This is a genomic window from Virgibacillus sp. LDC1 (assembly GCF_025792345.1).
Lineage (GTDB): Bacteria > Bacillota > Bacilli > Paenibacillales > Paenibacillaceae > Paenibacillus_AQ > Paenibacillus_AQ lautus.
Genome location: NZ_JAOXLZ010000001.1, coordinates 2,249,187 through 2,306,857, shown reverse-complemented (window position 1 = coordinate 2,306,857; position 57,671 = coordinate 2,249,187). Strand labels below are relative to the sequence as shown.

The 57,671-nt window shown below is 50.8% G+C and carries 45 protein-coding genes (2 of these 45 cut by a window edge); 43 read left to right on the top strand and 2 right to left on the bottom strand.

What is annotated here, in order from left to right; translation table 11 throughout:
* Nucleotides 1-982, top strand: the 3' portion of a protein-coding gene (locus tag OHJ21_RS10280) for a hypothetical protein (protein ID WP_394055353.1). Its footprint begins 317 nt before the window's first position; only the last 982 of its 1,299 coding nucleotides appear in the window; its start codon lies beyond the left edge, outside the window; its stop codon occupies nucleotides 980-982.
* A gap of 227 nt (nucleotides 983-1,209) precedes the next feature.
* On the opposite strand, the gene OHJ21_RS10275 is transcribed toward OHJ21_RS10280, so the two are convergent.
* Nucleotides 1,210-2,811 (bottom strand): sialidase family protein, encoded by a 1,602-nt coding sequence (locus OHJ21_RS10275; protein ID WP_100537547.1) that lies wholly within the window; start codon nucleotides 2,809-2,811, stop codon nucleotides 1,210-1,212.
* 131 nt (nucleotides 2,812-2,942) lie between these two features.
* On the opposite strand from OHJ21_RS10275, the gene OHJ21_RS10270 reads away from it, so the two are divergent.
* The 29 genes from OHJ21_RS10270 (at nucleotide 2,943) to OHJ21_RS10130 (ending at nucleotide 41,178) form a co-directional block, all read left to right on the top strand.
* Nucleotides 2,943-3,998, top strand: a complete 1,056-nt coding sequence (locus OHJ21_RS10270) for a LacI family DNA-binding transcriptional regulator (protein ID WP_100537546.1) — start codon at nucleotides 2,943-2,945, stop codon at nucleotides 3,996-3,998.
* A gap of 268 nt (nucleotides 3,999-4,266) precedes the next feature.
* Nucleotides 4,267-5,343 carry a GntR family transcriptional regulator gene (locus OHJ21_RS10265; RefSeq protein WP_100537545.1) on the top strand — a complete coding sequence of 359 codons (1,077 nt, stop codon included), beginning with the start codon at nucleotides 4,267-4,269 and terminating at the stop codon, nucleotides 5,341-5,343.
* A gap of 128 nt (nucleotides 5,344-5,471) precedes the next feature.
* Complete coding sequence (locus tag OHJ21_RS10260; RefSeq protein WP_100537544.1) at nucleotides 5,472-6,854, top strand: ABC transporter substrate-binding protein; 1,383 nt, start codon at nucleotides 5,472-5,474, stop codon at nucleotides 6,852-6,854.
* A gap of 96 nt (nucleotides 6,855-6,950) precedes the next feature.
* Nucleotides 6,951-7,844: a carbohydrate ABC transporter permease gene (locus OHJ21_RS10255; RefSeq protein WP_100537543.1), complete on the top strand. Its 894-nt coding sequence runs from the start codon at nucleotides 6,951-6,953 to the stop codon at nucleotides 7,842-7,844.
* 11 nt (nucleotides 7,845-7,855) lie between these two features.
* Nucleotides 7,856-8,692: a carbohydrate ABC transporter permease gene (locus OHJ21_RS10250; protein WP_100537542.1), complete on the top strand. Its 837-nt coding sequence runs from the start codon at nucleotides 7,856-7,858 to the stop codon at nucleotides 8,690-8,692.
* A gap of 5 nt (nucleotides 8,693-8,697) precedes the next feature.
* Complete coding sequence (locus tag OHJ21_RS10245) at nucleotides 8,698-11,172, top strand: family 43 glycosylhydrolase (protein WP_243390726.1); 2,475 nt, start codon at nucleotides 8,698-8,700, stop codon at nucleotides 11,170-11,172.
* Between the two features lie 37 nt (nucleotides 11,173-11,209).
* Complete coding sequence (locus OHJ21_RS10240; RefSeq protein ID WP_100537541.1) at nucleotides 11,210-12,976, top strand: glycoside hydrolase family 2 protein; 1,767 nt, start codon at nucleotides 11,210-11,212, stop codon at nucleotides 12,974-12,976.
* Nucleotides 12,977-13,364: 388 nt separating this feature from the next.
* The gene (locus tag OHJ21_RS10235) at nucleotides 13,365-15,482 is read left to right on the top strand and encodes a family 10 glycosylhydrolase (RefSeq protein WP_243390725.1); all 2,118 of its coding nucleotides are present in this window, start codon (nucleotides 13,365-13,367) and stop codon (nucleotides 15,480-15,482) included.
* A complete protein-coding gene (locus tag OHJ21_RS10230; protein WP_100537539.1) occupies nucleotides 15,469-16,446 on the top strand; it encodes an ABC transporter permease in 978 nt (325 codons plus the stop codon). The genes OHJ21_RS10235 and OHJ21_RS10230 overlap by 14 nt, the downstream gene beginning before the upstream one ends.
* A gap of 56 nt (nucleotides 16,447-16,502) precedes the next feature.
* Complete coding sequence (locus tag OHJ21_RS10225) at nucleotides 16,503-17,384, top strand: carbohydrate ABC transporter permease (RefSeq protein WP_100537538.1); 882 nt, start codon at nucleotides 16,503-16,505, stop codon at nucleotides 17,382-17,384.
* A gap of 148 nt (nucleotides 17,385-17,532) precedes the next feature.
* Nucleotides 17,533-19,083, top strand: coding sequence for an extracellular solute-binding protein (locus OHJ21_RS10220; protein ID WP_100537537.1), 1,551 nt, complete (start codon nucleotides 17,533-17,535; stop codon nucleotides 19,081-19,083).
* A gap of 150 nt (nucleotides 19,084-19,233) precedes the next feature.
* A complete protein-coding gene (locus OHJ21_RS10215; RefSeq protein WP_100537536.1) occupies nucleotides 19,234-21,330 on the top strand; it encodes a hypothetical protein in 2,097 nt (698 codons plus the stop codon).
* A 110-nt stretch (nucleotides 21,331-21,440) separates the two neighbouring features.
* On the top strand, nucleotides 21,441-23,777 hold the full coding sequence (locus tag OHJ21_RS10210; RefSeq protein WP_100537535.1) for a helix-turn-helix domain-containing protein: 2,337 nt from the start codon (nucleotides 21,441-21,443) through the stop codon (nucleotides 23,775-23,777).
* Nucleotides 23,778-23,830: 53 nt separating this feature from the next.
* Complete coding sequence (locus OHJ21_RS10205) at nucleotides 23,831-24,715, top strand: NAD(P)-dependent oxidoreductase (protein WP_100537534.1); 885 nt, start codon at nucleotides 23,831-23,833, stop codon at nucleotides 24,713-24,715.
* Between the two features lie 399 nt (nucleotides 24,716-25,114).
* The gene (locus OHJ21_RS10200; protein WP_100537533.1) at nucleotides 25,115-25,525 is read left to right on the top strand and encodes a DUF6157 family protein; all 411 of its coding nucleotides are present in this window, start codon (nucleotides 25,115-25,117) and stop codon (nucleotides 25,523-25,525) included.
* A 267-nt stretch (nucleotides 25,526-25,792) separates the two neighbouring features.
* Entirely contained in the window at nucleotides 25,793-26,806 is a 1,014-nt protein-coding gene (locus OHJ21_RS10195) for a LacI family DNA-binding transcriptional regulator (protein ID WP_100537532.1), read from the top strand.
* Between the two features lie 23 nt (nucleotides 26,807-26,829).
* Entirely contained in the window at nucleotides 26,830-28,263 is a 1,434-nt protein-coding gene (locus OHJ21_RS10190; protein ID WP_100537531.1) for an extracellular solute-binding protein, read from the top strand.
* Nucleotides 28,264-28,370: 107 nt separating this feature from the next.
* Nucleotides 28,371-29,204: an ABC transporter permease subunit gene (locus OHJ21_RS10185; protein WP_486020001.1), complete on the top strand. Its 834-nt coding sequence runs from the start codon at nucleotides 28,371-28,373 to the stop codon at nucleotides 29,202-29,204.
* Between the two features lie 8 nt (nucleotides 29,205-29,212).
* Nucleotides 29,213-30,079 carry a carbohydrate ABC transporter permease gene (locus tag OHJ21_RS10180; protein WP_100537529.1) on the top strand — a complete coding sequence of 289 codons (867 nt, stop codon included), beginning with the start codon at nucleotides 29,213-29,215 and terminating at the stop codon, nucleotides 30,077-30,079.
* Nucleotides 30,080-30,101: 22 nt separating this feature from the next.
* Nucleotides 30,102-31,394, top strand: coding sequence for a CehA/McbA family metallohydrolase (locus OHJ21_RS10175; protein ID WP_486020000.1), 1,293 nt, complete (start codon nucleotides 30,102-30,104; stop codon nucleotides 31,392-31,394).
* Between the two features lie 159 nt (nucleotides 31,395-31,553).
* Nucleotides 31,554-32,813 carry an MFS transporter gene (locus tag OHJ21_RS10170; RefSeq protein ID WP_486019999.1) on the top strand — a complete coding sequence of 420 codons (1,260 nt, stop codon included), beginning with the start codon at nucleotides 31,554-31,556 and terminating at the stop codon, nucleotides 32,811-32,813.
* A gap of 420 nt (nucleotides 32,814-33,233) precedes the next feature.
* On the top strand, nucleotides 33,234-33,509 hold the full coding sequence (locus OHJ21_RS10165; RefSeq protein WP_100537525.1) for an acyl carrier protein: 276 nt from the start codon (nucleotides 33,234-33,236) through the stop codon (nucleotides 33,507-33,509).
* The gene (locus OHJ21_RS10160; RefSeq protein ID WP_486019997.1) at nucleotides 33,496-35,010 is read left to right on the top strand and encodes an ATP-grasp domain-containing protein; all 1,515 of its coding nucleotides are present in this window, start codon (nucleotides 33,496-33,498) and stop codon (nucleotides 35,008-35,010) included. Before OHJ21_RS10165 ends, OHJ21_RS10160 begins: the two co-directional genes overlap by 14 nt.
* Nucleotides 35,011-35,033: 23 nt before the next feature.
* Nucleotides 35,034-36,140: a hypothetical protein gene (locus tag OHJ21_RS10155; protein ID WP_486019996.1), complete on the top strand. Its 1,107-nt coding sequence runs from the start codon at nucleotides 35,034-35,036 to the stop codon at nucleotides 36,138-36,140.
* Entirely contained in the window at nucleotides 36,112-37,287 is a 1,176-nt protein-coding gene (locus OHJ21_RS10150; protein ID WP_486019995.1) for a radical SAM protein, read from the top strand. Before OHJ21_RS10155 ends, OHJ21_RS10150 begins: the two co-directional genes overlap by 29 nt.
* Before the next feature lie 60 nt (nucleotides 37,288-37,347).
* Entirely contained in the window at nucleotides 37,348-38,331 is a 984-nt protein-coding gene (locus OHJ21_RS10145; RefSeq protein ID WP_486019994.1) for an ABC transporter ATP-binding protein, read from the top strand.
* Nucleotides 38,332-38,363: 32 nt separating this feature from the next.
* On the top strand, nucleotides 38,364-39,137 hold the full coding sequence (locus OHJ21_RS10140) for an ABC transporter permease (RefSeq protein ID WP_486019993.1): 774 nt from the start codon (nucleotides 38,364-38,366) through the stop codon (nucleotides 39,135-39,137).
* A gap of 12 nt (nucleotides 39,138-39,149) precedes the next feature.
* Nucleotides 39,150-39,953 (top strand): ABC transporter permease, encoded by an 804-nt coding sequence (locus OHJ21_RS10135; RefSeq protein ID WP_486021029.1) that lies wholly within the window; start codon nucleotides 39,150-39,152, stop codon nucleotides 39,951-39,953.
* Nucleotides 39,954-40,086: 133 nt separating this feature from the next.
* Entirely contained in the window at nucleotides 40,087-41,178 is a 1,092-nt protein-coding gene (locus OHJ21_RS10130; protein WP_486019992.1) for a hypothetical protein, read from the top strand.
* A gap of 109 nt (nucleotides 41,179-41,287) precedes the next feature.
* Here OHJ21_RS10130 and OHJ21_RS10125 read toward each other — a convergent pair whose 3' ends face one another.
* Entirely contained in the window at nucleotides 41,288-41,902 is a 615-nt protein-coding gene (locus OHJ21_RS10125) for a TetR/AcrR family transcriptional regulator (protein ID WP_100537519.1), read from the bottom strand.
* Between the two features lie 126 nt (nucleotides 41,903-42,028).
* Between OHJ21_RS10125 and OHJ21_RS10120 the strand changes: the two genes are divergently transcribed.
* The 13 genes from OHJ21_RS10120 to OHJ21_RS10060 form a co-directional block, all read left to right on the top strand.
* The gene (locus tag OHJ21_RS10120; RefSeq protein ID WP_486019991.1) at nucleotides 42,029-43,246 is read left to right on the top strand and encodes an MFS transporter; all 1,218 of its coding nucleotides are present in this window, start codon (nucleotides 42,029-42,031) and stop codon (nucleotides 43,244-43,246) included.
* Between the two features lie 63 nt (nucleotides 43,247-43,309).
* A complete protein-coding gene (locus OHJ21_RS10115) occupies nucleotides 43,310-43,750 on the top strand; it encodes an aminoglycoside phosphotransferase/kinase family protein (RefSeq protein ID WP_486019990.1) in 441 nt (146 codons plus the stop codon).
* Complete coding sequence (locus OHJ21_RS10110; protein ID WP_486021028.1) at nucleotides 43,677-44,303, top strand: phosphotransferase enzyme family protein; 627 nt, start codon at nucleotides 43,677-43,679, stop codon at nucleotides 44,301-44,303. The genes OHJ21_RS10115 and OHJ21_RS10110 overlap by 74 nt, the downstream gene beginning before the upstream one ends.
* A gap of 36 nt (nucleotides 44,304-44,339) precedes the next feature.
* Nucleotides 44,340-44,924, top strand: coding sequence for a histidine phosphatase family protein (locus OHJ21_RS10105; RefSeq protein WP_326120769.1), 585 nt, complete (start codon nucleotides 44,340-44,342; stop codon nucleotides 44,922-44,924).
* 234 nt (nucleotides 44,925-45,158) lie between these two features.
* Nucleotides 45,159-45,467 (top strand): hypothetical protein, encoded by a 309-nt coding sequence (locus OHJ21_RS10100; RefSeq protein WP_486019989.1) that lies wholly within the window; start codon nucleotides 45,159-45,161, stop codon nucleotides 45,465-45,467.
* A gap of 178 nt (nucleotides 45,468-45,645) precedes the next feature.
* Nucleotides 45,646-46,230, top strand: a complete 585-nt coding sequence (locus OHJ21_RS10095; RefSeq protein WP_486019988.1) for a TetR/AcrR family transcriptional regulator — start codon at nucleotides 45,646-45,648, stop codon at nucleotides 46,228-46,230.
* Nucleotides 46,231-46,376: 146 nt separating this feature from the next.
* Nucleotides 46,377-47,591 carry an MFS transporter gene (locus OHJ21_RS10090; RefSeq protein ID WP_326120766.1) on the top strand — a complete coding sequence of 405 codons (1,215 nt, stop codon included), beginning with the start codon at nucleotides 46,377-46,379 and terminating at the stop codon, nucleotides 47,589-47,591.
* Between the two features lie 469 nt (nucleotides 47,592-48,060).
* Nucleotides 48,061-48,828 (top strand): DeoR/GlpR family DNA-binding transcription regulator, encoded by a 768-nt coding sequence (locus OHJ21_RS10085; protein ID WP_486019987.1) that lies wholly within the window; start codon nucleotides 48,061-48,063, stop codon nucleotides 48,826-48,828.
* Between the two features lie 331 nt (nucleotides 48,829-49,159).
* On the top strand, nucleotides 49,160-49,978 hold the full coding sequence (locus OHJ21_RS10080; protein ID WP_486019986.1) for an MBL fold metallo-hydrolase: 819 nt from the start codon (nucleotides 49,160-49,162) through the stop codon (nucleotides 49,976-49,978).
* Entirely contained in the window at nucleotides 49,975-51,222 is a 1,248-nt protein-coding gene (locus OHJ21_RS10075; protein WP_486019985.1) for an MFS transporter, read from the top strand. The genes OHJ21_RS10080 and OHJ21_RS10075 overlap by 4 nt, the downstream gene beginning before the upstream one ends.
* Nucleotides 51,197-52,168, top strand: coding sequence for a metallophosphoesterase family protein (locus OHJ21_RS10070; protein WP_486019984.1), 972 nt, complete (start codon nucleotides 51,197-51,199; stop codon nucleotides 52,166-52,168). Before OHJ21_RS10075 ends, OHJ21_RS10070 begins: the two co-directional genes overlap by 26 nt.
* Nucleotides 52,169-52,450: 282 nt before the next feature.
* Complete coding sequence (locus tag OHJ21_RS10065) at nucleotides 52,451-56,392, top strand: polysaccharide lyase family 8 super-sandwich domain-containing protein (RefSeq protein ID WP_486019983.1); 3,942 nt, start codon at nucleotides 52,451-52,453, stop codon at nucleotides 56,390-56,392.
* 372 nt (nucleotides 56,393-56,764) lie between these two features.
* On the top strand, nucleotides 56,765-57,671 hold the 5' end (the start) of the coding sequence (locus tag OHJ21_RS10060) for a BglG family transcription antiterminator (protein WP_486021027.1). 1,208 nt of this gene lie beyond the right edge of the window; 907 of the gene's 2,115 nt are visible here — the first part of the coding sequence; its start codon is at nucleotides 56,765-56,767; its stop codon lies beyond the right edge, outside the window.

Sequence of the window (57,671 nt, the reverse complement as noted above, 5' to 3'; positions counted from 1 at the left end):
CCTTGCAAAAAGTGAGGTCAAACAGGATAACGACCGCACGATTGTGACACTGGCCGCAGCGCTTTTGCAGCGAGAGCTTGGCATCTGGGGCGGCCCATCGCCGGACATATGGGAGCATTCCGAGGTGAAATGGCCGCTGGACCGCTATGATGTGTCCAGCCCTTGGGTGTATGAAGTGCACGTAAAGGAGATAAACGCAGAAGAAGCACAAACCGTATATCGACTCCGTCTCCTGCTGCGGGATTCGATTCCGATGACGTATGAGGAAACGATTGACGTTACCATCCGTAACGATTCACACAAAATCTCGCTTATTGAGCAAATCAACATAGACGAAACGGGAGCGCCTTTGGAGGAATTCAAGACTGGAGACGAACAAGGAAAACCCGTGATTTTGAAGGAGGATGCACAGATTGGTCTGAAGATGACCGGAACTCTGATCCAAAAAGAAGGGATGATCCGCTCCATCCACGTTCAGTATGGCGATATGGAACACACTTTTCATGATTGGAAGAATGTGAGCAACGAATCCTATTTTCCGGACGTTGCATTGCTGCCTGCAAGGAACAACAAGGAGGATGTTCTTGCGATCATTTTGACAACCGGCTACGGAACCAGCGTGCGAGAATCAGTGTTAAAGCTTCTTACCGTTCATCTTAGAGAAGTGATGTCAGCCGATCCGGTGCTTGCGGTAAAGTCCAGACTAAGCTACAAGGCGACGGCAGAAGCGGGAGAGCGGATCTTTCAATTTACGCTGGTCGGTGTAACACGCACATTTGAATATAACGAGGAAGACGCCGGATTTTGGCTGGATCAGCCCGCACTTGGCAACATGGTTAGGTATTACGTTGAGGGAGGCATCTTATATGCATCGGTGCCGATCCAGGTATCTCCTGGCGAATTCCCGGTCGCGGTCCGGCTGCGGTATGAATACGACGGAACAGCGTTTCTTGTGTCGGAAGCGATGTTTGCAGAGATGTAAGGAGAGCGATCATGTGATGATCATTCATACAACGAACAAAGTCAAAGGGCATGAAGTTTTCTTTTTGCTGATTAAAAATGAGAAGGGGCCGTCCACTGCCATCTACGATGACTGATGGGACAGCCCTGGAATAAAGCAATTTCACCAATATTAATGCAGCTTTTGCCTGCTTCTATAGTGGAGAGGGTCCATTAAGACGATTGGTTTAGCCGGAGGTTATACTCCTATCAGTTTCGGAAGAACTCAACCTGATCGATATCCGTCCATTGGGAAGAGGACGAATTGGATACGTAAAATCCGATCGTCGCCTTGCCGCTCGTCACTTGAATATTGGATATCGTGACGGGCGTCCACGCTGTCGTTACCGGGCAGCCGGTTTGAAGCATGCTGCCGCCATAGTCCTTCACTTCCATGACGCAGCTGTTCTGGCCTCCGCTGCTGCGCATGCGGGCGCGCATCGTATACGTGCCGTTATCAAGGCCGGTAATCGTCTGGCCGACATATGCGGTCGAAGGTCCGCTTGTGCCTGCGAGACCGACAAAGTAAGAGCCTTCGGCAGCTGGAAGCCCAACGCCGTCATTAGCTCCATGAATAAGAATCCGATTCGGGTAATCATCGCCGTACGTTGTCCAGCCCGCCACGTTGGCCGTTTCAAAGCCGGGATTGTTGACGACATTCGTTTGTGGCGGCGTCACGGCATGCCCGAAGCGCAGATAGATGCCGTTTGACGGATAAGTCGCGCTGGTGACGGCTGCGACGCGGGTCGAATCAATGCTCATCAGGGCATTCCAGTTGGAGGATTTCGTATCGGATACCGGAAAAACGTTGGTTTTGTACTGCCATGACGCGCCGTTATCGGAGCTGATCATCGTAAACATCGAGGTGTAAGGATCTCCCGTATTGGCGCTGCTTTCATCGGTCTGGAATGCGGCCATGAGACGGCCGTCGTCGAGCTTCACGACGAAAGGTGCGCCCGCCTTTTTGCCATTGCCGTTGGGCACGTACATCGTTTGGCGGGGAACCGACCAATTGAAGCCGTCCGGCGAAATTTTATATTTGATGACAAAAGGGTGGCCGGCAACGTCCGAGGCTTCGAATACGGTTATATATCGCCCGTCATTCATTCGCGTGATGACCGGCATGCCGTCGCGGGAGCCGGCGGCGACTCCGTCGCTGACCGTGATCCGGTTGCCCCAGCCGCTTCCGTTCCAGGTTTTCATATACAAATTTTGCCGCCCGGTCGTTCCGACCGCAGCCGGACTGTCATCCGCATAAAGTACGGCAATCGTGCCGTTAATCATGTCCAGATGCGGCTCCCACAAACCTTTAAAGCTGGAGGCGGTTGAACTCCCGATCAACCCGCCCGGCAAATTGCTCCATGTATGCCCGCCATCGACACTCCGCCTGACGTTAAGCTGGATATCATAGGTCGAGCCGTTCTGAACGACCTGCCGATAGGCTAACCAAATTTCCCCGCTCGGCAGCCTTAACATTTGACCGTTCCCGACATTGCCCGAGCTACTAGAGACGGCCGTGACCGGAGCGCTCCAAGTATACCCGCCGTCCTGCGTTCTGGAGACCACAATGCGCGTGTTACCCCCGCCAGCGTTGGTGTCGAAGGATACGAGCCACTCGCTTGGCGTAAGCTTGAGCAGCCTTGGATACCATACGCCTCCTGATGGCGGCGTATAGATGGCAATCTGCTGCGAAGCCCACGCCATGCCTGATGAAGCGGCATGAACCGGCGACAATGGAATTGCCGTTAAAGCAAGCGCAAGCATAACGACGAAAGCAAGCGGTTTCTTCCAGAAGCCTTTGTTTCGTTTCATATGCAATTAACCTCCCAAACTGAATTAGAAAGCGCTTTCTAAAATGGATTGTATCGCAATTAATATATTTTAAGATATACTAAATATATATTATTTTTCAGTTGGGACTGACGTAAAAAGAGAGGTCAGACATGGAGCATCCGTTATATAAACGTATTCAAAACGACATACGCCAGTGCATTCAGAGCGGCAAGCTGCAAGCAGGCGCCTTAGTACCATCGGAGAAGGATTTGGCTCAGCGGTACGGTGTAAGCCAGATTACATCCAAGAACGCACTCAACGGTTTGGTAGAGGAAGGCTTGTTAGTGCGTTATCGGGGAAAGGGCACCTTCGTTCGGGAGCTGGGCATTCTAGAAGAGTCGCACCTTCAGTCGGGTACGAATAAGACGATCGCGATTATTTTGCCGACAATGAAAACCAAGATCGACCAGCAGCTATTGGACGGTCTGGAACGCTATTGTGCGGAAAGGCAGTATGACCTATTGATCCGCATTACGCGCGAGTCGCAGGAGGAAGAATCCCGAGCGATCGTGCAGTTCCAAGAACGAGGAGTCGACGGGTTCATCATTTTCCCGGTTGAACAGGAAAGCTACAATAACGCCATTCTACGCTTGTCGCTCGACCGGGTTCCATTAGTGCTTGTCGACCGTTTCTTGAAGGAGATCAAGGCATACAGCGTCAGCTCCGACAATTACGGAGGCGTTCGTGAAGCCATATCCAGTTTGCTTGCGGCGGGGCACAGGCGCATTGCATTCCTGACACCGGAAATTACAAATTCGGTTACAGACGACAGAGCCAAAGGCTTCGAGGCCGCCTGCATGGAACAGGGTTTGCCTATAGATAAGACGCTGTGGTGCATGCTGGATTTAGAGACCATAGCAGAAGGGCACGGACAACGGGAGGTTGCCCGTTTTCTGCGCGATCGGAGCGATATCACGGCCGTTTTTGCCGTTAACGCGGAATTGGCCCGCTATGCCCACTATGCCATTCGGGAAATTTGGACGGGTACAGGGAACGAACCGCAGCTGGCAGCATTTGATGATCCGGATCTCGAAGGTATTCCTTTCATCCGTCAGCAATTGGATGAAGTAAGTCGGCGTGCCGTCGATTTGCTGACGGAACAGTTGTCAGGGACGCACGAGCCAAGGCTTGAAGTCGTACCGGTCCGCTGGATTTGGTCACAATGAGCCGGACTTTGCGAAGTTCGGGTCTAAGAATACAATCAAATATCCCGCCAAAAAACGGTCTGAACTTAGTTCAGACCGTTTTTTTTGAAGAGAAACTATAAACTTCAAGGCATAGGCATTCCTGATATCATCAGAAAAACCTCCGTTAAGAGCAGTCTGTCTCCACTTGGAATCCTCTTGTAAGATGTTTTCGTCATTTACAAACGTCAAGTTATATTATAATAATATACTAAATATACTATTTAAATTATAAAGGTTGTGATGGGCATTGAAATCTCTGCCGCTATACAAAAAAATTCAGGAAGATATCAAGCGGCTGATCGCCATCGGCAAGCTGCGAGAAGGCGACCGGGTCCCTTCGGAGAAGGAATTGGCCGAACGTTACCGCGTAAGTCAAATTACAAGCAAGAACGCGCTGGTCGGACTGATGGAGGAAGGCTTACTTGTCCGGATCCAAGGCAAGGGCACCTTCGTGATGAGCAGGCCAGAGAACGCCACGGCGCTTGATCAGTTGGGAGAATGGACAGCAGGTCCGGGCAAGAGCGGGCGTATCGGGTTAGTGCTGCCGACAATGAAAACGAAAGTGGACCAGCGCTTTTTGGACAATATCGAGAAGTACGCGTCCGCCGCAGGCTATGAAGTGATGCTGAGAATTACGCGCGAATCCCAGCTCGAGGAATCTAAGGTTATCTCGTCCTTCCTGAAGCAGGGGGTGGACGGCATGATCATTTTTCCGGTTGAAAACGAGACGTACAACGATTCGATTCTGCGGCTCTCGCTGGATCGTTTCCCATTCGTTCTGATCGATCGGTTCTTGAAGGAGATCAAGACTTACAGCGTAAGCTCGGATAACGTAAACGGCACAAGGGAAGCCGTGGAGTATTTACTTAACAAAGGCCATTCGTCCATCGCGTTCATCTCTCCCGAAATTACGAATACGGTGACGGACGAGAGGGCCCAGGGGTTTGAGCAGGCTTATCTCGAGCATGGTCTGTCGATCGACAAAAGCTTATGGTGTCTCCTCCCGTTGGAAGAGATCGCATCAGGTCAATCTGTCGAGCATATCAGGTCGTTTTTAGATGGCAGTCCCCATATTACCGGCATCATAACGGCCAATACGGAACTGTGCAGAAATGCCTATAAAGCGGCAATAGCATCCGGTAGACAGGTGCCGGACGAACTGGAGTTGATCACGTTCGATCCGCCGGATCTGCCGAATGTCCCGTATATCCGCCAAAACGAGGAGGATATGTGCCGGTTAACCGTAGAGCTGTTAATCGAGCAGATCGAAGGAGCTTTTGAGGCGAGAAGAATCGTGGTGCCGGTCATGCTGGTAAAAGAATAAAGCGATGGTGGAGAAGCGAGGAGTACACCTATTTTATAATAAATATAGTATATAAAATTATATTATTATAAGTTATCATGATTTCGTAAAGCGCTTACACCACATCTTTTATAGAAGAGGGGAATCGCATGAAATCGAAGAGCAAATTCGCAGGCATGATCATGCTGTTGCTGATGTTCGCGTTAACCGCATGCAGCGGCGGCAACGGACCAAATGACGGGGCTGCTCCAAGCAACCCGGACACTTCTACGCCAGGTAATGAAGCTTCCGCCGGGCAGGACCCAAAAGAACCTGTAACGATTGAGTTTATGGGCCACGGCAATCCGAACGAAAAAAAGATTTTCGAAAAGCTGATCGCTTCCTTCGAGGAGAAGTACCCGAACGTCACCGTTAAATACACTTCGGTACCGCCGGGCGAATACTCGCAGAAGATGACGACGCTGATCAGCTCCGGCAAGGTTCCGGACGTATTCTACGTCGGAGGTCCGGAGTTTTACCGCTTCGCGGAAGCCGGAACGCTTCTCAACATTCAGTCCTATCTGGATCAGACCTCCTTGTTCAATCCCGATAACGTATGGAAGCAGGCGATGGACCGTTATCGCTTCGACGGCAGCAAGGTTGGAGCCGGAGACTTGTACGGACTGCCGAAAGACGTAGGACCGTGGTCATTTGTCTATAACAAGGATTTGTTTGATGAAGCGGGCGTCCCGTATCCTTCCGCAACGGCAGGGGAATGGACCTGGGACGACATGCTGGAAGCAGCCCAAAAGCTGACGGTCGACGATAACGGCGACGGAAAGCCCGATCAATATGGTGTAGGCGCTTACAGTCTTGAATCAGCGGTATGGGGCAACGGCGGTGAATATATCGATTACGCCACTGGCACGGTAAAGGTGAACGAGCCCGAATTTTATGAGGCGATGCAATTTGTTGCAGACCTGAATCTGAAGTTTAAGGTCAGCCCGAACCAGGAAGCCGAGCAAGCGATGAACGCATATACCCGGTTTATTAACGGCCAGCTGGCTATGTTTGCGATGGGCCCATGGGATCAACCTGCATTCTGGGAGCTGCCCTTCGGTTGGGATATTGCTGCGTGGCCGGCAAGCCCGAATACGGGACAAACGGCGACCTGGCTCGGCTCGATGGGATTTGCAGTTTCGGCGAAATCCAAACACCCGCAGGAAGCGTTCGACTTAGCGGCTTTCCTGTCCCTGGATGAGCAAGGGCAGCGCGAAAATTATCAGCTCGGCCAAGCGGTTCCTAACCTGATCGACATGGCGGAAGGCGAATTTAAGGAAATGGACAAAGGACCGCAAACACGCCAAGTATTCCTCGATATTATCCAAGATTACGGACGTCCGGACGTTGTAGCTTTCTCAAAGGATACGCAATGGCTGGATACGTTCAACCAGAACGCGAGCAAAGTATGGAACGGTGAGATGTCGGCGAAAGACTTTACGGCCCAGATCCAGCCGAAGATGCAGGAGTTGTACGACAAAGGCAATAAATAATGCCGCAGGGGCAGGGGGCGTCAGCCATTCATATCGGCGCCTCTCGCCTTACGGGCATCCTGTCATAACGAAATACAGGCGAAGGTGGAATGGAATATGGGTACCAAGCTTGGCGGGTATCGCAGAAGAGAACTGGCGTGGTTGTATCTGTTCGTCGCTCCGCCGGTTCTCGGGTTTCTTTTGTTCGGCCTTGTGCCGATCTTGTTCTCGATCTATATCAGCTTTCACAAATGGGATATGCTATCCGATCCGCAGTGGGCGGGACTGGCCAACTATAAGGATCTTTTGGGCGACGAGAAAGTGTACAAATCAATGTACAATACGATTTATTTAATGATCGGCATTCCGATCGGCATGGTGCTCTCGATGCTGCTGGCCATCCTGATGAACCGTAAATTCGCAGGCATCTCGTTCATGCGCACGATCTATTATCTTCCGGTCATTTCGCCGATCATCGCCGTATCGCTGTTGTGGCAGTGGATCTTAAATCAGGATTACGGCTTGCTCAACAATTTTCTGTGGGAAACGTTCGGCATTGCCGGACCTAACTGGCTGGGGAAGCCGGAGTGGGTAAAGCCTTCGCTCATCCTGATCGGGCTGTGGAGCGGCATCGGCGGGAACATGGTGCTGTACCTTGCAGGACTGCAATCCATCTCCTCGACGTATTATGAAGCCGCGGAAATCGACGGTGCCGGCGCATGGCACAAGCTGACACGGATTACCATCCCGCTACTCACGCCGATTCATTTTTTCGTCGTGGTCATGGGTATCATCGGGGCGTTCCAGTCCTTCAGCCAAATTTACGTGCTGGCGGTAGACGGCGGGCCGGAATACAGCGGCGCCACGGTGGTCTATTATATTTTCCAGCATGCGTTCCAGTACTTTAACATGGGTTATGCAAGCGCGGTTGCCTGGGTGCTGGGCATTCTCATCTTTGTTGTCACGCTTATACAATTCAAACTTTCCAATCGCTGGGTTTACCAAGACTAGGGGGGAAATCTGTGAAACGGGAAAAAATGACGGACCTCTGGTCGCTGCTGCTGCTGCTTTTCGGATCGATCTTTATGATCGCTCCGTTCATCTGGACCATCTCGACTTCGTTGAAGGATCGACGAAACGTGTTTGAAATTCCTCCGCAGTGGATTCCCGAACCGATCACGTTCGGCAACTATGCGAAGGTTTGGCTGGAATCGCCGTTACTGTATGGATTCATGAACAGCTTGATCATCGTGGTGATCGTCCTGACGATAGGAATGCTGGTATCCGCAATGTCGGCCTATGCATTCGGCAAATTCGAATTCCCTTACAAAGGCATGCTCTTCATGGGCTTGCTCGGAACGATGATGATTCCGTATTCGGTCGTGATGATACCGCAGTATATCGGATTTTCCAGGCTGGATTGGGTGGACACGCTGCTGCCGCTCATCGTACCCGGTCTGTTCGGCAACATCGTTGTCATCTTTTTCATACGCCAATATTTGCAGAGCGCGATGCCGACCGAATTGATCGAAGCGGCGAAGATCGACGGCTGCAGCTTTCCGGGCATTTTCTTCAAGATCGCGCTGCCGATCATGAAGCCGGCGCTTGCCGCCCAAGCCGCCCTCGGGTTTATGGGCATCTGGAACGATTTTCTTGGTCCGCTGATTTACTTGCATACGCCCGAGAAGCAAACGATTCAAGTGCTGATCGCTTCCATGCAGGCCATGTACATAGGCCAGTCGGATTATCCGATGATCATGGCCGCCGCCATCATTGCCATGGTGCCGGTGATCATCGTGTTCTTTTTCTGCCAAAGATACTTTATCGAGTCGATGGCAATCAGCGGAATCAAGGGGTGAGGTACGTGCCGATAAGAATGGCGCGCCTGTCGAAGATCGTTTATTGTCTTGGCACGTTAGGATTAGCGGCCGGATTGGCATTGTCGGGATGCGATTCAAGAACGAAACCGGAGGCGGTCGATTTGGACATTTACAACGAAAAAATGTACGCCAATCCTTTTCCCTCCTTAGAGGAAGAATGGGAGGATTACGGCAACGGAGACCCGTATGTACTGCGGCATGACGGCCGTTATTATCTGTATGTCAGCACGAAGGATCACCGGACGGGCATCAAGGGGTGGGTATCGGACAATTTGGTCGATTGGAGGTATGCGGGTCTGGTGACGGAGGATCCCGTATCAACCGGGGCCTATGCCCCCGAAGTGATTTACTCGAACGGCTGGTTCTACCTATACACTTCTCCGGCGGGAAGGGGACATTACGTGTACCGCAGCGAATCGCCGACAGGCCCGTTCGAAAGAATCTCCGAGAACGTCGGAATGAGCATCGACGGCTCGGTGTTTATCGACGATGACGGTTCCTGGCTGTTTACCCATGCTGGTTCGTCGGGCATTGTCGGCGTTCCGATGGATGGCCCTGCCGAATTCGGTGTCGGTCAGACGATTCCCGGTCCTTATCTGGGGCATTGGACGGAAGGGTCCATGATCATCAAGCGAAACGGTACCTATTACATGACATATACCGGAAATCATGTATTCAGCAAAGGCTACCGCATCAATTATGCCGTGTCGCATGATTCGCCGCTTGGTCCGTACAGCATTCCTGCCAATAATCCGCTCGTCATCAGCACCAAGCCGGACTTCTACGGACTCGGCCACAGCTCGACGGTAATGGGGCCCGATCTGGATTCCTATTATCTTGTCTATCATAACTTGACGGGAAGATCCCAGGAAGGCCCGCCCGTCCGTCGCATGAACATCGACCGGCTGGTATTCAACGGAGACAAGATGGAGATTCTGGGTCCTACGAATTACGATCAGCCTATCCCGAGAGGGCCGGTCTTTGCCGATCGGCTGGACGCAGATGCCATCGATGAGAATCTGTGGGAGTCAGCAAAATCGGAGAGAGGCAATCGAATCATCAGCAGGGCGAGCACGGATCGTATCTATACGGCGGAATATAACTTGGTGCCGTCGAAGACACGGGTCGCCGCGTTGTTTGCATATGAGGAGGCCAACCGTTTCGGTTTCGCTGAAATCGAAACGGAACTAAACCGTCTATCCTTGGGCAGGATGGAGGACGGCATCCGTAAAGTGCTCGCCACCGTGGAGCTTCCCGAAGATACGGATTGGTCCAAGCTGCACACGATTCGCGTCGAGCGCGGAGAAGATCGGCTGCGGGTTTACCTGGACGGCACTCTGAAGCTTGATCAATCGGCGGAGCCGTTCGGACCAGGCAAAATCGGATACCGATACGAAACCGGCGAGCCGAGCTTTTCGTATACGGCATTCTCGAACCACGCTTCCGGCAGCAGTGACTTCGATACGGCCAAGCCGCTTCCCGGCAGCATGGAAGCCGTGCATTATCTTAGCGGCGAAGGCAGGGGGTATGCGGTACGTCAACCGTCGGACACCGCCGCATGGCGTCATTCGGACGGAACGGCGATCCGGCAGGCGGAGGATGGGAGCTATTCGGCCGCGCTTACGGAAAAAGGCGACTGGCTGCGTTATGCGGTGAACGTTTCGGAATCCGGCACCTATGCGCTGGACTTGACGGTTAAGGCAGGAGCGGGGCCGACATCCTTTAAGCTGCTCGTGGACGATAAGAAATCCGGAAACTATAAAGTCGACGGCAGCCAATACTCCGGTAGCGAACCCTGGGTTAAAATTCGGGTTGGATCCCTAAAGCTCGAAAAGGGATTACATAGCGTTGCCATTCAATTGGACAGCGACCAAACGATGGAATGGAAAACAATGGACTTCGAGCTGGTCGACGAGCAAACGTTCAAGTTGGAGCATCTTCTGGAACAAACAAGCTCCGAGGACGTTCACGGCCAATGGATTGAAACCGACAGCGGGTATGTCGGCGCAGCCGATGCCGATGCCAAGATGTACGGAGGCAGCCGTCTTTGGTCCGACTACCGCATCCGGACGCACGTAACGCTGGGCGATGATCCGTCCGGTCAAGCGGGCATACTCTTCCGGGTGACAAACGAGTCGGATTTCCGGGATCAAGTGAGCGATTCGCTGATGGGATATTTCCTCGCAGTCACCGCCACGAAATTGGAACTGTACAAACATAATTACGATTCCGAGCTGCTTCAAAGCATCAAAGTTGAGCTGGAACGGAACAAGCCCGTCGGCTTGCGCATCGAGGTAGTTCGCGGCACGATCCGCGTCTTCGTAGAGGAACAAGAGGAGCCTGTCCTGACGTATGATGATCCCCGGGCATTCATGCAAGGGAGAGTAGGCATACGATCGGTTCATGCGGAGCAGATCGAGCTCGGCGACTTAACGGTGGAATCCATAGGAACAAAATAGAAACGATAAACTAACAGAAGATGGAGAGTGGAACATAATGTCTAGCTCGCACAAATATATAAAGGACTATCCCAGACCGCAATTGGTGCGCGAGGAATGGGTAAATCTGAACGGGGAATGGGATTTTCGCTTCGACGATGCTCTGGAAGGAGAAAGCGCCAAGTGGTACGAACGCTTTCAGGCTGACCGTAAAATCACAGTGCCCTTTGCATATGAAACGAAAGCAAGCGGCATCGCGGATGAAACATTTCATCCTTGCGTATGGTATGAACGAAGTGTAGCCGTACCTGCGGAGGCGGAAGGCAAACGGATCCTTCTGCATTTTCAAGCGGTCGATTACGCGGCGACCCTGTGGGTCAACGGCAGCAAAATTGGCATGCATGAAGGCGGATACGCGGCCTTTTCCTTCGACATTACGGAAGCGGTCGAGTTCGGACGCGAGAACAGGATTACCGTTCAAGCCGTGGACGGCAACAGCTGCACGCAGCCGCGCGGCAAGCAGCGATGGATGAAGGACAACTTCGGGTGCTGGTACGTGCAGACGACCGGAATATGGCAAACCGTATGGATGGAATACGTGAATCCGATTCACATCAGCCGGGTGAAGATAACGCCGGAACTGGAACGCGGCGCAGCAAACTTCCATTACGAACTCGGCAATTCCGGGCATAATTACGATGGATTAACCCTTCAGACGATCATCCGGTTTGACGGGAAGCTGATCCGCTCGACGGAAACGAGCGTGGAGCGAGGAACCGTAACGGTCGATGTGAGCGTCGTAAACGAAGCCGTGGGCGAATGGAAAGTCAAGCCGTGGCATCCGAACCATCCGAATTTATACGACGTCGAGATGATCCTGAAGCAAAACGGCAAGCCGATCGACACCGCCTATTCTTATTTCGGCATGCGGAGCATTCGGATCGCAGGGGATCAAATCATATTGAACCATACGCCGATTTATCAGCGGCTGCTGCTGGATCAAGGATACTGGAGCGATACGCATCTGACGCCTCCGTCGGAGGAAGCGCTGCTGGAAGACATCGACAAGACGCTTGCGCTCGGTTTTAACGGCGTACGCAAGCATCAGAAGCTGGAGGATCCCCGTTATTTATATTGGTGTGACCGCAAAGGATTGTTGGTATGGTCGGAAATGCCGTCGACTTACGAATTCGGGGATGATGCGGTCGAGCGGTTCACGCAGGAGTGGATGGCCGTTGTCCGGCAGCATTACAATCATCCTTCCATCATCACCTGGGTACCGTTTAACGAGTCCTGGGGGATAACCGACATAGCCACCGACCGCAAGCAGCAGCAATTTACGGAATCGATCTATCATTTGACCAAGGCATTCGACCAGATGCGGCCAGTGATCGTGAACGACGGCTGGGAACATACGGTTTCGGATATCATTACGCTCCATGATTATGAAGAAATCGGTGCTATGCTGGAAGAGCGGTATCGGGACAAGGATGCGCTATTAGGCAACAAAATCGCGCATAATACACATCGTTATCCATTCGCGCAGGGGTATGGCTATCGAGGCCAGCCCGTCATCATCAGCGAGTACGGCGGCATCGCTTTTACAAGCAAAGAGGGCTGGGGCTACGGGAATCAGGTTCGCAGCGAGGATGAATTCCTGAATCGGTACGAAGGTATAACACAAGCGATCAAGAATTTGCCTTATGTGTGCGGATTCTGTTATACGCAAATTACGGACGTGCAGCAGGAAGTAAACGGCTTGCTGACGGAAGACCGTAAACCCAAAGTAAACGTGGAAGCGATCCGAAGCATCAATCTGGCATGATCGCAGTCGAGACGTATTCGGTTACCCGCGCATGATTGAAAAAACTCACCCAAGGGTGAGTTTTTTTGTTATGAGTACAAAGAAAATACATACCCATCGTATGGATGTCTAACCGTAAACTCGATCGATCATGCAAACATAATCCGCCATACAAGAGAATGTTGGAACGGGACATTTTTTGCGGTTTTCCTGCAAAACAAGAAATAACCAATAAGCTCCTGTTCTTACCTTGCGGCTCTGTCAGGTATAGGGGACCTCGCGTTGGATTACGCCCCATGCGCGGACCGGCCATATTTTTCCTAACGTGTTCATGCAAGAATTGTCCCTGTTCTGCTGCCCTCAGCTTCATTATGGTAGACATACACCACAAGCAAAGGAGGGAATGCGGATGAAATGGTGGTCAACGAACCGTCTCCGATTGATTCAAAATAATCTTCGCGAGACGGACGCCGATATGGATGTGGATCTTTTGATTCGCGAACTCAAGTCGTTCCAAGCGAATGTGCTCATGATGAATGCCGGGGGCATATTTGCGTTCTATCCATCATCGCTTATGCATCAATATGTAACGCCTTACTTAACCAAGGACCTTCTGGGGGAAGCGGTAGAAAAAGCCCATGCTAATGGAATGCGATTTATTGCGCGGTTCGATTTCAGTAAAGCGCATGAATCGTTGTGGATGCGGTATCCCGAATGGTTTTACCGAGACCGTGAGGGACGGGAGGTCAATTATCACGGCATCGTTCATACGTGCCTGAATGGAGCCTATCAGCAGGTGAAGTCGCTGGAGAGCATTCAAGAAGTGCTGGAACGTTATCCGGTGGATGGGATTTTCTTCAATATGTTCGGCTACCAGCATTGGGATTACAGCGGAAATTTCTATGGACCATGCTATTGCCCAAACTGCCGCTTTCGGTTTCGCGAAGTGACCGGTGAAGATTTGCTGGCGTATACCGGGCCCGAACATCCCATGCACGAGCTGTACCGGTCCTTCCAGGAACGGACGTCAAGGGAAGTGCTGGAGCGCATTCACGGATTCGTGAAGTCGCTGCGGTCCGATGTGGCCATTAGCACGTATCACCCACACCGGGTCGATATCGTCCGCAAGGAATCGAATACGTCGCTGACAAGGTGCAGCCCGCCTTGGCTGTATTCAGCCTCGGAGAATGTCGCGTCCATACAAGACAGTTGGAATGACAAGCTGATCAGCAACTGCAGCATTAACGCCATAGACCTGACCTACCGATTCACAGGAGTATCCGAGAATGAAAATGCGATCCGTTTATATCAAAGCATCGGAAGCGGATCGGGGCTGGATTTCTGCATCATCGGGGCATTTGAAGGATATCCGGACCGGGCAAGCTTCGAAACGGTGAAGGAGATTTTCCGATACCATGCGGAGCACGAGGAGCTGTTCGGACAGCTCGGTTCCATGGCTGATGTGGTGCTCGTCAAGCCAGCGGCCCCCGAAGCGGCAGCGGAGTATCACGGTATGTTCAAAATGTTAAAGGAAGAGCACGTCCTCTTCGACGTGGTGATGGAAGAACAGCTGGTGGCTATGGAGTCCAAACTATTGCTTGTGCGAGCGGTTATTCTTCCCGGCGTTCAGGGATTGTCGGTGAAGGCGGCTCGAACGCTGCATCGGGCGGCGGATGCCGGTGCGGTGCTGGTCGCAACGGGAAACGCGCTGGAGCGACAGCCGGAGCTGCTTAAGGAATGGTTTGCGGCCTCGTTCACCGGCGTGAAACAATCGAAGCCGGGCGCTTATCTGGACGTTTCGGACAAGTCGCATTTCCCCGGCGTTGCCCATGGCCGGGACTGGATCGTCGCCGGCGGAAGCTTTGCCCGCGTTGCCTTTGACCCGGATACGACCGAGTGCCGATTGCCATTCATCGAGCCGTCCACGTTCGGGCCGCCGGAGCGTGCCTACGGCCACCGCATCGGAACAGATTACGGTTTGGCGCTGAACAGGCGGGTCGGCAAGCAGGGAACTATCCGAACCGGCGTGTATATGCCTTGGAATCCCGGCGAGCTCTACTATCGCCACGGGTTCGAGGACTACAGGCAGGTAATGGCGGACGTGCTACATGACATCGTGCCGAATCGGGTTGCTGCTACGAACGCGCCCCCATGTCTAGAGTTGTTCGTTCACCGTTTAAAGGAGGGCGGATGCCTGGTTCAGCTGCTGAATCTCTCCGGATATAACGGGACGACTTTTATGAATCCGCTTCCGTTATATGATGTTCAGGTGGAACTGACCGTTGATCGCGTGGACGAGACCGTTGCAGCAAATGCTTCGGGTTCTTGGCCGCAAAAGTGGCGGCTGCCGAGAAACGCGGAAGCGAGGGGCAGGCTGCTCCGTACCGATTCCGATGCGTTGGTGGAAACCTCGCAAGATCGCGTGATGGTGACGCTGCCGCAAATCGGCCGTTATGAAGCGGTTTGGCTGCAGGCCGTGCCTGTCGGCGATCGAAAGGAGCTGATCTCCAGCGATGGCAAAGCTTAAATCTGCTATACCTGCCCAAGGGGCCGACGGGGTCATCAAGCCGGGCCTAACGCTTCGCCCGGGCAGTCTCGCGTCCCGCATCGTCAAGCACCGGGTCATTTATTTGCTGCTGCTGCCCGGGCTGCTCTTCTTCTTGCTGTTCAAAATCGCTCCGATGTGGGGGCTGCTCCTGGCCTTTAAAGATTATAATCCGTTTCTTGGTTTTGCCGGAAGCGAATGGGCTGGATTTAAGCACTTTGCGGATCTGTTCTCTAGCTCCAACTTCTACATTATGTTGCGGAACACGTTTGCGATCAATATGATCGCTCTGATCTTTCATTTTCCGCTCCCGATCCTGCTGGCCCTGATGCTGAACGAAATCCGGCATGAGAGCTTCAAGCGCCTGAACCAGTCCATCGTTTACCTGCCGCATTTCCTGTCGTGGGTCGTCGTGGCCAGCATGACGTTCTTTCTGTTGTCGACGGACGTGGGGATCGTCAATAAACTCATCGCCGAAAGCGGCAGGGATACCGTTTCCTTTCTGTCCAATCCCAATTACTTCTGGGGACTGCTGACGGCGCAAAGCATGTGGAAGGAGGCCGGATGGGGAACGATTATCTTCCTGGCGGCCATGGCGGGAGTGGATCCCCAGCGCTACGAAGCCGCCGTCGTGGACGGGGCAGGCAGGTTCCGCCAGATCTGGCATATCACACTTCCGGCCATCCGGCCAACGATCATCATTTTGCTTATTCTTCGGCTGGGCAGCATGGCGGACACTGGCTTCGAGCAGATTTTACTGATGATGAATCCGCTGGTACGCTCGGTGGCGGAGGTGTTCGATACGTACTCCTACACGCACGGCATTCTTCAAGGGAAGATCAGCATTGGGGTGACGGTCGGCATGTTCAAGGGGCTGGTGGGGCTCGTCCTGATTGTGGCCGCCGACAAAATCATGAAGCGGCTCGGCCATGAAGGCATTTATTAAGCCTCCAACGGCGTCTGCCGCATACTCATTATGCTAAACGAAAGGAGGAATTCCGCGTGAGCTTCGTTATCCGAAAAAAAGGGCTAAGCTTGTTCGATTGGGTCAACTACAGTCTAATCACCATGTTCTCGGTCGCATGCTTGTTTCCGTTTCTTTACGTGTTCAGCGTTTCCTTTACGGATCCCGAGGTCTATGTTCCGCTTAAATTTTATTTGTTTCCCGAGCAGTGGTCCTTGGAGTCTTACAAGTACATTCTATCTACCAACAGCTTTATGAATGCGTTTAAGAGCACCGTTTTCATTACGGTCGTCGGTACCGCTCTCAACATCGTCGTTTCCTTTACGATGGCCTATGCGCTGACGAAACGGTCCATGCCCGGCAACCGCTGGGTAATGGGGCTCGTCATCTTCACGCTGGTGTTCAGCCCGGGCATCGTGCCCAACTACTTGCTGGTCAAGGAACTAGGCCTGTTGAATTCCTACTGGTCCATGATCTGGCCGAGCTTGACCAACGCCTGGAGCTTGATCGTCATCAAAAGCTTTCTGGATTCGCTTCCATCCGAATTGGAGGATTCCGCGAAAATGGACGGCTGCTCGGATATGGGCGTGTTTTTGCGGATGATAATCCCGCTGTCGATGCCGGCGATCGCCACCTTCACCCTGTTTTTTGCGGTCGGGCATTGGAACGCCTATTTTAACGCCTTGATTTACTTATCGGATTCCAGTAAGTGGACGCTTCAGCTGTTGATTAAAACGCTGGTCATCGATTCCAATTCGGTGGCGGTGGCCCAGGCCGGGGCAAGCGACGAAAATGTGGTGCCGCAGGAGACCATCCGGATGGCCTCAATTGTACTCGCGATGGTACCGATCTTGGTTGTTTATCCTTTTCTACAAAAGCATTTTGCCAAAGGAGTCATGCTGGGATCGATTAAAGGCTGATGAAGGAAACGGCGCATCGATGCCCTCTGCATCGGATATGCAGCCGGTAGGATTGAAAGCGTTATCCTGCCGCAATAGGCGGGAAGGAGATAGGACTCTGCTTCAAGAACAATAGATGGATGATGAGCATCCATAAGGAGGGGTTTACATGAAAAATACATCAAGTAAGGGAAGCTCGCACAAATGCTGGACATTCTGGCTCGCAGCCCTCATGACCGTCGTCATGCTGGCCGGATGCGGTGAACAGGCTGGCGAGAAGCCGCAGACCGCCGGGGGACCGGAAGCGGAAGACACGGACGGCAAGCCGATGACAATCAAAATGTTTGCCGGTCTCTATAACGAAATCCCCGACATGAATAATGATTATTGGAAAGAATGGGAACGCCGTACCAACGTCAAGCTGGACGTGGAATGGGTGCCGTCGGGCGATTTGGACACGAAGCTGGATTTGCTTCTGGCTTCCGGTGATTTGCCCGAGGTCGTGGCATATCAAAACCCGATCCGCCCCACGCTGATTACGGCGATTCAGAACGGCGCGTTTTGGGATTTGACCCCGTTCCTAGGGGATCTCAGCGAGTATCCGAACCTGAAAAGCAATCTCGCCCCGGATGCACTGAAATATTTGTCGGTGGAGGGGAGCATCTATGCGGTGCCGCGGTCCCGATCCAGGATCGACGGCGGGTTGAAAATAAGAGAGGACTGGCTGAAGCAGCTGGACATTCCGATCCCTACCGATTTCGATGAGTATAAAGAAGCGTTGAAGAAGATCGTCGATGCCGATATGGACGGCAACGGGAAGAAGGATACGGTAGGTCTCCTATATATCAATAACCCACCCGCATCATTCCAGGCCGGTTTCGGCGTATACAATCCGACCTATACCGATGACGGCGGGCTGATGAGCCCGTCCCTTACGCCTCAGTACGTCGAGATGGTGGAATGGCTGCGCGGTCTGTACGCAGATGGCCTAATGTCCAAGGAATACGCGGTCATGAAGGAAAGCCAGGCGGAGGAGCTCTTCAAGACGAACCGAGCCGCTTCCTATGGCCGTCCGATCTGGTGGGATCATGAATGGGAGCAGGCCATGAAAAAATCCGGTCAACCCGACGCGAAAATCCTGAACGTGACCTTGAAGGGACCGAGCGGGAATTATGCGGTCGGTTTGGAAACCGGCGTTGCAGGCGGCTTCTATATTTCCAAGAAGGTGCCTGAAGAGAAGGTGAAGCAGCTGCTGAAATATTTTGACCAGACGGCTTCCCAGGAAATGACTGATTTTGCTTACTACGGCATCGAGGGTGTCCATTATACCGAGAAAGACGGGCAGAAGGTGCTGACGGAGCAGGGGGTCAAGGAAGTCAATACGACGAGCAAGGGTGCGGGCGTACTGGCTTATGCCAAGTGGGGCAAGGTGATTAGCGCTTCCGGCGATAAAGCCTTTAACGATGCCAAAATCAAAGAGGTGGAAAATTACGACGAGATCGGAAAAATCGACCACTATCGCGTCATCACGTCCGAGGGCTGGCGCAGCACATGGCCTAAATACAGCGACGAATATGCTTCCATGGTGACAAAGGCGATTGTCGGGCATATTCCAATGGAGGAGTTCCGCGCTTACGTCGATAGGCTGAACAGCCAGCCGGACATTCAGGAAGCGTACCAACAAATGGCGGAGGCATACAAGCAGTTCAACGGGGAGTAAGGACAGTCTGCTCGGGCGGTCTCGCAGTCTGGAGCGAATATGCCGGAGAACGGGAGGAGACAGCATCATTGAAGTCTCTGTTCCACCGGCTGTCTCCGTCTTGCGAATCGCCCGTCTGTTGCCAGTTTGAAAAGAGACGGAGGTAAGGCAATGACGAAGGTTAAAGACGAACGCTTCTGGTGGCACAAGCCGCTGCGCGTCATCCAGCCCAACATGCAGGTCCGGGATACCGCCTGCATCGACCCGCCCCGGCTAGCCGCGCAGCTGAAGGAGATGGGGGCCAACGCGATGGTTTTCAATACGGGAGGTATATATGCCTGGTATGATACGCAGATTCCGTACCATACCGTGAACGGATATCTCCCGGAGGGGCGCGATCTCCTCGGAGAGCTGATCACGGCCTGTCACCTTGAAGAGCTTCGTTTTATTGCCCGGTTCGATTTCAGCAAAGCGGATGACAGCGTGTACCTACGGCGGCCGGAATGGTTTGTTCGCAAAGAGAGCGGCCGTCCGGAAATCATCGGGGCCGAACGGCCCGGACCGTGGCCGCTCTTGATGTCGACCTGCATCAATGGCGGCTACCGCAATGCGGATGTCGCGGTTCCGGTGCTCCGGGAAGCACTGTCGCGGTATCCGATCGACGGTATTTTTTTCAATAACCCCGGTTATGTGTTCTGCCGCTGTGAGCGGTGCCGTCGCAAATACGCGGAACGGTACGGCAAGGACCTCCCGGACTCCCCGCAGGAGATGGAGCCGGATTTTGCTGCAGGATGCTTCGATGACAATATGGAAGCGATGTATGACCTGATCAAGCGGGAGAGGCCGGAGGTGCCCATGATTCTATACTACAACCTCCACCGCGACAATCTGACGAAGCGCGTTCAGATCACTGATATGCTGTGTACGGAGCCGCAGGACGTGCTATCGCTCGGCCATGCCCGGATCCCCGAATTCTGGAAGCCGGCTCTCAGCATCAAGGTGGGGCGGTCGGTTCCAGGCAGGCCGGCTCCGTTTGGCATCGTGCATTCCTGCCCGGGCATGGACTGGCGCCATACCGGGCTTCCGGTAGCGGAATACCGCTTCTGGCTGGCTCAAATTCCGGCCAACGGCGGTCAGATCTGGCATTCCGTCACGGGCATACCCGATACGATCGAAGACAAGCGGATTTTGAAGACCGTAGCCGAGCTGAATCATCATGCCGCCAAGCTGGATGCCTATATGGACGGGGCCGTATCGGCTGCGGAAACCGCCCTGCTCTGGAACGAGCGCGGCGAGGCGCAGAGCTGGGCCGAAACGATGATCAACCGGCAAATCCCGTTTGACGTGCTGCTTCCCCAGAGCAGGAAGGAATGGGAGTTGGGCCGCTACCGCGTTGTACTGATTCCTGAAGGAACGGAATTTACCCCGTCCTTGATCCACGACTTGCGTTCGTACGTACATAGTGGGGGACAACTGCTAACGGAAGGGGCGCTTCCTTCCGCTGCAGCCGATGCCGTCGTAAAGCCGTTACATGACCTGCTCGGCATTTCGGATGAAGCCTTCAAAAGCGAATACCTGATTGCCTCCTATTTGCGGTTTCAGGAGCTGCCGTGCGAGATCAATCCGCTTCAACAGGGAATGGATACGACGGCGCTGATCGCTCACCGTGGTTATGTGACCTATGCTCATCCGCGGAATGACGCGGTACGGGTGCTGGCGACGCTGGTGCCGCCGTTTTCTCCGCCGGAAAGCGTGGGAGCGCCGCCGGAACGGGCATCGCTGCCAGTATCCCGTACCGAACTGCCCCTTGCGCTGGAGCAATCGTGGGGTGCCGGCCGCGCCATGTATTTCACGTTCTCGCTGGGTACGCTGCTTCGTGAATTCAAGCTGCCCGAGCACGAGATGCTGCTGGCTAACGCGATCGACCATTTGCTCGACGGGAAGCCGCAGCTGTCGGTAACGCCGTATCCCGGACTGCAGGCCACCCTCTTCCGAAGCAGCAGTGATCTGCTGCTCCACTTCGTGAACGGAGCCGGCCGCCGGCCGCTTGCAGCGGCGCTGCCTCTGCACGACATCGAGGTCCGGCTGAGACCGGGAACTAGATGGCCTACGGGGAGCGGCTTTAAACTGGAAACGCTGATCGGCGGAGGCTATATAGTAGGATCCGCAGCGAACGACGTATTGAACTTCACCTTGCCGCGGCTGGAGGTTTGGGAGTGCATCCGGATCCCGCTAAATCCCACCGTTACCGCTGTTGGGGAAGGATAGAGGAGTCGGGAGGACGAAGTATAACAGGGTGTAGGATCATCCGTAGAGAGTTGCGGATGGCACAGTGATCCGCAGGGCAGTTCCTGCCGCGGGAACCGGAGGTGAAAATCGTGAAGTCTCTTTGGCAGCATATTCAGGCATCGTTCCTCCGCTGGTTCTCCGCGAACCGCTATCTGAAGCGTCTGATTTGGCTCGGATGTCTGTCGGCCGTAATTCCGGTGATCCTAGCCGGAAGCGCGTACTATCATTTCTCCATGAAAAAGCTGACGGTCCAATTCCAGGAAAATAATATGGCGTCCTTGATGCAGCTGAAGGACCGCGTCGAAAATATCATAACGAGCATCGAGCATGAATCGCTTCAACTTGCCAGCGGTCCGCTGATTCGCAGCGCGCTGGAAAATCCCGAATATGAGACGGACTACATGCAGCAATTGGATATACTCCAACTGTTTCAGCTGCACAAAAATACCAATAACCTGATCGAAGACATCCTGTTTTACGATGTTCGGCACAGGCTGCTCCTGTCGCATTCCTATGGCCTGGTCCACCTGGACGGGTATAAAGGAAAAGAAGATATTGAGCAAGCCCTGGCGAGGGAAGGCGGAGCGAGGTGGATGCACCTCCCAAAGTCGTCGGAGAACGGATACGTCTCTTACGTCCGCCATCTTCCCGTTATGGTGCAGGGCCAACCGAGAGGCACCATCCTAATACAGGTGAAAGAGGAATCGCTTCGCAGCCTTTTGAACAATTATTCCCTTTCCCTGGAGGAGCAGTCGCTGGCCATTCTGGACTCCGATCACCGGGTCCTGCTGCATACGGATGGACGCAGCGAGATCGGCAAAACCGCGGATGAAGACTCCATTTTGGGATCTCTGCTAGAGAGCGGGGAAACGTCCAGCCATGACGTGATGACCGGGGAGGACGGCAAGGAACTGATCGCCTTTTACAAGACGTCTATGGGCCGTCTATACGTGTCCCGGATGCCGGAGCGGGAGATGATCGAGCAATTGAGGTGGATCCGCGTCCTGATCGTCATGTCGGTGTCCGTCTTTATGCTGATCGCGGTATTGCTCACCTGGTTCTCGTCCAAAATCGCGTACAATCCGATCCAGCAGCTCCTTCGTTACGGGGAGCATTTAAGAAGAAACGGCAGGAGCGGGGTAGAGAGCTCCGTCAAAGAGAATGAAATCGAGTACATCCGCTCCTCCCTTAGCTACTTGAACGAGCAGGCAGAATCCCTGAACAGCTATATTCGAAAAATTCAACCGGATTTACGGGAACGATTTCTGCAGCGTTTGCTGCTGTCCGGAAGCTCGTGGCGGTCCGGCACACTGGAGGAGGGGTGCGCGAAGCACAAGATCCCGATGAACGGACCATATGCCACGATGGTGGTGAAGGTCGAGAATCCGGTGAAAAAACGATTCTTGCCTAACGAAGGTCCGGTCATCGTGTTTGCGGTCAAAAACGTCATGTCCGAGCTGCTGGCAAACAACCGGCAGCTGGAAGGCTACGTGGTGGACCGGGAGGATCGTGAAGCGGCGGCGATTCTAAGGCCGGGAGAGCCCGGGGCTTCCTCCCAGGAGTTCCGCAGCCTCCTCGCATGTTATGCGGAATCCGTCAGCCAGTCCCTGGCGCGCTATCTTTCTTTCTCCGCGTCCATCGGCATCGGCAATACTGGAACATTGAGCCGGGCGGCGGAATCCTATAAGGAGGCGCAGCTTGCTCTGCAATATCGCCTGTTCCATGATGCGGAAACCGTACTGTTCTATGAAGACATGATCCGCATCGTGCGTAATCCCGTGTTCATGTATCCGAAGGACATCGAATCGGAGATGATCGAATATTTGTGGAACGGGGATCTGCCGCAGGCCGAGGCGTCGCTTCATGAATTTTCCCGGCGGATTCGGGTGTCGGAATCGTACAACGTGACCTCCCAGAGCTATTACGTGCTGCTCTCGGCCATTGTCCAGTCGATGGAGGAGAAAGGTCCCGGCGTGCTGGAGCTGCTGGGGGGGAATCTGTTCGATCAGCTGAAGGAGAACCAGACCTCCCGCGAAATGCATGACTGGTTCATCGGCGTCCTGTTCCCGCTGTATCAGGAAATCAGCCATGACCTGCGCACCCGATCCACCCGCCTGATCGTTCAGCGGGTATGCGGCCATATCAGCCGTCATCCCGATGGTGCTCATTCACTGGCGGACTGCGCCGAGCTGGTGGGTGTGAGCCCGTCGTACCTCAGCCGGCTGTTCAAGAAGGAGATGGGCGTATCCTTTGTCGAATATGTCATGAACTTCAAAGTGCAGAAGGCGAAACAGCTGCTCAAGGACACGGATTACACGGTCATGGAGATTGCTGAAATCGTCGGTTATTCCGAACGGAACCTGAACCGGGCCTTTCAGCGTTTCGTGCAGATGTCTCCACGGCAGTATCGGCTGTCGGTAAGATAGGAAAACCAATGAAACAGGCTTAGGCTTATACAGAAAAAGGAGAGGATCACATAATGACAATCGCACCGAAACAAACGACCGTAGGATTTATCGGCTTGGGCGTAATGGGCCACAGTATGGCAGGAAATATTCGGAACGCCGGCTACTCGCTTCACGTTTACACGCGAACCGCCTCCAAGGCGGAGCGGCTGGTGGCGGACGGCGCCGTTTGGCACGATACCCCGGCAAAGCTGGCGCAAGCCTGCGACGTAATCATTACGATGGTGGGCTATCCGAAGGATGTCGAGGAACTCTATTTAGAGCCGGAAGGGCTGGTGGCGCATGCTAGGGAAGGGGCATATCTGATCGATATGACGACGTCCAGTCCGCTGCTTGCCCGCCGCATTTATGAAGCCGCCTCGTCGAAAGGGCTCCATGCTATGGATGCTCCGGTCTCTGGCGGTGACGTGGGTGCACGTGAAGCGAGGCTGTCCATTATGATTGGCGGGGAAGAGGGAGACGTCAAGGCGGTGCAGCCTCTGCTGTCGACGATGGGAAGCAATATCGTCCATCAAGGACAAGCCGGCGCCGGACAGCATACAAAGATGTGCAACCAGATCGCTATTGCCTCTAACATGATGGGAGTCTGCGAGGCGATGGCCTATGCGGAGAGCGCCGGGCTCGATCCCGAAACCGTGCTCAAGAGCATCGAGAGCGGAGCGGCGGGCAGCTGGTCGCTTAGCAATCTGGCTCCGCGCATGATTGCCGGGAATCTGGAGCCGGGATTCTATATCAAGCATTTCATCAAGGATATGGGAATCGCGCTGGAATCCGCTAAGGCGATGAACTTGGTTACGCCGGGCTTGTCCCTAGCTGAATCGCTGTACAGCCAGCTGGCCGAGAAGGGATTTGAGGATAAAGGCACGCAGGCTTTGATTCGATATTATACGGGTGGATGAGAGTCGGATTCTTTTGCCTCAATAACATAACAGTCTCGATTTCTCCGGTAGGACGGATTGAGGCTGTTATTTATTTTGGGACATAGGGAAACTTATCAGGATAAGTCATGGATCCTCAAGCACTTAATTTTTGGCGATTACGATTAAGAGAAGCTTGTCCATGATGCCCGTCGGGATGTTGATATTCGGACCGTTGATTGGAAACGGATTACTCATGCTCGAACTGACTGCTTTGATCTCCCGCAATAAGTGAGTGGTCGAAGCCAGCTTGCCGCTGCCGGGAGCCGCTGCTTCGGATATAAGGCGGAAAACGATTCAAGATTCTAGCGCTATCCTTTAGATGATGTTACGATATGATGTATATTGAATGTTAATTGGAACTGGAGGTCATTCTTACATATGAAAGACATGAATCATTACAATACCTTTATTCAAGTTGCCGAAGACTGCCCTGCTAGCGTGGCTGTAATTCCGAAGACTAAAGGTGAGTCTAAGACCGTACCGGTTATTCAATATGAGATGATATCGAACCACCCTTACCGATATACGCAAGAGGATGTGTTGTTCGAAGTGTTTGCCGAGCGCAATCAGATCTCGGAAACGGAGAGAGCAGCCGCTCGCGAGAAGTTTTTTTCCAAAGGGCAGCCTTGTCTCCGAACCTCGTCCTTGGGCAAGCGCTATGGCTGGGGGATTCATCATGACGCTGAAGGGAAAGTCGCGATTTATGCCGTAGAGTCAGATGAATACATAAAACTCATGAACGATAAAGGCATTGCTCAATTTAAGGCGATGCGCTCCAAAAGAGCCTAGGAGCTATATCGGGAGGATACACTTTAACGGTAACCCAAACTCCATGGGGATGGGTTCTCTATAATATGCATACCAAGTCGCCAAATAGGCGGCTTTTTTTGTTTGCCGAGAGATACGAGTTTCATTTCTAAGATTTAATTTTCAATTAACAAAAACCTGCATTCTATTCAATTAATCTTTTTTACAATCAATCACGTAGGGTTATTAAACCGGTTTAATGATCAAGCATTTCCATCAGACTCTGCAAGAAGAAAGGAACAACAATAGATGGCTACCATTGATGACGTCGCCAGAATGGCTGGAGTATCCAAGGGAACCGTATCCAGTGTCTTTAGCAAAAAAAGACCTATCAGCCAACCCGTTACGAAGCGGGTACTAGAGGTGGCCCAAGAACTGGGATATTACCCCAATCATCTGGCGCGAAGTCTGGCAATCAAGAGGACAATGAGCATCGGCCTCAAAATACCTCTCCCGCCTGACGGGACAATGACGGCATTCGATACTCAGCTGATTAACGGGGTCATCCAGGAATGCTCCAAGCAAGGGTACCGCCTAGTTCTGGACACCTTGCCCGAGCAGGAGGATCCTACGTTATATTCGCAGGATCCTGTCGATGGCGTCATTCTGCTCAACCCGCGAAAGAATGACTTGCGAATCCAACGGTACCGTACGATGGGTACCCCTCTTGTTCTGGTAGGGCGATCTGATCCGTATGACGATTCGATCAGCTACGTGGATAACAACAATACAAGCGTGGCTCAACAGGTTGGAGATTATTTGCTCCGGGGCGGACATAAAACCGTGCTTTTCCTGAATGCATCCTCCGATATGACCGTGTCCTATGATCGGAGACATGGCTTGTTGGAGGCTTATAGAAAGCACGGTTTACCGATGTGTGAAGAGTATGTGGTGTACTATGACCACATGCTGTATGCCAACGGTACGGAATACGGATATATGTCGATCATGAACACCTATGGAAACATGAACTATACGGCAGTCATTACGGATACGGATCGAGTGGCACTTGGCGTGCTGAGGGCTGCCAGGGAATTGGATATCGAAGTGCCCGAACAGCTATCGGTGATCGCTCTCAGCAATGATGCTATTTTGGCTCAGGATATGAATCCAAAGCTTACATCTGTGGAATTGTCGGCTGAGACGCTCGGAGCTGAAGCGGCCAAGCTCTTGTTCGAGAAAATAAGCGATAAGCGTATCCACAGGCAAATCATCATACCTGCACAGCTGGTTGTAAGGGAATCCTGCAATGTACTATTTTAACGACAATTAAGGAGTGGATTAGCTTGGTAAAAAGAAACAAGATCATGAGTGCAATCCTGGCTGTATCTCTGTTCGGCGTGCTGCTTGCGGGTTGCTCCCCAAACGCAGGCAGCAGTACACAGGAAGGCGGCAATGCCGCGTCCCAAGCTGCATCGAATGCCGAAGAACGCACGCTCAAAATCATGACGGGCGTCATTGGCGGGAAAACGTCTGAAGAGAATACGCAGTTCGAGCAGGAAATCGAACGCCTAACCGGCATCAAGGTAACGATGAATAAGCCGGCTGCCGACTATGACCAGAAGCTGCTGGCCGCCATCGCTTCCGGGGAAAAGTTCGATTTGCTGCAGATCAGCAAAGAGAAAATGTCCACTTTTATTGATCAAGGAATCCTTACACCGTTGACCGATCAAGTGACCGGCTCCAAGGTACTCTCGGATCCAAATGTCATTCCCGCCAAGGAGTGGGAACAAGTCAAGACAAAAGATGGGGAGATCTACGGCATTTTCACCAAGTACCAGGGAGGCACGATGCCGATCGTTCGCAAGGACTGGTTGAACAAATTAAACCTGCCCGAGCCTGAAACTTTGGAAGATTATTACAATGTCCTCAAAGCGTTCACCGAACAAGATCCGGACGGCAACGGAAAAAAAGACACGTATGGGCTCAGTACGGCCGGCATGTACGAACTGCAGGGCTTCTTCAGCGCAGCGGGCCTAAAACAACGATATGTGGAAACCGCGGAAGGCAAGCTGGACGTGCCGTATTCCACAGATGCGGCCATCCCGGTTTATGAATGGCTGAACAAGCTTTTTAAGGAGGGTATTCTTGATCCGAACTTTACCACGAACGATACGGGCAAAATGCGCGACCTGTTCCTGACCGATCGTGTCGGCATGATTACGTACTGGGACGCTTGGGTAGGCATGCTGAACAACACGCGTCACGAACAGGATCCGAATACGAAATTCGAAGCGAAGGGCTTGCCGGGTGCTGCCGATGCGAACGGTAACCACATGTTGCGAAGGGGCGATCCGGATGTATGGGTTGTTCCTGTCAATGCGGAGCATCCGAAAACAGCCTTTGAATTCATTGAATGGTGGCATTCCGAGGAAGGGATTACCCTAGGCAGCCTGGGCATTAAGGACGTTGACTACACAATTGACAACAGCGGCAAGTATGTGCTGACTCAGACCGGTAAAGAGCATGCCTCCGATCACGGCGTTCCTTTCTGGTATAACCGTAACGTCGAAGCACCCTTCGGTAAACTGCCAGGCGTTCAAGAAGCGCAGGAGCTCGTCGATCAATACGCTTCCTTGGAATTAACGCCTCCAAATTGGTCGAATGCCGAGAAGATTATCAATGAACATTCCTTCAAAGCGATCATGGGCGAGCTGCCGGCTGCCGATGCCGTAAGGAAAATGAGAGAAGAACTTAAAGCAGGCGGGTATATCGATTAAAGCTTTAAGGGGAGGGGGCGGCGACAACTCCGCGCCCTCTTTATTTTCAACCATGGTGGTGATTTTCCGTGAAAGCCTTATTCAAATACAAAGCCCTATATTATATGATGATCCCAATCTTGGCCTATTTCCTGATCTTTTCCTTTTATCCGCTTGCCCGCGGACTTGTCATCAGCTTTCAAGATTACCGGCTTATCGGAGACCGGCCGTTTATTGGGTTCGATAATTATCTGAGCGTGCTGAAGGACCCGGTTTTTTGGGAAGTTTTCAAGAATACCATCTTTATCGGCGCAGGAAGCTTTATCATCAACTTCATTTTGCCGCTAATCCTTGCGCTCTCCTTAAATGAAGTAGCTTCTGTCTGGTTCAAAAAAATGACCCAGATGATCGTTTATTTACCTCATTTATTTTCCTGGGTCGTCGTAGGCGGGATGTGGATTCTCCTGCTGTCCCCGGACACCGGCATCGTTAACCAGATCATTCAGCTCTTCGGGGGTCAGTCGGTCGGTTTCCTGTCTTCAGACCGTTATGCCCGCATCGTCATGATCCTTACCTCAGGTTGGAAAGAGATGGGTTATACCTGCATTATGTACTTGGCCGCCATCGTAAACATAAATCCATCGCTTTATGAGGCTGCTAGCATGGACGGAGCCAGCCGCTGGCAGAAGGTCCGTTTCGTAACGATTCCGATGCTTCGTTCCACCATGAAAGTGGTCATTATGCTGAATGTATTAAGTATCCTGCGCTTGTTCGATCAAATATTTGTGATGAGTAATGGCGCCATTGCAAATAAAGTAGACGTCATTATGATGTACACCTATCAAAAAGGGATATTGGAGTTTAGCGTTGGTCCTGCTACGGCGGCCGGGTTCCTGGTGATTATGGCAACATTCACACTTACGTATGCAACAAGAGCGGTTATCCGCTACGATGAAGGGTGAGTCGGTATATGAAATCAACGAATAAAATAAGCTTATCAGGCCGGTTTTTTGATACGTTCAATTTTCTTTTCCTCCTTCTGCTCATATTGACCATGATTATTCCGTTTATAAATACACTTGCCCTTGCATTTTCATCTAATTTTGCTTCCATGCAGCCAGGGATCGTACTGTGGCCCAAAGAATTCAGCCTGGAGGGATTCTCCACGGTATGGAGCCGCATGAAGCTCTATTTGGCTTTTTCGAACAATGTCATTGTCACCTTGGTCGGTACGATAGGTCATGTATTCCTAAGTTCTATGGCGGGCTATGTACTGATTCAGAAAGGACTTCCCGGAAAAAAGTGGATGTTATCCGCGATCCTGTTAACGATGATGATTCCAAGTGAGGCTATCATGATTCCGCTGTATATCGTGAATCAGGATCTAGGACTCCTTAATACACTGACCTCCCTGATCCTTTCGGGTTTCGTCTCCGGCTTCAGCGTCATGCTCATGCGAAATTTCTTTCTGAGCGTTCCCTACGAGATGTCGGAATCGGCCCGAATCGACGGCGCCGGGGATCCGCGGATTTTCTTTACGATGTACTTGCCGCTTGCGAGAGCAGGACTGGCAACGGTCACCCTGTTTGAGTTTGTTAGTCGCTGGAACCAATTCACGCCTGCTGTCCTTTACATTAATGACTCATCCAAATATACACTGCAAATAGCGTTAAAATCACTCATTGTCGATAGCGATTCGACCTCGAGCAATTTCATGATCACGACCAATGTCAGAATGGCGGGCATCGTCATTGCCTTGCTTCCGCTTATCATCATTTATCCGTATGTGCAAAAGTATTTCGTCAAAGGGATGTTTGTTGGCGCAAATAAAGAATAAGCAGGAATGAGGAGGAGTTTGCATGGTAAAACGAACCAAGTCGGTGTATACATCAACTTTCCAACGATTTATTGAGCATTCGGAACAAAGTACGTACATTGAAATTCCATTCCAGATGCCACAGAACGTCGAAAAAATTCACGTGAGCTATCAGGTGGAATCCTATGGCATTGAAAGCGCAAAAGCTGTCATTGATCTTGGCGTTCGGGACAGCGACAGCGTAAGAGGCTGGAGTGGAGGAGCACGCCAGGAATTTAATATTGGACCGAATCAAGCGACTCCAGGATATCTGCCCGGACATTTAGCGCCGGGAGAATGGGCCATTCTCCATAACGCCTACAAGGTGCCCGTTGAGGGCTGTATGGTCTCGATTATAATCGAGTTTACATATAAGTCACCGCGTTGGCTGAAGGGTGATCTTCACACGCATAGCGTTCATAGTGACGGCACTTATACACTGGAAGAAAATGCGGCCATTATGGAGAGCCTGGGCTGCGATTTTATTGCCATGACCGATCACAATACAAGCAGCCAAAACCTTGCGTATCCGCGCGGGACTTCGATACTTATGATACCGGGTACGGAGTTTACGACGAATTTTGGCCACAGTAATTTTCTCGGCGTAAAGAACCCCATGGATGATTTCCGTGTCTCGGAGATATCCGATGTGCATGAGAAGTTTCGAGTCGCTCGCGAGCGGGGGGCCAAGATCGTACTGAATCATACGCACTGCGATAACTGCCCTTGGGAATGGGATTTCGAAGTGGATTACGACTGGGTGGAAATTTGGAACGGGCCATGGGGAGAGCGCAACAGACGCGCGCTTTTTTGGTGGCAGGAGCAGCTCGCCTCAGGGAGACGCCTGGTAGCTGTAGGCGGAAGCGATGTCCATCGTCCGGATACATATGTGAAGCATGCAATGCCATGCGTATGGGTTTGGACCGATGAAAGAACGGTGGAGGGCGTGCTGAAAGGCATTGAGGGAGGTCATGTCGTGATGACCTATTCGCCTGACGGACCTTTTGCCAACCTTCAGTGCGGTGAGTACGGGATTGGAGATCAAGTCCCTTATGAGCAAGCCGATCAACAGGTGGTCGTTCAGTTGGATGATTTGCTTGCAGGCGATCTGATTCGCCTATACAGCGAGCGCGGTTTAGAGGAAGAAACTTCTGCTGACTCGGTCGGGGGAGTTATACTTACGTTTAACGCCAAACAAAGAAGATTTTTACGAGCAGAAATTTGGCGGAGTTTCAAACAGGCGGATGGCATGTCGATGGCGGTTGTGACAAACCCCATCTATTTTGAATCAAAATAGATACACCGGAATTGTATCCAGAGGAGCAGAACATAGGTCATTGGATCGTCCGCTATGACGGACGCAAAATGAGCAATCAAGAAGAAATATCGCATTTCATTTTAAGGTATAATGAGTGTAATTCGAGTAAGGGAGATTTATCATGAAAGGGTTGGGACGATGTCAGTAGCCGAAGGTGATAAGAAAATCCACTGGAAGAGGAACATCATTCTCTTCTTAAGCAGCCAGACCCTCTCGCTGTTTGGTTCCGCCTTGGTGCAATATGCTATCATGTGGTACATTACGCTGACTACACAGTCAGGCATCATGATGACGCTGTATATTATTTGCGGATTCATTCCGACGTTTCTGCTGTCGCCGTTTGCGGGGGTATGGGCGGATCGCTTCAATCGTAAAACGCTCATTATGATTGCGGATGCGATGATCGCGGTGGTTACACTCATTTTGGCCATTACATTTATGCTTGGCTACCAAGCGGTTTGGCTGCTGTTTATCATCTCTGCCGTACGCGCACTCGGAGCAGGCATTCAGACACCAGCGGTCGGGGCGATATTGCCTCAAATCGTGCCTCAAGAAAAGCTAACGAAAGTAAACGGCATCAACGGCAGCCTACAAGCACTCACCATGTTCGTAGCGCCCATCGTCAGCGCGGGTTTGCTTACCATGGCAACGATCGAAGTGATTTTTTTCATCGACGTCGTTACGGCTGCGATCGCGATCTTTACCTTGTTTGTCTTTCTCAAAATTCCGCTGCACAAAAAGGCATCTGACACGCAAAGTACAGGCTATCTGGACGACTTCAAGGAGGGCTTGGTGTACATAAAACGGCATGCCTTTTTAAAATCATTTTTTATCTTCTTCGCTTTTTTCTTCGTACTCATGGCACCTGCTGCCTTTCTGACTCCGCTGCAGGTTACCCGCAGCTTCGGTGACGATGTTTGGCGCTTGACGGCAATCGAGATCGCGTTTTCCGTCGGCATGATGGCCGGAGGAGGGATCATCGCGTCATGGGGCGGCTTCAAAAATAAAGTGTACACGATGGCTATCGCCAGCTTCATCATGGCCCTGTCCACTTTTGCGCTTGGTATTGTACCTGTATTCTGGATTTATTTAGCCATCATGGCTGTGTTCGGAGTTGCGATGCCCATATTTAATACGCCGACGACCGTCATGCTGCAGGAGAAGGTGGACGAAAATTATCTGGGACGTATATTCGGTGTCTTCGGGATGATCTCGACTTCCATGATGCCCATCGGGATGCTGATATTCGGACCTCTTGCCGACGTGGTCAAAATCGAATGGCTGCTGGTCGGTACCGGACTGTTTATGCTCGTACTTACTGCGTTCTTCGCTCGCAACAAGCGATTGGTTGAAGCAGGCATGCCACTGCAGAACGAACAAGAAGCCATACCGGATTAATGCTTCCAAGCCTCGACAAAATGGGAGTTTATCCACTTAAAGCAAGCGAGGCTGAATATCCAGGCGATCCTTTCATTAAAGATCGACGGAGAATGGACATACCGAACGAAGTGTGGAAGCTTATACTAAGTATCCTAGGTGTTGCGCGGAACCATAACGCATATGGCCATGTCATGAGTACAAGGAGCTAGTGACCTTTTGAGGTTACGGCTCCTTTTTTCGTAAGACAATTCCGACAATTTTCGCTCTATAGAACCATGTTATATTTATTGTTGACAGATTTTAACACTAAGAAGATAATAATTGTAACTATGGAAAAAGGAGGGAAATGTTTAAGGCGTTTTTTATTCGAATAATGGAATTTCTAAACGTAAGGATTCGGTTGTACCTCGTATATTAACCTTTTAAAGGAGTGTAGTCATGTACGATAAAATCGTAGACATTTTGTGCTCTATCAAAGAAGACCAACCGGAACTCCGCCAAGTCCTGTCCCCCGAAACGGATCTAAACAACGATATAGGCCTCGATTCACTGCAAATGATCCAGTTTATGCTCAAAGTCGAAGATCAGTTAAACGTGGTCATTGACTATGACCAATTCGATTACGAACATCTCCAGTCGATCGACTCATTTATCACTTTTTTGAAAAGCTGCCAATCGCAGGAGCAGCCTTTGTACGAAGATGTCAAGCAATGAAGCCGGCGTGATTCCGAAAATCGTGATGGGTACCTTCGATCCCGAAACACGTTGGAGGGATCCGAGTCTGGCCCGGCTGCCCGCTATGCCCGATAAGGACCGAGAATCGATTGTCCTATGCATGGACGAGCTGCTTTTTCCATTTTGCGGTCCGGACGATGTCCTTTACAGTCGTTGCAAAATCGATCCGGCGCTGCACGAATACCTAAACGGGTTGGGCTTTTCTTTTCGGACCCGTTATCACTATGATTTGAACGATGAGAATAAGCTTTTACCGGAATCGGACGATTTCAAGCGGTGCATGTTCAGCCTTGCAGCCGAACAAGCCCAAAAGCTAATACCGGCAAACAGAACGCTGCAGACAGCCGGTGCCGGTTATTCTGAGGGTGCGGTCTTGCCGGATCCAATCTCTTCCAGGAATGCCGCAAACCGTTTGCGCCAAACACAATCACCGGATGAAGCGTTGTTTACCCACGTCGCAAACATTCTATCTCCGTACGCCATTACAACAGAAACGGAAACTTACCTCCGTGCCGCCGGACCGTTTGGACCTTTGCCGGACGTGGAGACGGTTGTAAGTGTTAACTCCAAGATATACTCGAGCCGACTCCTGGCCAGAATCGGCGAGAAGCGCTACGGCATGGAGGTAAACAGCGCTGCGGAAATGGAGGCGATCGGAACTACGCTTCTGAATCGGGGGCCATACCTGATGAAAGACCCCTTCGGTGTTTCGGGCAAGGGCAACCTGTTCATCGACAGTGAAGCCATGCAGCGAAGGATCGCAGAACACCTGCATAAACAGGAGGGAAGCGGATTGCGCGTTCAATTTCTGCTGGAGCCCCTGCTGCCGAAAGTGACCGATTTCAGTTCTCACTGGTTCATCCGGGAGAACGGTGAGAAGGAGTTCATCTCCGTTCAGCGGATGATGAATCACCAGCAAAATTACAGCGGGTCTATCCAAGCCGATGAAGCTTTTAACGGGATGCTGGAGAACGCCGGCTATTTTACCGTGATGGAGAAAGCGCTCCGGGCTCTGGTCGAGGACGGCTACCACGGCTTCGTCTGCTTCGACTCCATGATGCTGGAGGACGGAGAAGTCGTATCCATTGTGGAGATCAACGCCCGCAAGTCCATGGGACTGATTAACGCCTATCTCAATACATGGTGGGAACCATACGGCCATACCGGATGGCTTACGTTTTTGTCTCTCGGTCTTCCCGAAGGGTTCACTTTCGGGAAACTCCTGCAAGCTTTACGCGAAACCGGTCTTCTGCTGGCAGCACCCGGGGATTACGGGATCGTGCCGCTATCATCCAATACCGTCATGGTGAACGAGATTCTAACCCGACGCCGTATCGCCGAAGGAACACAGAACAAACGGGGGATGCCGAAGGGACGGCTGTATGCAGCTGTGCTGGGACGTGACGACGGACATCGCAGCGAACTGGTCAAAAGCCTGCGTCAGATGCTCGCCGACTTGTCCGTTAAAGTGTACAACTAAATCTGGAACTCGGGGGCTCACGCATGAATTCATCTTCGGTTACCTTGCTGGCGTCGGGGAATTCGCTCGGCGCATACATTCCGTCTATGCATCTGCAAACGTACCTGCAAGGCAGAGGTATCGGAGCAGACGTTTACGTTCTGGAAAATCTGTACCACGAAGAAGTCCGGCACAAAATACGTTCCACCAAAAAAGCATTCCATGCGGATTTCTCCGTAGCCCGTATGGGGCATAAACTGGCCAAGCCCGTTGACTCTTCCCTGGACGAGGAAGCGGTTCGGAGTATGCTGGACGACTGGAGGCAGGCAGGTATCTCTCGCTTTGCAGTGTTTACGGGCTTCTGGCTGCCAATCCTGGAACGTTATAAGGCAGCTGCCGGCATCCCCCTGGACATCCGGCTGATTCGGTTGGATGCGAGTGATACACCGTCTTATAAGGTGCACAAGCGGTTATATCTAGGCTACGACAACGTCTGGTTCTACGAGCCCTCAAAGCTGTCCCCGGGCAGTTACCTTGCTTCGGACGAAGCGGAGCCGCTGCCTTACACGCAGCGTGCCGGACGCATTCTGATCCATGGCGGTGGCTGGGGGATCGGGACCTATGCCGGGACGATCTCAGAACTTCGTAAGCTCGGCCACAGCCTTGATGTGATCGTCTACGATCCCTCCGAAGTAGAGGAGGACGACGGGGTTACGCGCTACTTCGGAACGGAGGGATCTTGGGATCCGTGGAGCAAGAACGAGCAGGGGCGTCACACATTTCCGCCGATGGCCCGTTATGTCCGTGAAGACGGCGTGCTGCGGGAGTTTCCGCTCGGGGATTACTCCGTTTACACGGATCTGATGCGAAATTGCGCAGCCATCATCAGCAAGCCGGGGGGAGCGACCCTGAACGACTCGTTATCGTTCGGAATCCCATTTGTCATGCTGGAACCGTTCGGCGACCATGAGCTTCATAATTCAACTTATTGGGAATCCTGTGGTTTCGGTATCCGGTTTGCGGAGTGGAAAGCCCAGGATTTTTCCAAACCTTTGCTGCAGGAGATTTGCAGACGTTTACTGGAGCAGCGATCAAAAATTAACCATTTTGGGAGGAACACCTATGCAGCCGAAAACAGCAGTTACGTTTGACCAACTGACGTTCCGTAATATGAAAAGAACCCTGGTGCCGCTTGCGGAAACAGGAAGGAAGCTCAAGGAGGATCCGACTTATGCTGCCCCCGTGCCCTATGAGATCGGGATCAAGCTCAATAACGGCTGCAATCTGCGCTGCAAGCATTGCTTCGAATGGAATCCGGAAGGCTTTCATCACGGCTTCGCCAAAGAAGTAAAGAACGACGAAATCGAGATTCCTGTCGTGGAGAAGCTTCTTGCCGAAACAAGAGAACGCAAATCGCGCGTGTTCCTGTGGGGCGGGGAGCCGCTGTTCTACTCCAAGTTCGATGAACTGGCGGAGCTGCTGGCCAGAGAAGATCGGTATACAACCATTTGTACGAATGCGATTCTCATAGAACAAAAGTTGGATTCCATTCTGAAAATGTCGGAAAATCTGGTCATGCTGGTCAGCCTGGAAGGCTTCGAAAAAGAGAATGACGCGATAAGAGGCAAAGGCACGTTCAAGAAAGTGATCCACGCCATACAGCTGCTGCTGGATCTGCAAAAGCAGGGCCTGTACAAAGGCAAAGTGTCTGTAGCTCTAACGGTAAATGACCAGATGGTCGGCCAGCTTTACAGCTTTATGGAATTCTTCGAAGAGATGGGCGTAGATTCCGTATACTTCTGCTTCCCTTGGTACATCCCTTCCGGTACGGCGGAGAAAATGGACGCCTACTTCGATGCCCACTTCCCGCACCTTGCCTCCCGCTTTGCGCACGACCATAAGAACAGCTGGCACTCTTTCACGTTCCACATCTCACCGGACCATTTCGATACGTTGATCGAAGAGTTGAAACGCGTCAATTCACGGGTATGGAATGTACGGATACGCTATCAGCCCGCGCTGGAGCCTGAAGAGGTGGAAGGGTTTATCCGGGGAAGCGAGAAGCCGGCCATGAACCGGACGAAGTGCTTCTCGATCTCGAACCGGATGGACGTGATGCCGGACGGGAAAGTGAATCCGTGCAAATTTTTTCCGGAATTCAGTGTCGGCAATTTGTATGAAGATAGTGTAGCGGATATTTTCCACGGCGAAGATCTTCGGAAACAGCGTGAGGTTCTGGCGTGCGGTCTGATGCCGATTTGCTCGAAATGCGTGCTGCTTTATAACAATGGAGTTTAAACGTTTAAACTTTATGCCGTTCAATCAGGCGAATCAGGCAAACGTTCGGGAGGATCGGAGATGGACTATATCCGTGTGCGGGAGCTGCACAAATCGTTTGTGTATTATCGGAAAGAAGCCGGGCTCAAAAATTCATTAAAAAATTTGTTTGCCCGCAAGTCACTGGTGAGGGAAGCGGTTAAAGCCGTTTCCTTCGATATCGGTCCCGGCGAGTGTGTTGGATTTCTCGGGCCCAACGGGGCGGGCAAGACCACAACACTCAAGATGTTATCGGGCATTTTATATCCCACGAGCGGGGAAGCCAATGTACTCGGCTATGTGCCATGGGAGCGAAAGAACGAGTTCAAACGGCTTTTCTCCATTGTGATGGGCCAGAAAAACCAGCTTTGGTGGGACCTTCCCGCCAGCGAGTCGATTTATTTGAACAAATGTATTTATGACGTGGACGATGATCTCTACCGCCGGAGTCTTGCCGAGCTATCGGAAATGCTCGATGTACAGGACCTTCTGGACGTGCAGGTGCGTCGGCTGTCCCTGGGGGAGCGGATGAAAATGGAGCTCATCGCCGCTCTGATCCACCGGCCTAAGCTGCTTTATCTCGATGAGCCGACGATCGGCCTCGATTTCCCTTCCCAGAAGAAGGTCAGGGAGTTTCTGAAATATTACAACGAACAATTCGGTGCGACAATTCTGCTGACGAGTCACTACATGAAGGATGTGGAGGACCTGTGCAAGCGGACGATCATCATTAATGAAGGCAGTATTCTGTATGACGGTGACCTTCATAAAATCAATGATCTATTTGGCGAGAACAAAGTGATAAGGCTGCAGTTCTCCGAACCCGTTGCCGAGCAGCGGTTGGCCAAATTCGGAAAAATCGTCAGCGCAGACGACTACAACGCGGTCTTGGAGCTGCCTAAGTACCGCTTGAAGGAAGTGTCGCGTGCCGTGCTCGATTCGTTTCCGATCGTGGACTGGACAATAGAGGACGTGGCGATCGAGGAGAGTATTTCGATGCTCTACCGCAAGGAATCCGTCGGATGAACAGAGGCAAATTGTATAGGGCTGTTTTTTCAATGGGCGTTCAGCATTCGATGGAATACCGTTTTCACTTCTTTCTCGGTCTTCTGGGGGCCACGTTTCCGATTCTGGTCCAGTATTTCATCTGGACGGCGGTGTATCGTCATTCCGGTCAGGATGCGTTGTTCTCGTATTCGTACGGTCAAATTATTTTGTATACGATCTTGGCGGGATTGGTGTCCAAGCTGATTGCTACCCAGTTCGAGCACCAGATTGCCGACGATATCAAAAACGGCGGCCTTAACAAGTATTTGATCAAACCGATCAGCTATTTTGGGTATCGGCTGGTATCTTTTTTCGGCCAGAAGGCGATCTATTACGGGATTACGGCTTTACTTCTCATCGGGATTATTGGGTTCGCGTCTGCCGGTGGCGTGCTCGAGCTCCAGGCTATACGCCTGTTTTTGTTCGCGGTCACGCTGTCGGGGGCACTTCTGCTCAATTTCCTGATCGCTTACTGCATCTGTGCGAGCGCCTTTTACCTGCATGAGATCTCGTATTTTTTTGTCATTACAAGCCTGCTCGTCAATATTTTGAGCGGAGGGATGTTTCCGCTGGAGATTTTCGGGGAGTCGGTTGTGAAGGCACTTCAGTACACGCCATTTCCATATACGATTTATTTTCCGGTCAATATCCTCAGCGGCAAAGCGGAAACAGCGGCTATGTACCAAGGACTGCTTATCCAGTGTGGGTGGATTCTGCTGTTCTTCTGGTTATCCAGGCTGACATGGCGCGTTTCCATGAAGAAATATTCGGCGGTAGGGGGGTAGCGGACGTTGCATATGTTTAAAATTGCGAGGAAATACATGCGGCTGTACGGTTTACTCATCAAAAATTGTCTCATCGCCCAAATGGAGTTTCGGGGCAATTTCATGATGAGCCTGCTGGTCGAATCCGTCTACCTGCTTGCCAAGCTGTTATATGTGCTCGTCGTGTTCCGCACCGATCTTCATGTAGATGGCATACCGCCGGAAGGGCTGCTTCTATTTATAGGCATGCATACGGTGGTGACCGGAATTTATGTTGGCCTGTTTTTTACAAACTTCATGAAAATTCCGGAATACATTAAGGACGGTTCGCTTGATTTAATGCTGACAAAGCCGGTATCCCTTCAATTCATGGCTTCCTTGCGTTACGTCGATTTGGCGCTGCCGATCCCCGATATTCTGGTTGGGTTCGTCATGGTCGGTATCGGCTGGCATGCGATGGATATTCCGCTGACGTTCCTGCAGCTCGCGGGGTTTGCCCTGCTGCTGCTCGTCTCCGTTGTCATCACATACTGCCTGATGATTATCCCGGCGCTGCTTTCATTCTGGTTCGTCCAGACGGGCTCTGTGTCGGAGATCGCCCATTCCGTCTGGGACGCCAACAATTTCCCCATGGCTATTTACCCGACCTGGGTCCGTCGAATCGGAACCTTTGTTATTCCTCTATTCCTCATTACCAATTTCGGACCGATGTTTCTGCTTGAGCAGCTCAACTGGCTCCATGCGGGGCTGGCACTGGCCGCGTCGCTTCTGCTCTTCGCAGCTGTACGACTGCTCTGGAAGCAGGCTGTAAAAGGATACAGCAGCGCGAGCAGTTAAGCCAGTCGCTTGGTGGGGCTGAACGCCGAGTTTGCATCCTTGCATCGAAGAAAAAGAATAAATCTGTCGGGCTCAATCACAGGAACACGGCTGGCCACGATTCCGGATCACTTGTCAGAAAGGGGAGAATCAGATGAACGCGTTTCAGCTTCCGGTGGTGAACCCGCCGCTTAAAGGATTTTTGCGGTGGGCTTACACACTCTCGATCACCAGCATCCACGAAGAAACGATGCCTTGGTATTACAGCAATTTTATCCAGTTGTTCTGCAAAAAAAACTTTCTGGAGGACGGCAGGCAGTACTATGTCGATTTTTTTCGGGGCAAGCCCAACGAACTGAATTTCAACAACCCGTTTCTACTCACGTGCTCGGTCAATTATACGATTCTGGAGAGTTTGGCATTGGACGCTTGGTCGAAATTTTTCGCGGATCAGATCCGAAACGGCTTTTATTGCGTTGTGTTTTTGGACGAAGCCAGGCTATCGCCGGCAGCCTCCTATCTGAAAGAACCGTTTCCTCATCATCTTTTTCTATACGGTTTCGACTGGGACGAGAGAGTCTTCTGTGCGTCGATGTTCGACCATACGGGAGTGTACCGCAATTTGCAGATCCCGTTCCGGGAGTTCCAGGACGCCGTTCAGTCCATGAGGCATCTTCTAAAGGAGAAGCTCACGGCCGACCATCATACGTACTTTTATAAATATGAGCCGCATTCTCCATATCCTTTTGATAAAACGGCCGCGATTGATCAGCTGCGCGATTATCTAAACGGAGAGACCCATCTCAACCGGATCAATTACAATTCGGACAACGAGGAAGCTTTCGGAATCAAGGTATACGACTATTTGCAACTGTACTTTGATGCCGTAGAGAGTAACGATTCCCGGCTCGGTGACCGTAACGATGTAAGGCATCTTCATGTGCTCTGGGAGCACAAAAAAATGATGAGCGAGCGGATCGGATACTTGGTGGAGGAGGGGATCATCCCGTATGACGAAGAGCTTGTGGCAGGCTACAAGGATATCGCCAAAAGGGCGATGAAGCTGAGGGATCAGTACATTCGACATGAAATTCGCGAAGATAAAGAAATGTTTGAACGGCTGAGGCTCCGGTTCGATGAGTTCCAAAAGGAAGAGCCTGTACTCTTGCAAAAACTGATTACGCTGCTCGAAGGCTCGAAGGAGTCACTGGTAAGTACCTGCGGAACCCGATGCGACACATGCTAGAAAGCAGACCGGTTATTCAGTAATAGGGGAAGTATTGTTAGAGCAAAACCTGCTAGCCATGGCTAGCAGGTTTTTTGTTCATTTACTTTATGGTTTAATGATGGCCGCGTTAGCCTGACTTCGTCGATAATGCATCCCATACACTCATCAGTTGAGTAATGGCTGCATCCAGGGCTTCGTATGAAACACCGTCCCGGGCTTGTGTCGAAATGCCTTGCAGAAAGGTTTCGAATAAGGTTACCAGCATGGGGATATCCGTTGAACCCGGCAGCTCTCCATTGACTACGGCCCGCTCTATACAACCCTTTAGCCAACCGTTGACCCTTGCTCGTTCCTTGGCAAGCATCTCTCGGATGTGTTGTTGCTCGGGTGAACAGTTCACAGCGGACAAAATCAACAGACAACCGAGAGGATGGGAACTTTCTGTTTGCATTCGAGCCGATTGTCGTAGCCCTTGCTCGATGGCCGTTTTGGATGTCAGACTTGTATCCCTGAAACTTTCAGAAACTTGTCCATACGTCGAGATATATTGATCCATCACTTCTCGGAACAGGGATTCTTTTGATTCGAAAGCGGCATAGAAACTCGCAGCAGATATATCGCCCATGGCAGCTCGTAACTGAGCAAGCGAAGTGGATTCATAGCCGTGTTCCCAGAACAGAAGCATGGCGGCAGCAACTGCCTCGTCACGGTTAAAAGCGCGTGGACGTCCCGTTCGTGCCATATAAATGCCCCCCCTTTATTAATTCTATACTAATCGATCCAGAAGTCCTTGACAAGGGAGAAGGAATAAATTTAATATATGGAATGATCGATCTATAATTAAATTTTTCTTGAGGGGGAAACTATTTTGTCTCATTTATCATCTTCTACGGGTACGGCACAAACGGCCAATATGCCCGCCAGGCTTCCTTGGTTGGCACTGCTCGCGCTTGCGATGACAGGTTTTATTTGTATTTTTACAGAAACCATTCCGGCCGGTTTACTGCCGCATATCGCGGGAGGTTTGAATATTACAACAGGGATGGCCGGACAACTCGTTACTTCTTATGCTTTGGGTTCCATTGTAGCGGCAATTCCGTTTGCCATCTTTACCGGTGGGATGCGGCGACGTCCGCTTCTGCTAGCCATTATTGCAGGTTTTTTCATCTTCAACTCGATGACCGCACTGTCAAGCAGCTATGTATTAACACTGGTCGCTCGATTTTTCGCCGGTGTATCTGCCGGTGCTGCATGGGGGATGATCGCCGGATACGCACGACGTATGGTTCCGGATGCTTTAAGAGGTCGTGCCTTGGCAGTCGCGATGGTCGGGACTCCGATTGCTCTTACATTAGGCGTGCCGGTTGGCACCTTGCTCGGTGATCTGATCGGTTGGCGCCTTGTATTCGGACTCATGTCGCTTCTGACTCTCGCATTAATTGGATGGGTTGTGTGGCAGGTTCCGGACTATCCCGGGCAGCCTGCACATCAACGTATGACAATCCGTCAAGTGTTTGTTATGCCCGGCATCCGTCCGATTCTTATGGTGGTGCTGACGTGGATGCTGGCACACAATATTTTATATACGTATATCGCGCCGTTTCTTGAGCCTTTGGGACTGGCTGGGCGTGTTGATCTGGTCTTGCTTGTATTTGGAGCATTCGCACTGATCTCGATCTGGATTGTGGGTCTGTTGATAGATCGACACCTGCGCCTGCTTGTATTACTTAGTCTGTTGGGCTTCCTGCTAGCAGCCGCAGCACTATGGACGGGCGTCACATCGGCATTCGTCGTTTATGCGGCCGTGGCATTATGGGGATTTACCTTCGGCGGTGCCGCAACCATACTGCAAACAGCGCTTGCCGATGCAAGTGGTGAAGAAGGTGTGGACATCGTAATGCCAATCAATACTACAGTCTGGAATCTAGCCATCGCCGGTGGTGGGCTTGTCGGCGGCGCTTTGCTGGAGTTTATTGGAGTCAAGTCGTTTCCGGGAGTGCTGTTGATTCTGCTGCTCATTGCATTGATTATTGCGTGGAGTTCGAAGAAACGTGGCTTTCCCAGCAAACCATACCGAATTGGATAGCCAAATTTATATATGATGTTATTATGAATCATAAGAATATGGATTAGAATGACAGGAGGGCGTATGGACCCAAACATAAAAATAATGTTCTTGGACGAACATGCCATTGAAGGCGCAGCACGGTTCGGAGTTAGTCCCGAGGAGCTGACTTTGATTGGAGGTTTTCAGAACTTTATTTATTCCTACAATCGCAATCATGTGAAATATATCCTCCGTTTCACACCGAGCACTCATCGCACAGGGGAAGGACTTGCGGCTGAAATAGAGTGGATTCGTTATCTATCAGAGAATGGTTTGGCTGTCTCAGACTCGGTAGCTTCGGTTAATGGAAAGGACTTCGAACGAATCCAAGGAAATTCTATTGATTTCTACGTGACCTCCTTCAGATATGCACCTGGCCGTAAAATCGGATACCCAGAATGCCTAGGTAATTCCATACTTTACGAACAATGCGGACGCCTGGACTGGTCGTCTCCACGAACTGTCAAAGCGTTACAAACCTAAGGCAAACAGACACACATGGGAATGCAATGAATACCTCTTACAGGCCGGAAATTATATACCGACTGAGCATCTACCCATTCTTTTTGCGCTTGATGAACTTAAGCCACATTTGGCCAGTCTCCGTATTACGACTGATAATTTCGGTTTGATACACGGAGATATCAATGTAGGAAATTTCATGGTTGATGAATCAGGGAAAATAACGCTCTTCGACTTCGACGAATGCCAGTACAGTTGGTATGTCGAAGACATTGCCATCCAGCTTTATTATTTGCTCTACGTATTCGGGGAAGATTCGAAGGCTGAACGTAAGGTGCAGTACGAACTTTTCATGAAGCATTTCGAGCGAGGCTATACAGAGGATGGCCGTCAAATGCCTGAGGGCTGGAAGGATCAGCTGAAGCTTTTCCTGAGACTGCGTGAAATTATCGTCGTTGTCGGTATGCACCGGAGCTGGGATTTAAGTCAACCAGATGGTTGGACCCGTGATTTTTTAAGAGATAGCAGGATGCGGATTCTAAAAGGAATATCGTTGATCGACGATTTCCAGTAATCCTCCTGATGGGAGGATAGGAAGGGGTGTTGGATATTGGACATTATTTTTATTCGTCATGGACAAGGCTTACATAATACAGACATCCCTGACAGACTGAATACAGTGAATCCCCACTTGACCGAAAAAGGCCGTGAGCAGGTAGCTAAACTGAGGTCAGAATTCTCATTTCATCAAGAGGATGTGTTTATCTCCAGCCCAACATTAAGAACAATCGAGACCACCAATATAGTTGCATGTGGATTGAACTCGGCGAAGAAATACGTGACTCCACTTGTAGGACCACGAATGTTTCCGATGCCCTCAAACCCCGAAGCCTTTGTGTTGAAATGTGATATCCACTATCCACTTGATTTGATTGTAACCGAGCATTCAGATTTTGACGTATTGGAAAAGGATCATCCGGAATTATGGAATTCGGGAATTAATACGCTGTCTGAATCCGCATTCGCACCACTTGGATTGCGACTGATGAGGTGGATTCAAGCGCTGCGTGTAAAGAGGGTCTTTATCATAACTCATGATGGAACGGTAACGAACTACCGATGCTTGTTAGGTGAAGATGGATTGACAAGGTCTGATTTCTTAGGAGAAGCTGGCTGGTACAAGGTGAAAATATAGCCACACTTTGGATATTGGATAATTCTGGGCTATGATTGATGTTATAATCAAAGTGGACGCTTTATTTCGAGACGAGGGAGGAGATGGCGGCTGAACAAGCGTACATGGTATATCTTTCTGGCAATTTGTGTCCTCATTTTAATCAGCGCAACGATATTTTCGGCGTCTCAAAACAGAACATCGTTTAAGGAGATGGTGCTCGATCAGTTGATTGAGCCTAAGACCATCAGCCATATGAGTATCAGGAAAAATCGGTTCGGTCCGAACGAGCAAGAGATACAAATTACAGATCCCGCGGAGATTGAGCGGATTATGAATAGCTTTTCCGAAGTTAAACTGCGTAAAACCAGCAGAGTGGATTACCGTAGCGAAGAATATGAAGTTTGGTTTCAGGGCCGAAACGGCCCGACCTTCGCTGTATACTTCTTTAGCCCTGGCCACGTGCGAATCCATAACGGTTCGAGCAATGACAAAAGGTATCGCAAGGAGTATAAAATCGTGAACGACTTCGATCGTGGGGTCATCGAAAATCTATTCAAATAAACGAATGAGGGGAAAGGTCATTGGGCCGATGACTTTTCTCTTTTTCATTTTGGAAATCCAAGACCGTTTGAAGATCATCTCAGTCCGTATCATTTTGATTGTCCTCTGCTATTTGAAATAAATACTGGAATGTTCGTTCCGATTCGTATATACTCATGTAGAAAAGGAGGAAGTATCAATGGGACGGACCAAGGAATTTGACCGGGAGCAAGTACTGCGCAAAGCCATGATCGTTTTTTGGGAAAAGGGATATGAAGCTGCAAGCATACCGGATTTATTGGAATCCATGGAGTTGAGCAGATCCAGTATGTACGAAACGTTTCAAGATAAACAGACGCTATATTACGAGGCCATCCAATATTATAAAAAAATGTCGCAAAAAAAACGCGATCAGATGATACATGCAACTTCTGCGATCGAGGGAATCCGCCAGTATTTCGAGCTGCATATCATGAACGCTTTTGCTACGCACGGTGAAGCTTTCCCCAATGGATGTCTGATCACGAATGCTTCCGTTGGTCTGGATACCGTGGATGAGCCCTTGCAGAATACGATTCGGCAAAGCTTTACGGAATTAGAGCAGCTGTTTTATGAGACGTTAAAGAAAGGGCAAGAAACGGGAGAAATAGCCCCGGAGAAAGATATTAGAGTGTTATCGTACCTGCTGCTGAATCTTAACCATAGCATTAACGTAATGGCCAGGATCCAAAGCGATATCCATAAAGTCCAGGGTATGATGAACGCGGTCTTCGAGATGCTGTAAATCTATTTTTTTCAGCAAATCGGAATGATCGTTCCGAAAAATCGCCCCCTTTGAGTGCGAGTATAGGGGGGGGCAAACTATCTTTATACTGGAACAATCATTCCTGTATTGTAATGCAATAGTTCATAAAAAAAGGAGTGTTTATCATGAATGAAAACGCAAAGGAAAGATTGGAGAAATCCGTTTCTACTTGGATCACGCTGATTCTTGCTGTTGCCTGCGGTTTGATCGTTGCAAATCTTTATTATACTCAACCTTTAATTGAATCGATCAGCTCGGCCATCGGGTTATCTTCGGAAGCCGCAGGTTTGATCGTCACGCTGACTCAAATCGGCTACGGGATCGGCTTGTTATTTATCGTCCCCTTGGGAGATTTGCTTGAAAACCGCAAACTGGTGGTTACACTGCTGATTCTGACATCCATTGTTTTAATCATCGCCGCCGAAGCCCAGAGCGCGGCTCTGTTTCTTGCCGCCTCCTTGTTTATAGGCGTGGGGGCCGTCGCGGCCCAGATCCTGGTTCCCTATGCAGCGCATCTTTCCCCTGAGGAGACACGTGGACGTAATGTAGGCAACGTAATGAGCGGTCTGTTATTAGGAATCATGCTGGCCCGTCCGGTTTCGAGTATGGTGGATAAATATTTCGGCTGGCACGCCATCTTTATTCTTTCCTCTGCCATGCTCTTGGTACTGGCTCTTGTCTTGGCAAAAGTCCTTCCTGCAAGGCGGCCGCAAACGACGGACAATTATCCGGTCATCATCTCGTCCATGCTTCAGCTGCTCAAGACGACGCCGATTCTGCGGCGCCGCGCACTCTATCACGCGTTTTTGTTCGGCATGTTTAGTCTGTTCTGGACAACGGTTCCGCTCGTTTTAACGAGTCCGGTGTTTCATTTTTCTTCTACAGGCGTAGCGCTGTTCGCTTTGGCAGGGGTTTCCGGCGCGGCGGTAGCGCCTATAGCTGGTCGCTTCGCAGATAAAGGTCTGATCCGTTCGGCAACCGGAATGTCCATCGCGCTGGTGATTGTTTCGGGACTTTTGCCGATTCTGTTTCCTGGAGGTTCTATATTCTCTATCGTTATCCTCGTCATTGCCGCTATTCTGCTCGATATGGGCGTATCCGCTAATATGGTGTTAGGACAGCGAGCGATCTTCGCTTTGGGGGCTGAGGTGCGCAGCCGGCTGAACGGCATGTATATGGCGATCTTTTTTGCGGGTGGAGCCATAGGCTCCGCAGTCGGGGGATGGGCTTACGCCATGGGCGGCTGGAAAGCGGCGATGTGGGTTGGCGTTCTGTTCCCACTCTTGGCTTTACTGTACTTTTTCACGGAAAAAAGAGGAGCACACGGCGATATAAGTTGAATGCTGGTGTCAAGTCTGACGTAAATGCGACTTTGATTTTTTAAATAGCTCTGGTTGAGCCGGTGAATATATCGGAGTCCATGTTTGACATAGCCGCGTAAAATCGCGGCTTGTTTAATTTTTGTGCAGCCATAATTTAAACATGTATCGATAGTAGTCATTTTATCAACAAGGGAAATATGGATCTTCAAAACGCTTTAAAGGATAAAGGAAAACTGCGAAATTTTTGACTTTGACCTGAGCGATGAGGAAATGGACAGAATCCGGGAACTAGACACGGGTACACGATATTCGGTTAACCCGACTGGCTACATGTAAATCCGATTTACATACAGTTGATGAAGCTATTTGTAAAATAAGTGCGGGCTGGATCTTAAACGAAATAGCACATTTCAGTTGAACAGGAGGATTGATTGCTTTTATGGTAAACTTCTATTTAAGAAGTCTAGGCAAGTAAGGAGTGGAGTAGTTGTTTGCTGAGCAGCGGCATCAAATTATTATTCAGAAACTGAATCAGGACAAATCGATCCGAGCGTCGGAGCTCATAGAGCATTTCGGGGTTTCATTCGAGACGATCAGACGTGATCTCGAATATTTAGAAAGCGAAGGCTACCTGCGGCGGGTGCACGGCGGTGCGATTCTGAATGAGCCCGACTATAGCCGGGAAATCCCGCTGCCGATCCGCGAATCTATATATATGGAAGAGAAGACGGAGCTTTCTCAAATTGCGGTTCGTTATGTGACCGAAGGAATGTCCATCGCGCTTGACCCAAGTACGACGAACACCCAGATTGCTAAAGCGCTGAAGTCCAAGTTCGATCGATTAACCGTTATTACAAACTCGCTTCCGATCGTGAACGAATTGGTTTCGATGCCGGGTTATACGGTGATTATGACCGGGGGCGTTATTCGTCACGAAGAGCAAAGCATCATCGGCGATCTGGCAGAAGAGTTTACATCGCGCTTTCATGCGGATTTGTTCTTTATGAGTATGAGCGGGGTTACGTTAGAAGCTGGAATTACGGATAACGCCATCGGCGAAGTCCAAGTGAAAAAAATAATGCACGCGAACGCGAAGCGCTGCATCGCCCTTGCAGACAGCAGCAAGTTCGGACAAAATTCATTTATCAAAGTATGCGGAGTAACAGAAGTCGAACGCTTTGTGACGGATTCCAAAATCGACCGGGATATTGTTGATACCTTTAGCAAAAGCGGCATCGAAATCGTATACAAATAATAGGATCATATGAACGATTTTTGGTTTCCACGAACCAGGGATCGTTTTTTTTATATTTAGGGGGCGGTTTTTGGTTATAAGGGGTTGTATTCATGTGTATTTATGTCGCAGCATAATCAACGCTTAATCCCGATAGTAGCTTGACTCTATCCATTGAATTAACTAGGTAGTTCATGAACTATTCGAGGCATGTTCGGTCAACGGACTTCGCAAGAAAAAAGGTTGTAAATCATAAATAATTGTATGTGATTGATTGTATATATGTGGTATTATCTGTATTAATCAAGGGTCAAGAAAATAAACGATTGCTTCTCAAAGGGAGGAGAAACCAATGAAAATCCACTTTCTTGGAACAGCTGCAGCGGAAGGATTCCCAAACCCGTTCTGCCGCTGTGACGCCTGCTGCAACGCGAGATCGCTCGGAGGAAAAAACATTCGAACCAGAAGCTCTGTATTGATCGATGGCGTGATCAAGGTTGACTATTCCGCAGATTCCCATATGCAGGCGCTCCGTGATCGGATCGACTTGGGCGCGGTTGAGCATCTATTGTTTACACATACGCATTACGATCATTTTCAACCATCGGATCTGTACAACCGAATCGAAGGATTTGCGCACGGTATCGATCACCCCTTACATATTTACGGCAACGATTTGGCGATTAACCAGAGTATAACTGCACTCGGCCCGGCCATTGGAAACAGGTTCGCGTTCCACTTATTGCGCCCGTTCGAGACGATTTCACTCGGCGACACACAAGTAACCCCTTTGCTCGCGAATCATGACCAAATGGAAACTTGTTTGCTGTTTTACATAGAAAAAGGGGGTAAAACGCTATTTTACGGCAATGACACCGGATGGCTGCATGACGATACTTGGAAATGGCTTCAAGGCAAAGTGATCGATATGGCGATAATCGATTGCACGCACAGCTTTACGAACAATGATCGAAATCCAAACCATATGGGGATTGAAACCGTGCGGGAGGTTCAGCGCGTGTGGCGGGAAGAAGGTACGCTTGGAAGTAATGGCCTTGTATATGTGACTCATTTTACACATAACTCCGGATTTCTGCATGATGACTTTGAGCGTGCTTTCGAACCGGCTGGTATTAAGGTGGCGTACGATGGCCTCATCGTCGACCTATGACGAGTGACAGCAGCAACGCAATAGAACAGCGACAGATTCGGATTGTCGGCATCGTAACCGCCCTAACCCTCTTTGGCGATTCGATGTTGTACATTGTCCTCCCTGTGTATTGGAAGGAAGCGGGACTGGACGCGCTTTGGCAGGTAGGCGTACTGCTGTCCATAAACCGACTAGTAAGGCTGCCCCTTAATCCTGTTATTGGCTGGTTGTATCACCGCATGTCGCTTCGAACCGGTCTGTTCATCTCCGTATTGCTCGCGGCTCTAACCACAGTAGGATACGGCTTGTTCAAAGGCTTCGTTCTTTGGATAGCTTTGCGAGCGGTGTGGGGGATTGCATGGTCCTTGATGCGAATGGGCGGGTATTTGACCGTCATTCGCTACTCCGACGATACGAATCGAGGGCGCTTAATGGGAACGTATAACGGGTTGTGGCGCCTTGGCAGCTTGGTAGGCGTGCTGTTCGGAGGATGGCTTGTGCCCTTCTTCGGTTTACCGTCCGTCTCGATATGGTTTGGCATGATGGCATTGGTCGGACTTCCGTTGATCGCGGCATCCATAAGTCAGGGGAAAGCATCCGGATCACACCAAATGGAATTACCTCGCGGTAACAGAAGTAAGGTGTGGTCGCTTCAGGTGAAGAAAATCGTGATAAGCGGATTAATTATATCATTACTGCACGCCGTGTTCGGCGCGACACTTACGTATCTTATCGATACGAGTTATTCAACGGGGATCCAGTGGTTCGGATTGATCATTGGGAGTACGGCGTTAGGCGGCGTATTGACAGCGCTGCGCTGTGCTTGGGAGCCGTTCTTGGCCCGATGGTTCGGACAGCGTACGGATGGGCCGAGAGGAAGGCTGCCTTTATTTATGCTATCGTTGGCGGGTGCGGCGGCTGGTTACGCATTACTTCCGTGGCAGCTGCCGATTGGTATTTGGATTGTTATTGTTATTTTCGTCATGATAACAAGCACCGCGCTTGGTACGATCATGGACGCTATGGCTTCTGACGCAGCGAAGAGCACTTCCGTTATTACAGTCATGACCGCTTATTCCGTATCTACCGATTTAGGGGCGGCGATCGGCCCGACGTTGATTTATTGGGTGGTCGGTTTGCAGTATGGCGTGACATCGATGTATTTGGCGTGTGCTGCTGTATTCATTTTGATCGGGTTATGGTATTGGAAGGAATATGTGACAAAGGGGCGGGTATATCTTGGAGAAAAAGCTGAAGTTTCGTGAGGATGGAACGTTTGTCATTGTACAGTTTTCTGATGTAGAGTTTATTGACGCTGAGGACCGCGATCCCGAGACGCCGCTTCTCGACTCGATGACGAAGGCGACGATGGAGAGAGTCATTGCGATGGAGCAGCCGGATCTTGTTGTGTTTGCAGGCGACTTGACGGCAAGCGCTAGAAGCAAAGATCCGCTTCAATCGTTCCGAAGCGCGGTCGCTGTCGCTGAAGAAAACCGCGTGGCATGGGCGGCTGTGTTTGGCAATCATGACTCGGAAGGGAGCTTGCCTCGAAAGAGAATGCATGAGGAGCAACTTCTGCATGAATATTGCGTTGCCCAACCGGATCCTCCGGGAGTGAGCGGAGCGGGAAACTATGCGCTGACGATTGACGATCGGGCAGGGAAGCCAGCGGCCTCGTTGTTTTTTCTCGACAGCGGCGATTACTCACCGATTGATGCGGTGGGCGGATACGACTGGATACGCCGTGATCAAATCGAATGGTATGTATCCGAATCTCGGCAATTGGCCGAGCAGAATGGCGGGGCGCCTTTGCCTGCACTGGCTTTTTTTCATATTCCGCTGCCGGAATACGATGAGGTATGGAAGACGAGCGTATGCGAGGGCCATTGCAGCGAATGGATCAGCTCGCCGAAGGTAAATTCAGGCTTGTTCACCGCCATGGTAGAGATGGGCGATGTTATGGGGACGTTCGTCGGCCATGACCACTCGAACGATTATTGCGGGACACTCCACGGCATACGTCTATGCTACGGGAGGTCTACTCGTTACGTTAGTTATGTAGACGGTATACGTAAAGATAAGTTTCCGACAGGAGGAAGAGTCATTCGATTAAAAGCGGGCGAACGACAGTTCGAGACATGGATCCGCCAGAGCGACGGACTTATCGCGGAATTACCGATACATAAGCCGGTCGCTCAGCTTCATCGATAGTATATCAATAGGGTTCTTCATCCTGAAAATAGAGTTCCTAGAGAGTTAACAATAAGCTGCGAATTTTCTTCCTTATCATACTGAGCCATATTCAATCTGCCTCTTTCTTTTAGAATGTTGTCTTGAAGCCACCATGCTATCTGAGGGATTGAACGTGGCTTTTTGCTCATTCTTAGCGGAGGGCCGCATGAAAGGGGGTGATGCAACAGACGGAATTTATGCCAAAGGATGCTGGTGTTATCAATTAGTAGTTTAAATTGAGAGTTGGAAGGAGATATTGTGATGAGCTTGCGTTGGCGGAAATTCACTGTGGTTTCTCTTCTTACCAGTTTAGTGCTGTATCCCATTTTGTTGTTTGCCGGACCAGTACAAGCATCAACCGCTGCAGACGAGTACGATTTGCTAAGGGAGAGGTGGCATGTATATTTGACCGGGGGGACGGCAATTGATACGTCCGACCCGGAAATTGCAGCGAAAATCAGTCTAATCGAAACAAACGCGAACAAGTACTGGGCCGCGATGAACAAAAGCGCCGGGCGAACTTATTTATGGAGTGATTTGGCGAACTGGAGCGTTTCCAGTACGATTTCATCCAACTATGTAAGGCTGAAGGAAATGGCACTGGCCTATGCTACAACAGGGTCATCCCTGAAAGGAAATGAGCAGCTAGCTGCTGACATTCTGAGTGGACTGGACTGGATGTATGCTAACAAATATAACGAAACGAAGGGTGAAACGGGCAATTGGTGGGATTGGGAGATCGGCGTGCCGATGAACCTGACGGATGCAATGATTTTAATTTATGATCAAATGTCCGCAACGCAAAAAACAAACTATACGAAGGCATTGGACAAATTCGTTCCGGATCCAACCTATCGTACAAATTCCCCTTCACTCCAAGAAACGGGTGCGAATCGGCTTGATAAAGCGCTGATTGTCTCTCTGCGCGGCGTGCTGAATAAGACGGATGCCAAGATGGCTCAAGGCCGCGATGCGATCAGCCAGGTGTTGTTGTATGTGCAGAGCAGGGACGGGTTTTACGAGGATGGCTCGTTTATCCAACATGACTATGTCGCGTATACAGGAAGCTACGGTGCCGTTCTCCTCGAAGACATGGCGAAGCTGCTGTACCTCCTTGGCGGTTCGAGCTGGGACGTTACGGACCCAAATATCGCTAATGTCATTCGTTGGGTAACAGAGGCGTACCGTCCTTTTCTGTATAAAGGCGCCATGATGGATACGGTACGAGGACGTGCGATATCGCGCGAAGCATCACAGGATCATCAGGCGGGACGGAAAATCTTGGCTTCACTCGTCATGCTGGCCGACGGCCTGAACGCTCGGGATGCTGCGACAGTACGCCAAATTGCTAAAGGCCAAATGATGTCGGATACAACGTTCCCGAGTTATACGGAGGGGCTGTCCATCTTCAGTATCGGCAAAATAAAAGCATTATTGGACGATCCATCCGTTGAACCCGCTGGCGATATGATCGATACCCATGTATTCGCTGGTATGGATCGCGCCGTACACTTAAGGCCTGAATTCGGACTGGCGCTTGGTTTGTTCTCAACGCGCATTTCTGCTTTTGAATATGGTAACGGCGAAAATACCAAGCCATGGTGGCAAGGCGCAGGTGCCGCATATTTGTACAACACGGATCAGACGCAGTTTTCAGGAGCCTATTGGCCAACGATCAATCCGGTGAGATTGCCGGGAACGACAACGGACGGCTCTACGGGCAGCGTGGGCTCTTTCAGCTTTAAATTCAATACGTCGAATTGGGTAGGAGGCTCATCGATTGATGGCCCTTACGGAACGGTCGGTATGGAATTTTCGATGTCGAAAAATACGGGTACTCCGTTATCAGGCAAAAAGTCATGGTTTCTATTCGGCGATAAATATATAGCACTCGGATCCGACATTTCGAGTACTGGAGGTCGCGCTGTAGAGACGATCGTTGAAAATCGGAAGCTGAATGAGAGCGGGTCAAATACGTTGACGGTGGATGGAACGGCTAAGCCTTCAACGACCGGGTGGACGGAAGCGATGACAGGCGTACAGTGGGCGCATCTGTCTGGCAGCGTACCGGGATCGGATATCGCGTACGTATTCCCTGGAGGAGCGACAGTTCGTGGTCTACGTGAAACGCGTTCCGGATCCTGGAAGGATATAAACACCGATGGAAGCGATAAGATGGTATCCGCACAATACGCAAGCCTCGCGCTGAATCACGGCGTCGATCCGGTGCAAGCCTCCTATGCATATGCCGTTTATCCGGGAGCGTCGACGACTGAGGCAGCAGACTATGCGGCAGACCCTAGCTTCACCGTATTGAAAAACACAGGAAACGTACAGGCGGTCATGGATACCACGGATCAAATGGCGGTCGGAGCAAACTTTTGGACGGATTCGGTTGAAACCGTCCAAGTGAACGGAGCAGATTACTTGACAAGTAATAAGAAAGCATCCGTCACCATTGCCGAGAACGGAAATGAGCTGCAAATCGGGGTTTCAGACCCGACCAAAGCAAACGGTGGCACCATTGAAGTCGAACTTCACCGTGCAACAACCGGCGCGCTGCTGCTTGATCCAGGCGTTACAGTGAAACAGTTTTCACCGACTACGATATTGGAAGTGAATACGGCAGGAGCGATTGGAAAAACGTTCCTGGCTAAGCTGAGTACAGGGTCAACGACGCCGCCAGCGGCGCCTCAATTGATCGAAGCCTTGCCAGGACCCGGTTCAGCTGCACTGAAATGGAACGCCAGCACCGGAGCTACCGGATACCGCATTTATTACGGGACAGCGCCCGGCAGTTATACGAAAACCGTGGATATATCGGCAGTCAGCGGCAACAACCAGTATACGGTCACGGACCTTTCCAGCGGGACAACGTATTATTTTGCGATAAAAGCCCTTAACAGCACGGGTATGGAAAGCGCCGCATCCAATGAATTATCCGTAACGCTTGGTTATGCAATCTCACCTTCCGATGATGCCTACGTTCGCAGCGGGTCTTATGCAAACAGCAACTTTGGTTCTTCCGATCAATTGGTCGTAAAAAACGATCCCAACTCCGGCTACCACCGATACTCTTATTTGAAATTTGATTTATCGCAGCTGCCGGAACAAGTTAAAAGCGCGCAGATTCGTCTGGTTCCGACAAGTGCCGGACTCGCCAACACAAAAGGCGTTGCTTATGAAGTAAGCAATCATACATGGACAGAAAACGGCATTACTTGGAACAATAAGCCTGCTGCCGGCAGCCTGATCGGAAACTGGACCGTCCCAGCAGCCGGAACACCCGTAACCATTGATGTAACCGCACAAGTGAATGCAGCCTTGGTTGGTGAACGGATGATCGCCGTTCAACTCGCTCAAACGACCAATTACGGCTCGAACGGCTGGATTATTTACGGCTCTAAGGAACATACGGATGCAGCTTACCGGCCTGTGCTTCTGTTCGAACGACAGGATATGGTTCCGCCCGACACGATAGCCTCGTTATCCCCGGAGCAGCCGGACGGCCACAACGGTTGGTATGTCCATCCTGTAACGTTATCATTGGCTTCTAAGGATCAATTATCGGGGGTAACCGAATCGGTTTACAGCCTGGACGGAGGGAGCTCATGGCAGACATACAATGGACCCGTTACATTCAGTCAAGACGGTAAGTATACGATAAGCTATCAATCAAGGGATGATGCGGGTAACACAGAGCCTGCAAAGACGATTACATTTAGTCTGGATACAGGGGCTCCATTTATCATTGTTGGCGATCCGGCAGCAGAAAGCTACAGTATGGATCAAGACTTGTTGCCGCAATTTGTTGTGAACGATGATCTGTCCGGCGTCGATCAGTCGAAGACAACGTTGTTGCTTGACGGACAGCCTTTGGAACATGGCGCAACGATTCCGCTTTATACACTTTCACTGGGGAGTCATTCATTAGAAATTACAGGTTACGATTCAGCAGGAAATATAGGGAGAGCCGGTGTGGACTTTCAAACAACTGCGACTAGCGAATCGCTCCAAGCGCTGGTCGCAAGATTTGAAAAGGATGGCTGGATTGACAACAACGGTATCGCAAACAGCTTGAGACAAAAGCTCGACAAGGGTGAACTGAACAGTTTCATCCATGAAATTCAAGCACAGAGCGGCAAACATGTTCATAGCGATGCCGCACGCTACTTACTACAGCATGCACAGGCATTGATTTAGTTGGACAGGAAGAACATGGAATGCCTAATGTGGATTTCTTGTTACGCGTATTGAAAAAGCAACTTTAGAAAATGAGCTCAACACTTCTTCTTCAATGAGTGAGATGGGGATAGCGGTTATTTTATTATGCCGAGTTATTTAATGAAAAGAGTTTCTGCTGGTCTACGACACAAGTTATAAAAAAACTTTGAAAGCCGCATGGTATGCGGCTTTTTTTGTTTTAGATTGCTATGGGAGGGATTGACTTTGAACACTTGAGTTCATTTTTGCACAAAAGGGACTCCATGAAATGAACTGTCTTTCATGAATTGCCTGTGGGTATAATCGAATTGCAAAAGGTACCACACTAAACGGCAAAGGAGTTGATGCCGTATTCTGGACGAAAGAAGTACACGGATTTTGACGCTGCTTCATGAGGCAGCCGATTATGTGTCGCTGGAAGAACTAATGCAGAAGGTCGGTATCTCCAGACGAACCGTTTATTATGATATGGAAAAAATAAACGACTACTTGAAAGCGGTTCAACTTCCGCCGGTCAAATATGTCAGGACAGTCGGTTATTATTTGCCTGATGAAAGCCGGGCCAGTCTTCCGCAGTCAACCGGGAAGCCTCATGCACAGCAGTACTATTTGTCCCCACGAGAAAGAATGGCCTGGATGTCGCTCTATCTGTTATCGGTGGAGGTTCCGCTCTTTGTTCATCATCTGACGGATCTTTTGCAGGTGAGCCGTGGGACCGTGCTCAAGGATTTGAATACGGTCCGGTCGGACATGAAAGCCTCGAATCTCAATGTAACCTACGACCGCAAGCGGGGCTATGGCGTACATGGGGAGGAACGTGACAAGCGGAAGGCCCTGAGCTATTATTTCGGGCAGCTTTTCGGCGATGCAGACTGGGAGCAGGTATTTAACCGGAACCCGGAATCGGAAAGACCGGATCTCGCCCAATCTTTATTTCCCCCTATGAAGTCGGAACATCTGAAGCGGGTTTATCGCCTGATCTCGGATAGCGAAATAACGCTGGGCGTAGATTTGACGGACGAGATGCTATTTCATTTGACGGCACGCTTCTTAATGTATGTACGACGGATTCAGGCCGAACAGTTTATCTCGATAGACGAAGATGAACGAAGCGTGCTGCGGAGGATGCCAGAGTTTGAAGTCGCCTCAGAGGTTGCTGAAGGTCTTGGCCAAATGTTCGGCGTCTCGATCCCGGATGAAGAAGTCTGCTACTTGACGATGCATCTGTTGGGAGCGAGGGTCAATCGGATGGAACAGA

Excerpts from the sequence above, each read along its gene's own strand:
- OHJ21_RS10145 (WP_486019994.1), top strand. The coding sequence starts at position 37,348 with ATGGACTATATCCGTGTGCGGGAGCTGCACAAATCGTTTGTGTATTAT.
- OHJ21_RS10160 (WP_486019997.1), top strand. The coding sequence starts at position 33,496 with ATGTCAAGCAATGAAGCCGGCGTGATTCCGAAAATCGTGATGGGTACC.
- OHJ21_RS10180 (WP_100537529.1), top strand. The coding sequence starts at position 29,213 with ATGAAATCAACGAATAAAATAAGCTTATCAGGCCGGTTTTTTGATACG.
- OHJ21_RS10135 (WP_486021029.1), top strand. The coding sequence starts at position 39,150 with ATGTTTAAAATTGCGAGGAAATACATGCGGCTGTACGGTTTACTCATC.
- OHJ21_RS10240 (WP_100537541.1), top strand. The coding sequence starts at position 11,210 with ATGTCTAGCTCGCACAAATATATAAAGGACTATCCCAGACCGCAATTG.
- OHJ21_RS10125 (WP_100537519.1), bottom strand. The coding sequence starts at position 41,902 with ATGGCACGAACGGGACGTCCACGCGCTTTTAACCGTGACGAGGCAGTT.
- OHJ21_RS10275 (WP_100537547.1), bottom strand. The coding sequence starts at position 2,811 with ATGAAACGAAACAAAGGCTTCTGGAAGAAACCGCTTGCTTTCGTCGTT.
- OHJ21_RS10200 (WP_100537533.1), top strand. The coding sequence starts at position 25,115 with ATGAAAGACATGAATCATTACAATACCTTTATTCAAGTTGCCGAAGAC.
- OHJ21_RS10255 (WP_100537543.1), top strand. The coding sequence starts at position 6,951 with ATGGGTACCAAGCTTGGCGGGTATCGCAGAAGAGAACTGGCGTGGTTG.
- OHJ21_RS10215 (WP_100537536.1), top strand. The coding sequence starts at position 19,234 with ATGACGAAGGTTAAAGACGAACGCTTCTGGTGGCACAAGCCGCTGCGC.
- OHJ21_RS10155 (WP_486019996.1), top strand. The coding sequence starts at position 35,034 with ATGAATTCATCTTCGGTTACCTTGCTGGCGTCGGGGAATTCGCTCGGC.
- OHJ21_RS10175 (WP_486020000.1), top strand. The coding sequence starts at position 30,102 with ATGGTAAAACGAACCAAGTCGGTGTATACATCAACTTTCCAACGATTT.
- OHJ21_RS10235 (WP_243390725.1), top strand. The coding sequence starts at position 13,365 with ATGAAATGGTGGTCAACGAACCGTCTCCGATTGATTCAAAATAATCTT.
- OHJ21_RS10095 (WP_486019988.1), top strand. The coding sequence starts at position 45,646 with ATGGGACGGACCAAGGAATTTGACCGGGAGCAAGTACTGCGCAAAGCC.
- OHJ21_RS10065 (WP_486019983.1), top strand. The coding sequence starts at position 52,451 with ATGAGCTTGCGTTGGCGGAAATTCACTGTGGTTTCTCTTCTTACCAGT.
- OHJ21_RS10075 (WP_486019985.1), top strand. The coding sequence starts at position 49,975 with ATGACGAGTGACAGCAGCAACGCAATAGAACAGCGACAGATTCGGATT.
- OHJ21_RS10230 (WP_100537539.1), top strand. The coding sequence starts at position 15,469 with ATGGCAAAGCTTAAATCTGCTATACCTGCCCAAGGGGCCGACGGGGTC.
- OHJ21_RS10205 (WP_100537534.1), top strand. The coding sequence starts at position 23,831 with ATGACAATCGCACCGAAACAAACGACCGTAGGATTTATCGGCTTGGGC.
- OHJ21_RS10150 (WP_486019995.1), top strand. The coding sequence starts at position 36,112 with ATGCAGCCGAAAACAGCAGTTACGTTTGACCAACTGACGTTCCGTAAT.
- OHJ21_RS10080 (WP_486019986.1), top strand. The coding sequence starts at position 49,160 with ATGAAAATCCACTTTCTTGGAACAGCTGCAGCGGAAGGATTCCCAAAC.
- OHJ21_RS10115 (WP_486019990.1), top strand. The coding sequence starts at position 43,310 with ATGGACCCAAACATAAAAATAATGTTCTTGGACGAACATGCCATTGAA.
- OHJ21_RS10170 (WP_486019999.1), top strand. The coding sequence starts at position 31,554 with ATGTCAGTAGCCGAAGGTGATAAGAAAATCCACTGGAAGAGGAACATC.
- OHJ21_RS10165 (WP_100537525.1), top strand. The coding sequence starts at position 33,234 with ATGTACGATAAAATCGTAGACATTTTGTGCTCTATCAAAGAAGACCAA.
- OHJ21_RS10220 (WP_100537537.1), top strand. The coding sequence starts at position 17,533 with ATGAAAAATACATCAAGTAAGGGAAGCTCGCACAAATGCTGGACATTC.
- OHJ21_RS10185 (WP_486020001.1), top strand. The coding sequence starts at position 28,371 with ATGATCCCAATCTTGGCCTATTTCCTGATCTTTTCCTTTTATCCGCTT.
- OHJ21_RS10130 (WP_486019992.1), top strand. The coding sequence starts at position 40,087 with ATGAACGCGTTTCAGCTTCCGGTGGTGAACCCGCCGCTTAAAGGATTT.
- OHJ21_RS10270 (WP_100537546.1), top strand. The coding sequence starts at position 2,943 with ATGGAGCATCCGTTATATAAACGTATTCAAAACGACATACGCCAGTGC.
- OHJ21_RS10140 (WP_486019993.1), top strand. The coding sequence starts at position 38,364 with ATGGGCGTTCAGCATTCGATGGAATACCGTTTTCACTTCTTTCTCGGT.
- OHJ21_RS10090 (WP_326120766.1), top strand. The coding sequence starts at position 46,377 with ATGAATGAAAACGCAAAGGAAAGATTGGAGAAATCCGTTTCTACTTGG.
- OHJ21_RS10260 (WP_100537544.1), top strand. The coding sequence starts at position 5,472 with ATGAAATCGAAGAGCAAATTCGCAGGCATGATCATGCTGTTGCTGATG.
- OHJ21_RS10100 (WP_486019989.1), top strand. The coding sequence starts at position 45,159 with ATGAGTATCAGGAAAAATCGGTTCGGTCCGAACGAGCAAGAGATACAA.
- OHJ21_RS10195 (WP_100537532.1), top strand. The coding sequence starts at position 25,793 with ATGGCTACCATTGATGACGTCGCCAGAATGGCTGGAGTATCCAAGGGA.